Origin of the sequence: Niallia laureatilytica, from assembly GCF_046613985.1 — a bacterium.
In the GTDB taxonomy this organism is placed as follows: Bacteria; Bacillota; Bacilli; order Bacillales; family Cytobacillaceae; genus Niallia.
In genome coordinates, this window is record NZ_JBKKHP010000005.1 from 57,672 (window position 1) to 115,342 (window position 57,671).

51 protein-coding genes and 1 pseudogene (2 of these 52 cut by a window edge) are annotated in these 57,671 nt (G+C 34.9%); 5 read left to right on the plus strand and 47 right to left on the minus strand.

The window, feature by feature from the left end; all coding sequences use genetic code 11:
- The 18 genes from ACLIJJ_RS13945 to ACLIJJ_RS14030 all read right to left on the minus strand — a co-directional run.
- On the minus strand, positions 1–640 hold the 5' portion of the coding sequence (locus tag ACLIJJ_RS13945) for a DUF4007 family protein (RefSeq protein ID WP_411411095.1). The gene continues 224 nt to the left of window position 1, outside the view; only the first 640 of its 864 coding nucleotides appear in the window; it begins with the start codon at positions 638–640; its stop codon lies beyond the left edge, outside the window.
- Between the two features lie 63 nt (positions 641–703).
- Positions 704–5,935, minus strand: coding sequence for an FtsK/SpoIIIE domain-containing protein (locus ACLIJJ_RS13950; protein WP_411411096.1), 5,232 nt, complete (start codon positions 5,933–5,935; stop codon positions 704–706).
- A 1-nt stretch (position 5,936) separates the two neighbouring features.
- Positions 5,937–7,619 carry a hypothetical protein gene (locus ACLIJJ_RS13955; protein ID WP_411411097.1) on the minus strand — a complete coding sequence of 561 codons (1,683 nt, stop codon included), beginning with the start codon at positions 7,617–7,619 and terminating at the stop codon, positions 5,937–5,939.
- Positions 7,609–9,369 (minus strand): hypothetical protein, encoded by a 1,761-nt coding sequence (locus tag ACLIJJ_RS13960; RefSeq protein ID WP_411411098.1) that lies wholly within the window; start codon positions 9,367–9,369, stop codon positions 7,609–7,611. Before ACLIJJ_RS13960 ends, ACLIJJ_RS13955 begins: the two co-directional genes overlap by 11 nt.
- Positions 9,370–9,590: 221 nt before the next feature.
- Positions 9,591–10,694, minus strand: coding sequence for an SRA domain-containing endonuclease (locus tag ACLIJJ_RS13965; RefSeq protein ID WP_341081015.1), 1,104 nt, complete (start codon positions 10,692–10,694; stop codon positions 9,591–9,593).
- 624 nt (positions 10,695–11,318) lie between these two features.
- Positions 11,319–12,020, minus strand: a complete 702-nt coding sequence (locus ACLIJJ_RS13970; protein WP_411411099.1) for a lipoprotein YvcA — start codon at positions 12,018–12,020, stop codon at positions 11,319–11,321.
- A 505-nt stretch (positions 12,021–12,525) separates the two neighbouring features.
- On the minus strand, positions 12,526–13,272 hold the full coding sequence (locus ACLIJJ_RS13975) for a hypothetical protein (protein WP_411411100.1): 747 nt from the start codon (positions 13,270–13,272) through the stop codon (positions 12,526–12,528).
- Positions 13,273–13,907: 635 nt separating this feature from the next.
- The gene (locus tag ACLIJJ_RS13980; protein ID WP_411411217.1) at positions 13,908–14,636 is read right to left on the minus strand and encodes an amino acid ABC transporter ATP-binding protein; all 729 of its coding nucleotides are present in this window, start codon (positions 14,634–14,636) and stop codon (positions 13,908–13,910) included.
- Positions 14,637–14,662: 26 nt separating this feature from the next.
- Positions 14,663–15,328, minus strand: a complete 666-nt coding sequence (locus tag ACLIJJ_RS13985) for an amino acid ABC transporter permease (RefSeq protein WP_411411101.1) — start codon at positions 15,326–15,328, stop codon at positions 14,663–14,665.
- 29 nt (positions 15,329–15,357) lie between these two features.
- The gene (locus ACLIJJ_RS13990) at positions 15,358–16,140 is read right to left on the minus strand and encodes a transporter substrate-binding domain-containing protein (protein WP_411411218.1); all 783 of its coding nucleotides are present in this window, start codon (positions 16,138–16,140) and stop codon (positions 15,358–15,360) included.
- A gap of 637 nt (positions 16,141–16,777) precedes the next feature.
- Positions 16,778–17,098, minus strand: a complete 321-nt coding sequence (locus ACLIJJ_RS13995; RefSeq protein WP_411411102.1) for a hypothetical protein — start codon at positions 17,096–17,098, stop codon at positions 16,778–16,780.
- Positions 17,099–17,242: 144 nt separating this feature from the next.
- On the minus strand, positions 17,243–17,965 hold the full coding sequence (locus ACLIJJ_RS14000) for a GntR family transcriptional regulator (RefSeq protein WP_411411103.1): 723 nt from the start codon (positions 17,963–17,965) through the stop codon (positions 17,243–17,245).
- A 132-nt stretch (positions 17,966–18,097) separates the two neighbouring features.
- Positions 18,098–18,709, minus strand: coding sequence for a PTS transporter subunit EIIC (locus tag ACLIJJ_RS14005; RefSeq protein ID WP_411411104.1), 612 nt, complete (start codon positions 18,707–18,709; stop codon positions 18,098–18,100).
- Positions 18,706–19,431 carry a PTS transporter subunit EIIC gene (locus tag ACLIJJ_RS14010; RefSeq protein ID WP_411411105.1) on the minus strand — a complete coding sequence of 242 codons (726 nt, stop codon included), beginning with the start codon at positions 19,429–19,431 and terminating at the stop codon, positions 18,706–18,708. Before ACLIJJ_RS14010 ends, ACLIJJ_RS14005 begins: the two co-directional genes overlap by 4 nt.
- 23 nt (positions 19,432–19,454) lie before the next feature.
- On the minus strand, positions 19,455–20,858 hold the full coding sequence (locus ACLIJJ_RS14015; RefSeq protein ID WP_411411106.1) for a glycoside hydrolase family 1 protein: 1,404 nt from the start codon (positions 20,856–20,858) through the stop codon (positions 19,455–19,457).
- Between the two features lie 302 nt (positions 20,859–21,160).
- Positions 21,161–21,427 carry a hypothetical protein gene (locus ACLIJJ_RS14020; protein WP_411411107.1) on the minus strand — a complete coding sequence of 89 codons (267 nt, stop codon included), beginning with the start codon at positions 21,425–21,427 and terminating at the stop codon, positions 21,161–21,163.
- A gap of 249 nt (positions 21,428–21,676) precedes the next feature.
- Positions 21,677–22,285 (minus strand): hypothetical protein, encoded by a 609-nt coding sequence (locus ACLIJJ_RS14025; RefSeq protein WP_411411108.1) that lies wholly within the window; start codon positions 22,283–22,285, stop codon positions 21,677–21,679.
- 169 nt (positions 22,286–22,454) lie between these two features.
- Positions 22,455–22,745 (minus strand): hypothetical protein, encoded by a 291-nt coding sequence (locus tag ACLIJJ_RS14030; protein ID WP_251645799.1) that lies wholly within the window; start codon positions 22,743–22,745, stop codon positions 22,455–22,457.
- A gap of 181 nt (positions 22,746–22,926) precedes the next feature.
- On the opposite strand from ACLIJJ_RS14030, the gene ACLIJJ_RS14035 reads away from it, so the two are divergent.
- Positions 22,927–23,166, plus strand: a complete 240-nt coding sequence (locus ACLIJJ_RS14035; protein WP_411411109.1) for a DUF378 domain-containing protein — start codon at positions 22,927–22,929, stop codon at positions 23,164–23,166.
- 90 nt (positions 23,167–23,256) lie between these two features.
- Here ACLIJJ_RS14035 and ACLIJJ_RS14040 read toward each other — a convergent pair whose 3' ends face one another.
- The 27 genes and pseudogenes from ACLIJJ_RS14040 to ACLIJJ_RS14170 form a co-directional block, all read right to left on the minus strand.
- The gene (locus ACLIJJ_RS14040) at positions 23,257–23,451 is read right to left on the minus strand and encodes a hypothetical protein (protein WP_233315180.1); all 195 of its coding nucleotides are present in this window, start codon (positions 23,449–23,451) and stop codon (positions 23,257–23,259) included.
- 151 nt (positions 23,452–23,602) lie between these two features.
- Positions 23,603–24,664, minus strand: coding sequence for an NAD(P)/FAD-dependent oxidoreductase (locus tag ACLIJJ_RS14045; protein WP_233315179.1), 1,062 nt, complete (start codon positions 24,662–24,664; stop codon positions 23,603–23,605).
- A 208-nt stretch (positions 24,665–24,872) separates the two neighbouring features.
- The gene (locus ACLIJJ_RS14050; RefSeq protein ID WP_251645795.1) at positions 24,873–25,055 is read right to left on the minus strand and encodes a hypothetical protein; all 183 of its coding nucleotides are present in this window, start codon (positions 25,053–25,055) and stop codon (positions 24,873–24,875) included.
- Between the two features lie 35 nt (positions 25,056–25,090).
- Positions 25,091–25,618 carry a restriction endonuclease gene (locus ACLIJJ_RS14055; RefSeq protein WP_411411110.1) on the minus strand — a complete coding sequence of 176 codons (528 nt, stop codon included), beginning with the start codon at positions 25,616–25,618 and terminating at the stop codon, positions 25,091–25,093.
- Positions 25,619–25,966: 348 nt separating this feature from the next.
- Complete coding sequence (locus ACLIJJ_RS14060) at positions 25,967–26,350, minus strand: immunity 22 family protein (RefSeq protein ID WP_411411111.1); 384 nt, start codon at positions 26,348–26,350, stop codon at positions 25,967–25,969.
- 140 nt (positions 26,351–26,490) lie between these two features.
- Positions 26,491–27,099 (minus strand): immunity protein Imm33 domain-containing protein, encoded by a 609-nt coding sequence (locus ACLIJJ_RS14065; protein WP_233315175.1) that lies wholly within the window; start codon positions 27,097–27,099, stop codon positions 26,491–26,493.
- A gap of 504 nt (positions 27,100–27,603) precedes the next feature.
- On the minus strand, positions 27,604–28,032 hold the full coding sequence (locus ACLIJJ_RS14070; RefSeq protein ID WP_251645790.1) for an SMI1/KNR4 family protein: 429 nt from the start codon (positions 28,030–28,032) through the stop codon (positions 27,604–27,606).
- 220 nt (positions 28,033–28,252) lie between these two features.
- Positions 28,253–28,405, minus strand: a pseudogene (locus tag ACLIJJ_RS14075) (recombinase family protein); the annotation flags it as partial.
- 588 nt (positions 28,406–28,993) lie between these two features.
- Entirely contained in the window at positions 28,994–29,209 is a 216-nt protein-coding gene (locus ACLIJJ_RS14080; protein ID WP_233315173.1) for a hypothetical protein, read from the minus strand.
- Positions 29,206–29,754, minus strand: coding sequence for a hypothetical protein (locus tag ACLIJJ_RS14085; protein WP_233315172.1), 549 nt, complete (start codon positions 29,752–29,754; stop codon positions 29,206–29,208). Before ACLIJJ_RS14085 ends, ACLIJJ_RS14080 begins: the two co-directional genes overlap by 4 nt.
- Before the next feature lie 9 nt (positions 29,755–29,763).
- Positions 29,764–32,010 (minus strand): ribonuclease YeeF family protein, encoded by a 2,247-nt coding sequence (locus ACLIJJ_RS14090; RefSeq protein ID WP_411411112.1) that lies wholly within the window; start codon positions 32,008–32,010, stop codon positions 29,764–29,766.
- Positions 32,011–32,475: 465 nt separating this feature from the next.
- Entirely contained in the window at positions 32,476–34,518 is a 2,043-nt protein-coding gene (locus tag ACLIJJ_RS14095; RefSeq protein ID WP_411411113.1) for a peptidoglycan D,D-transpeptidase FtsI family protein, read from the minus strand.
- A gap of 106 nt (positions 34,519–34,624) precedes the next feature.
- On the minus strand, positions 34,625–36,421 hold the full coding sequence (locus ACLIJJ_RS14100) for a BlaR1 family beta-lactam sensor/signal transducer (protein WP_411411114.1): 1,797 nt from the start codon (positions 36,419–36,421) through the stop codon (positions 34,625–34,627).
- Positions 36,421–36,813 carry a BlaI/MecI/CopY family transcriptional regulator gene (locus ACLIJJ_RS14105; protein WP_237942804.1) on the minus strand — a complete coding sequence of 131 codons (393 nt, stop codon included), beginning with the start codon at positions 36,811–36,813 and terminating at the stop codon, positions 36,421–36,423. The genes ACLIJJ_RS14100 and ACLIJJ_RS14105 overlap by 1 nt, the downstream gene beginning before the upstream one ends.
- An 87-nt stretch (positions 36,814–36,900) precedes the next feature.
- On the minus strand, positions 36,901–38,940 hold the full coding sequence (gene pbp4, locus ACLIJJ_RS14110) for a penicillin-binding protein PBP4(5) (RefSeq protein WP_411411115.1): 2,040 nt from the start codon (positions 38,938–38,940) through the stop codon (positions 36,901–36,903).
- Positions 38,941–39,127: 187 nt separating this feature from the next.
- Positions 39,128–40,594: a DHA2 family efflux MFS transporter permease subunit gene (locus ACLIJJ_RS14115; protein WP_411411116.1), complete on the minus strand. Its 1,467-nt coding sequence runs from the start codon at positions 40,592–40,594 to the stop codon at positions 39,128–39,130.
- Between the two features lie 327 nt (positions 40,595–40,921).
- Entirely contained in the window at positions 40,922–41,350 is a 429-nt protein-coding gene (locus ACLIJJ_RS14120) for a hypothetical protein (RefSeq protein ID WP_411411117.1), read from the minus strand.
- A 155-nt stretch (positions 41,351–41,505) separates the two neighbouring features.
- Positions 41,506–41,823 (minus strand): hypothetical protein, encoded by a 318-nt coding sequence (locus ACLIJJ_RS14125; protein WP_411411118.1) that lies wholly within the window; start codon positions 41,821–41,823, stop codon positions 41,506–41,508.
- Positions 41,824–42,159: 336 nt separating this feature from the next.
- Positions 42,160–42,468 (minus strand): hypothetical protein, encoded by a 309-nt coding sequence (locus ACLIJJ_RS14130; RefSeq protein WP_411411119.1) that lies wholly within the window; start codon positions 42,466–42,468, stop codon positions 42,160–42,162.
- Between the two features lie 163 nt (positions 42,469–42,631).
- Positions 42,632–44,260, minus strand: coding sequence for a PAS domain S-box protein (locus ACLIJJ_RS14135; RefSeq protein WP_233315162.1), 1,629 nt, complete (start codon positions 44,258–44,260; stop codon positions 42,632–42,634).
- 170 nt (positions 44,261–44,430) lie between these two features.
- Positions 44,431–45,108, minus strand: coding sequence for a YczE/YyaS/YitT family protein (locus ACLIJJ_RS14140; protein ID WP_411411120.1), 678 nt, complete (start codon positions 45,106–45,108; stop codon positions 44,431–44,433).
- On the minus strand, positions 45,095–46,534 hold the full coding sequence (locus tag ACLIJJ_RS14145; RefSeq protein ID WP_411411121.1) for a glycoside hydrolase family 1 protein: 1,440 nt from the start codon (positions 46,532–46,534) through the stop codon (positions 45,095–45,097). The genes ACLIJJ_RS14140 and ACLIJJ_RS14145 overlap by 14 nt, the downstream gene beginning before the upstream one ends.
- 29 nt (positions 46,535–46,563) lie before the next feature.
- Positions 46,564–48,459 (minus strand): beta-glucoside-specific PTS transporter subunit IIABC, encoded by a 1,896-nt coding sequence (locus ACLIJJ_RS14150; RefSeq protein WP_233315159.1) that lies wholly within the window; start codon positions 48,457–48,459, stop codon positions 46,564–46,566.
- 96 nt (positions 48,460–48,555) lie between these two features.
- The gene (gene licT / locus ACLIJJ_RS14155) at positions 48,556–49,392 is read right to left on the minus strand and encodes a BglG family transcription antiterminator LicT (protein ID WP_341081084.1); all 837 of its coding nucleotides are present in this window, start codon (positions 49,390–49,392) and stop codon (positions 48,556–48,558) included.
- Positions 49,393–49,860: 468 nt separating this feature from the next.
- A complete protein-coding gene (locus ACLIJJ_RS14160; RefSeq protein ID WP_411411122.1) occupies positions 49,861–50,475 on the minus strand; it encodes a hypothetical protein in 615 nt (204 codons plus the stop codon).
- Between the two features lie 194 nt (positions 50,476–50,669).
- Complete coding sequence (locus tag ACLIJJ_RS14165) at positions 50,670–51,404, minus strand: sunset domain-containing protein (protein ID WP_411411123.1); 735 nt, start codon at positions 51,402–51,404, stop codon at positions 50,670–50,672.
- A 259-nt stretch (positions 51,405–51,663) separates the two neighbouring features.
- A complete protein-coding gene (locus ACLIJJ_RS14170) occupies positions 51,664–52,599 on the minus strand; it encodes an HNH endonuclease (protein WP_411411124.1) in 936 nt (311 codons plus the stop codon).
- Positions 52,600–53,207: 608 nt separating this feature from the next.
- On the opposite strand from ACLIJJ_RS14170, the gene ACLIJJ_RS14175 reads away from it, so the two are divergent.
- The 3 genes from ACLIJJ_RS14175 (at position 53,208) to ACLIJJ_RS14185 (ending at position 55,890) form a co-directional block, all read left to right on the plus strand.
- Positions 53,208–54,089, plus strand: coding sequence for a LysR family transcriptional regulator (locus ACLIJJ_RS14175; protein ID WP_251645741.1), 882 nt, complete (start codon positions 53,208–53,210; stop codon positions 54,087–54,089).
- A gap of 149 nt (positions 54,090–54,238) precedes the next feature.
- On the plus strand, positions 54,239–55,069 hold the full coding sequence (locus ACLIJJ_RS14180; protein ID WP_411411125.1) for a sulfite exporter TauE/SafE family protein: 831 nt from the start codon (positions 54,239–54,241) through the stop codon (positions 55,067–55,069).
- 674 nt (positions 55,070–55,743) lie between these two features.
- Entirely contained in the window at positions 55,744–55,890 is a 147-nt protein-coding gene (locus ACLIJJ_RS14185) for a BH0509 family protein (RefSeq protein ID WP_233315152.1), read from the plus strand.
- A 194-nt stretch (positions 55,891–56,084) separates the two neighbouring features.
- Here the strand turns inward: ACLIJJ_RS14185 and ACLIJJ_RS14190 are convergent, their stop codons facing one another.
- Together ACLIJJ_RS14190 and ACLIJJ_RS14195 are read right to left on the minus strand one after the other, a co-directional pair.
- Positions 56,085–56,342 (minus strand): DUF3953 domain-containing protein, encoded by a 258-nt coding sequence (locus ACLIJJ_RS14190; protein ID WP_411411126.1) that lies wholly within the window; start codon positions 56,340–56,342, stop codon positions 56,085–56,087.
- 239 nt (positions 56,343–56,581) lie between these two features.
- Positions 56,582–57,472 (minus strand): DMT family transporter, encoded by an 891-nt coding sequence (locus ACLIJJ_RS14195; RefSeq protein ID WP_233315151.1) that lies wholly within the window; start codon positions 57,470–57,472, stop codon positions 56,582–56,584.
- A gap of 135 nt (positions 57,473–57,607) precedes the next feature.
- Here ACLIJJ_RS14195 and ACLIJJ_RS14200 point away from each other — a divergent pair, with 135 nt between their 5' ends.
- Positions 57,608–57,671, plus strand: the start of a protein-coding gene (locus tag ACLIJJ_RS14200; protein ID WP_341081091.1) for an ArsR/SmtB family transcription factor. Its footprint extends 629 nt past the window's final position; only the first 64 of its 693 coding nucleotides appear in the window; the start codon lies at positions 57,608–57,610; its stop codon lies beyond the right edge, outside the window.

Genomic DNA, 57,671 nt, shown 5'->3' on the forward strand with positions numbered 1-57,671 from the left:
GCTTTTGCACATATAGTAATAAACTCGTAAATAAAAGATTATAGTTTTTATATTCGACTATAGGCATTTTTGTATAACTTGTTCGTAGTGTTTGTACAATTAACCCTAATTCTTCAAATGGACTTTTAATAACATCCTCTGGTGTTGCATTCTCAAAATCCTTGATTAGATAGGTTAAGAATAGGCAATCAATATCTCGTTTTAAAGAGTTTAAAGAAACGGGTTTATCTTGTGTTGTCTTAACCCAAGCTTCCAATGCTTCAAGCACTGTATTACGATCAAAAACATCTTCTTTAAAATAATTGAAGAACCAGTACCAAGTTGTTGCTATTTTTTCATTAGTCGTTAAAAAGTAATGTAGTAATCCTACAGTAAAGTTTTTTTGTAAATGGGGGTCATACTGTTCTATTATTAGTCCAAATTCTGTTAAATGTTGTTCCGTTTGAATACTCTTTACATCTATCATTACATTTGTAGCATTCATCCAGTGACGAACAGATTTCGCCATATTCTTTCCTATGCCTAAGCGCTCAAAATGGTCATCTTCATAAAAAAATCGAGGATTTTGCTTTACCTCGAACATTCCTTTGTGAAGCCACTGAGGACGTAAATAAAAGCTCTGATGTTGTCCAAATCCCATATTATGTCTACCACCTTCATGATAAAACGAATTAGTCTCTAGAGACTAATTCGTTTGGTCGTTCTAATTTTTAAAATAATTCATTAATGCAACAAATGCTTCATGATGCAAATAAGGGCTCTTTCCACGTGAAGGTTCACTGTTAGCCTTTAGCAAGAAATCACCTTTACCTGCTAAATTTTCAGCTCCGCTAGTATCTAAAACAACATTTGATGCTACTCCATCAGTAACTTTTAGCGCAAGGCGTGCTAACAAGTTGTTTTTAATTGTTGTATTTATAACTTCGGCTTTAGGAGATTGTGTACACACAATCATATGCAAACCAGCTGCACGTCCTTTTTGACCAATTCTAGCTATTGTAGTTTCAATTTTTTTCGCTAACTCTTTTTCTTGAAGCATAAAATCAGCAAACTCATCAAATACAACTACAATTCGAGGAAGCTTCTCTTCATTACTACTTTGCCTTTCAATCATTTCGTTATATTCTTTCAAGTTACGAATATAATGCTTACTGAATAAAGTATATCTAGATTCCATTTCATCTACAAGATTGTTTAAATAATTAACCGCATCTTCAATGTTAGTTATTACCTGACGAGTATGTCTAGTTCCTTGGAATGGAGTAAACTCAACTTGTTTTGGATCTATAAATACATATTGAAGTTCAGAGGGATCATACAAACACATCAGAGCAAAAACAATAGAATTTAGACTTACACTTTTACCGCTCCCAGTCGACCCAGCAACAAGCATATGCGGTTCTGTACCATTAAAATCTACAGTCATAACATTATTTAATGGATCAAGTCCAACCGGAACAATAAAACCATCAGATAACTTTTGTTCAGATACTTGTTCCCTAACAAGATGCATAAATTTATCAAAATAAACTGTTTCTGACTCTGGACGGTTAATATCAATATTAATTCCATTCTTATCACTAAAGACATTCGGTGCAGAATCAATTTTCAACCATAAAGCCATGTCTTTAGCTTTCTTCTCAACAGAAGAGATACTTTGATTAGGCGGTATATTTCCTATAACCCGAATAACATTTGCGCCAACAAGAGTTCGATCAATAGTTAATTTAATATTATTCAGATTTAATTTCGTCCGAAGAATTTGACCAAACTGCCTGCCTAGTTCTTCATCAGCCTTTGTTTTCTCGATATCATTTTCAATGGTTTTTACATTTTTCAATGCTTCCTTTTCAGGAAAATCGTCAGTATCCTTATTTAAAGGAGATATCTCCAATGGTGATTCTTCCTGTTTGACAATTTCTAGTTCGAGTTCCGATTCATTATCTGAATTAGTAACAGATATCTCAGTTGTATCAATATCATACTCTTCATCTATTTGTACATCTTTGTTAATTGTCTTCTGATCTAATTCTTCATTATGGTTAACAATAATAATATCTCTCTCAGTAAGAAAATCCTCAAATGAGATAGCTTCTTCAACTAATTGATGATTATCTTCTTCCTGTCCTTGGTTTTCTGCCTTTAAAGCCTCTAAAATATATGAGCGTGTAAAAGTTTTAGTCACTACATCATCAAATTCTAGAACATCCTCATAATGACCAACCTCAATTTTTTCTTTACTTTCAAATTGGACATCTTGTGAATAGATATACGCGTTAATTTCTTTTTCAAACTTAAATTTCACTTTTGTATTAGAATCATTTTTTAAATTCTCTAGTATTGCAATTTCTTTATTATTATATGATCTAGTATCTACTAATAATTTTATGATCGAACCAAGGCGCATTTCTTTATCAACGGCTTTGGTATCAAAGTCAAAGAAAGTCTTAAGAACTTTTTCACCACTAAATAATTGCTTGGCGGCGTCAGTGACTTCTGCCTCATAAGAATTATAATGAACTAATTTTAATTCAACTAACTTAAATGAAATTCCATATTTTTTTTCTTCGTTATTGTATTGTATAGAAATTTTAAGCAAGTCAGGACGTTTTTGATTTCTACGGAACCAATCTAGCTCATCACACATACACCATAGTACAACTTCATTATCTTTCACTTCACTTTCACGCTGAACAGTTAAGTAAACAGATAATAATTCATGAATAAATTTCCCAGGACCCAATGATCTTAAAACTGAACCACCTGACAATTGTTTAACCTGATGAATCATATCACGAACTACACCTCCATCAAGAGCTTTAATTGATAGAAGGTCTTTTAAACGATTTGATAATCGTTCATGATAATAGTAATTTTCTGTATGATCCATAAACTTTTTGATTGATTCAGATGAAGAAACGAGAACTTTTACTTCTTCTTTTCCTTTTCGGTCAATATGATAGCGTATTATATTTGCTTTATTCGTTACCTGGCTAACAAGCATAGGATCCATATATTTATCATACGTAACTACCCAGTTGAATTTTTCATGTACTAGATTATACAAAGCATTTTTCTCAGTTTGAGTAATTTGAATGTGACCTCTTAATACTTGAGTTAAATTACTTTCATTAACCGTAATACCACTTTGCAAAACATACTGCAAATCGTAAAAACGTTGAAAAACCAATGGTTGACTATCTGAGATATAATTGATTAACCTTGTTCCTTCCTCTGAAGATCTGTAACCTGTTTCATTTACAAATTTCCAGGCTGAATCTTCTAAAAGGCATGTATTTAACGGTCTAGGATGGAAGTTCTTAGGTACATTCAAATTATGTTTTTGACCAAAATAATCTACAAAAATGGCAATATCAAAATCTACCATGGATTTAGATAATGTTTTTTCTAAGTTCCCTTCAGAATGATGTGGCATCACATTTACTTCCAGCTTAGGGAGACCTCCCAATAAAGGTAGAGGTGTAGTATACTCTTCTTTTGCACTTAGCCATTGATTAAGTTCATCATATAATACAGCTGCTTTAGATGGACTATGAATAGTGACATTCAACTTTTTGATATCTCCCTTTCGCAAGAGAGTTTCTATGGCTTTTTTCACATAATCCAAATTGGTAACATATAAGAATAAAATGTCTAAACTATCGACGGCATATGGGTAAATCCGCACATAATCTTGCGCAATCTTACCCATTTCATTTGCAAAATTTGTTGCTTGATTGGAATCACTTTCTTTTGTTTCCTCTACCACATATATACCTTGTCCATATGCTTCCTCTTGCTCGAAGAAAAATACATTTTGTTCACCAGTAGATAAATAAGCAGGTGCTAACTGCGAAAGCTTATTTAATTCAAATCCTTTGTATTGCTGTATATCCTCAATCGTACGCGTAGGATTTAATTCTAGAGAAGTATCAGACAGCTTTTTAATTAATTTGCCAAAATGAACAAGCTTGTATCCATATGCGATAAAACGAATTGGATTAAAAATAGATACAATTTGTTTTGTAGTTTTCTTTACATTTGTTAAATTAGTGCTTTCTGTATATTCTATAACACCCATTTTATTGATAAGACCATGCACCTTACGAACAGCTTGTACATCGGAATAGGTGTATTTTAAATAATCCTCTACTAATATAGAAATCTTCTCAAGTAATGTTCTTGTCCATCCTTGCTTAATAGAAAGTTGTAGTAGGTTTATATAATTCTTATAAAATGTTAAGAAAGCCTCAATATGCGGTATTAATTTACGATCACTTAACTCACTTGTTGCTTTAATTTCTTCTAATTCTTGTTTAAATAATTTTGTATATTTTTGTGATGAATCCACCACTACGTAACCAAGTTCCCCGTCATTTATAATATCTTCATAAAAATCAAAAAAACTGTTATTCTCCATTTCAAAAACTGCAGATTCAATTTTAAAGTTAGTGGAGTCTAGTTTTTCTTCATTTCTCATTAAAATAATATCAAAAGATAATAATTCCGGTAGTTGAGTAACACTTGAATCTTCCTCACTAATTAGTTCAATAATGATATTTTCTGAAAGGAATGAGATTGCTTGTAAATGATAATTTAAAAAATCAAAATAAACTGGGGGTACAGTTTCCTTTGAAGTCTTTGTAATCTGAAAAGAAAGTTCGCCATTAAAATCTTCTTCTTCAACTTTCTCCAACATAACTAGCATTTCAGCAAACAATCCTTCAATTAATCCCACGTATTCAGAAGGGTTTTCAAGCTTGTTTTCAATGTTAATAATAGATTTCATTATTCCTTCACGTTCAATATGCTGTACAAACTCTTCGCGAAAATTACGAACTGCTTCCAAATCTTTTTTATCTAAAACAGCTTCTATACCTACATCAAATTCATGCTCTTTTTGTTGCTTTTCTTTTTCCAATTTGTCAGCTTCTTCTTTTGTAGTAGCTTCTGCAATCTTTTCACTATAATTAGATAACATGTGATCACGAACATTTATCAGGCGATTTTTAATTCCAGTAGGTAGTTTGAAATTAAATATTTTTTCAGCAGATGAATAAGGTACTACTAAAAAATCTTTATTTTGTTGGAATACAAATTCAGACGCCTTTTCTAGTAGCTCTGCCTCCATCCCCTCGAATAAACCCCAAACTTCATTAGGGTAACCACTTTCTTGCTCGTTTTGTATAAATAAATCTACACTTGCTAACATTTTTTCAGGATCTAAGTAATGAGCATTACTCTTTCGCAAGTGACTAAGCAGATAATTTTTTTGAATTGATTTTCTTAAAATAGCTTTATTATCTGTTCGCATTGAGTCATCTTTAAACATTCTTAATTGGTCCAATGAATAACCAATTCTTTCTGACATTAATAAAAACTTATCTTGATGAATAACTTTTTCTAAAAAATTCAGCATTAAAGTTAACTGTGAGTCAGTAACTGTTTGATAAATATTTAAGAATGATACCAATTCATTAACTTCAGAAACTAATAAAAAATCATTTTTAATGAGCATATTAGAAAGAGCTGTAAAACCTTGCTCCGATAAGAGCTGAGATTCATCAATTGAAACAATATCTTTCAAACTTTGAGCCTCTGGAGTTTTTTTATTCATTAAGAGGATTAGCGCTTCCCCAGAACGAATAAAGTTGCGAAGCCACACGCTAGTCTCATGACTTTGACAAGCGTACGATTCAAAACCATTAATTGCTGCAACAGTTTTAAGAACTGGAACATAGGATGAAGCAAGCTCTTGTTTTGAGTCTATAATTGCATTCAAAATAGCGGATCCATATTCGTCACTAATATTATTAATTTTCAATAAAACTTTTTCAGCATTTTTATTTTTATTTTCTAAAAGATAAGATTTAATATACTCTGCAATCCAGTAACCTAGAAGGGAGTGTTTATTAATTGTTTTTGTTACAGACATCCTAGTATACTCCTCCTTCTTTTACCATGTATGGATTTCTAATTAATGCAGTAGCATCTGAATATTCTTGAAGTAAACCGTTTTGTTTTAGTTTCTGCCTTAACTTTTTCTCATTATTTTCAAATGACCTTAGATTTACACCTTCTCGTTCATACAAACCAGAACGTTTTGCTTCCTCAGTACCAATAACAATATTGAATTTTTCATATAAGGCTTTCATAAAATCATGGAAGTCCATCTTGTCAGCTTCTTCTAATGTTGCGTAAACAAGACTACATAAAAATTGATCTGAAAGTACATATCTCGTTCTTATACCTGGTCCTGTTATTATAAAACCGCCATCTCTAGCCAGAGTCCTTGTAATTGGGAGTTGTTTTTTTGTTAACTCCTCGCGTGAAAAATCAATAATTTTTAATTTAAGCATTTTTATTGCTTGTTGTTCATCTGGAGTTTTAATTGCTTGAATTAATGCTTTTTTCTTTGTGCTATGAACAGACTTATACTCAATATCAGTTAAAAATGCTTCATATTTGTCTTCTTCTTTTTTCGCTTGACTTACACTTGCTAAACCCTTCCATTCACGCAATTTTTCTATTGCCATTTCGTCTGGAAGCAGTTTATTTAATCGAGCCTCTGTAAAAGAATCAAAACGTTTTTGAATTGCTGTTTCATGTTTACTATGTGAATCTTGAGCTAAACGTTTCACATGGGAATCTTGACCATCTAAACAATCAATAAAGTAAATATTTTGTTCTTCATTTTCTTTCTCTGCTTGAAATAGCATGTACCTATGCAATTGAAAACAAATTAAGGATGTAAGAAGTCCAAACAGTTCGTATAAATCAATATCTAATTGCAACAGAGCATTTAGCTCTTTAGCAAAATGATGATAGATTTCTAAATCATTGTTTGGAAGATTAGGATACTCCCTTGATTCATAGTTAGAAATAATCCCTTCTAACGACGGATCCTTAATAAGGGTAGCCGGATTCTGAGGGTTAGCTAAATCAACCTTATAATCATCACCTAATTTTTCACAAATACGATCAACTACCCCTGTTATACTTTTATTATGACGCATAATCATTTTCATTCTTGATTCTATCTTCTTTCGTAATTCTATATCAGGTTCAGTTCCATAAGTAATCATTAAATAATATAGCTCTCCACCACGGGCAAAAAAATTACGTTCGAAAGCAGTTTTTTTTGTTTGTTTGTTAGTTCTAAGTTCAAAGAATAGAAGAGATTCGTGTAATGGAAACAACATCGTTGCATACCAAGACCGATTAAGCATCTTACCAGTAGATGTGGTCATTTGAACAGTTAAGTTTTTAAAAAAAGACTGTAGATCCTCTAGATCTGAAAAATCTATACCTAAATCACTAATAATTTCCTTTTTTCGATCAGTTTCAAATTTGACATAATTAGAAGTATCATCCTTGGAATTTGAGCCCTCTTTTGATCCTTCGAAGACAAACTTCCTGAATTCCTCCATTTTCTTTCGTGCATAAAACTTATTACCAAACTCATAATCAGTACCAGCCATAATATTTAAAAACTCAAGGGTATATTCGGGCCCACGTTGTCCATCCTTAAAACGATGTCCCCAGATCTTTTCGGAAATCTGACTAGAAAACTGAACATCTACTTTTGTAGCACCTATTTCTTTTACATCACCATTCATAATCATCTTCCTCTTCTTCCTCTTCTTCGAACTCTTCATCTGCTTGAATTTGTATTTCTTTTAAAACAAATGCTCCCTGGTTAGCATCAAATTTTAATATTTTCAAAACAGATTTTTCAGTCTGACTTAAAGATATTAACTTATTTCTAAAGTTGTTTAACAATATTTCAATATCTTCTTTTAGAACATTAAACATCCCACCATTTGCCAAACGTAGCAAATACTCAAATGTTAGTAGGTTAATATTTAGCGTGACATCTTTAATTTTCATCGTAAAATATGATGATTTACGATCTATATTGGGATTGTTTGGTGAAACATCAAAATTAATATCACCTGTATTAATTACATCATGTACATATAAGTTTTCAGATGTAACATATAGAGAATGAGATGGAGAGTAAACCATCCTCTTTGAAAAGTACGTGTTTAATCCTGATACAAGTTCTCTTTTTGTATCTAATGTCAATCTTTCTGGTTTTCGTAAGATGTCTAAGAAGTTTTTTCTGAAACGATAAGGTATTAGGTTTTCAATAGATTTATTCGCTTTGTTCCTAGGGTTATTGGACTCGAAATAGTACTTTCTACGAAGGCGATGTAACCACTTTTCTGCTATCTTTTTCCCCTCATCCTCATCAGAACGGTAGTTTAAACGGTATTTCCTCAATTCCTCGTAAAAATAGCCATATTCAGTATCAATACTTTCACCGAACAATTCCTTGTGTGAAAGGCTAGTTTCCTGATTAGATAAGTCCCCATTCATGATAAAGTCATCAATCATAGAATCCGATAAATATCCTGGGTCAAATGCTCTCATTTCCTGAATTCCACTAATTTCTTCAAAAACTTCACTTGCTACGTTGTGCCCAAAAAAGTTTTCATAGTAAACCTTACTAGCTTGTTGTTGCAGCTCTTTTGGATTCGAATCATGTATGTCTCTGCAATATAAACCACCTGTATGAGTATATGCCAGGTGGATTAACAATTCTCTCATAGTCATATGGCCATGTTTTCCGTCTAAAGAACGATACACTCCTAACAACCTACCAGCTGTCTTTTTTGTTGATAGTGCCTTATGATTATTATAAATAATGCACTGCTTTTGTTTATTACAACCTGAACAAATTTGCCAATTATCTTCTTGGTTCCATTGCTCCATTATCTTTTGTGCATAAATGGATGATGAAACATGTAATAAATTAAAAACTTGTAGCTGTCCCAACTGCTGCTCATACGTTGGTGAAAACTGTGGGATTATCACATCTTTTAGGTTAGACAGTTCGGGATACTTTGCTAAAAAATATGTAAGCTTCCCTTCGTTAGCAGCAATTAAATAGTAGACATTAGTTATACTTTGAAATGAATTTTGTAATCTTTTCAATTCCTCAAGAATAATATGATCTTGTAGTTCTGATAAGTCTTTTATTATCCTAATTGTATAGTTATTAATAGTAAGCTCTTCAATTCCACTCTCTGGCCACCCTTTAAATCCATCCTCAGACAGCGTTTCATATACATTACGGCAAATACGCGTCTTTCCATCACCTGCATTTCCAGTAATGATTACAGATCTAGGTGACTCCTGAAATATATCAATTATTTGTTGATTTATACTTGTATCAATATTGTATTTTATTGTAGTAGTATGTTCATCAAATATCTTAGAATAATCAGCAGTGGTTAGATCATATTGTTGCATAAAATTCACAAAAGGGTTTATCTTTTTCTCTAATGTTTGAATCGGTTCCATTACTTCACCTCTTTTTAGCATAAACTTGATGCATACACCAAATATTTCAATTTATATACTATTTATTACTATTTTACCATATAAAAAAGAATTTCACTTGCGTTTTTTGACGATAATTGACTTTATGTGTGAAAATTACTTGACATCTTAAAATTACATTAAGCAATGTATTTAAGAGTATATTTTATACTAAAATATTATCGGCAACTTTTTATCTGATTTTAAGTTTCCAGTAATTTTTCCTTAGTAGTAATAGTAGTTATGAGTTTTTTATTATATTCAACGTTATCACTACCATAATGTACTCTTCTGTGACAATTCGGACATATAGCAGCAACATTTTCTGGATGGTCCATTCCTCCATCTGATAATCGATATAAGTGATGAACTTCTAAAAATGGATGTCCTTCTTTTGTATAGAAAGGGGCTTCTTGATTACACGCTTCACAAATACCCTCCGATCTAACAAGTGCGTATTTCTTAATAGCCGCAGAACGTTTCCGAGTAATTTGTTTCTTTTCCTTAATTGTGTAAGTATCGGTAGAAGAAGATTCTGTTGCCAGTAATCTTAATTCCTCCAGCCTATCGGTTTCTACGAATGTGGAAATATCTTCAGTTTTGACTGTGATATTCTCATTTCTCACAAATTCAAAGATTATTAACCGTCGACTATTCCCAAACTTATCAGGACCAGCTCCAAAATGATAACCAACTAATGTCAACTGACCTTCAAATTTATATAAACCGTTATTTTCATTCTTTTCGAACAAAAAAACATCTTTACGATTATCAATATGATCCCTTAATGCCTTATTCCCTTCAGTGAATTGCTGATCACCTACTTGGCCTTCACCAGTATATAGATAGGTATTCTCATCCTTCCACCCATCTTCATACCCGTATAATTTACCTCCCTGCCCTGAAAAGATAAAAATCATTGGATTGTCTCTTGAAGAGGAAATCCCTCTTTGTCGATTCCCTCCCAGACTGTCATGTATATTAGAGCGCTTATACTCAGTATTTAGAACAAATGGAAAAATGGATGATTGAGCATCTACTTTTCTGATGCCCCATTTACCTGTACCTTTTCCATCTACAGAGTAAAAGATATCTTTATCTCCCCCTGGCGAACCTTTAAAAATATCGCAATCACTTGAGTGTATATATATATTCTTTCTGATCTGTGATTTCCAGTCTTTATATGCACTTAAATCAAGACTTTTTGTCATTGCTACTTCACTATAAATTTCTTCAAGCGTACCTTCTCCACCTAAATTTTTAATTGCAGTGATTATTTCTTTTAACCATTTGTTTAAATAAATCATGTGACCTCCAATATTGAAATAATTACAATATAGCTACATCCTATATAGGAAAAACAAAAATGCCTCTAATCGATGCTTGATTAGGCCTATTTCCAGAATGTTGATACCTTGTTATTCTGATTCATCTACAGTTTTTCCACACACTAAATAACTCTGCCTTTTTCTATTAATTACATTTCCCTTCTTTATTCAAAAAATGTTCCGAATGTAATAGGTAATAAAGACTAATACGTTAATTTTATTACAAAAAAACTTCTTGTTTTGTCGAAATCTGTCGGTTAACAAATAGTAAATATTAGAATTTTTTTTGCAACACTGCTAATTTAGTGTGTTAAAAAATAGGAGTCGCACTCAATTGAGTACGACTCCTAAAAATAGCTCATAATTTCACACATTACTTAACAGTTGCTAATGCAAGCTGGACATACTAGCTTGCAACAATTATGTCAGGCATTTTAATTTTAATCATTATTTCTCTTCTATTATTTAATTAAGATAACTAATTTAATTTCGCTTTCAATCCACTATAAACTGATAGTAAGACCTCCAGTAAAAAATGTATATATAATATAATTAATCCCGAATTACTTCAAAATTCGTCATCGACATTTTTCTATTCCTTTTTTAATTTATAAATCGAATCGAAGATATCATCTTTGTCACTTTATCTCTTGCACTTTTTTCATCTAAAGAACAGGATTTATTATCATCCTTACATGTAAAGATAAAGGAATATTCCACTCCCTCATCTACGCTTTGATTTGGTTTAACAAAGCCAAAGTATCTATAGGAGTAATTATGTTTTCTGTCCAAATTATCAAAAGTACTTTTTTTAAATCCCATATACATTTCTGTATCATCCGTATTTTCATTCTGATATTCTTCTGAGTATTTATTTTTTCCGCTAATGATTTCTAGCATTGTATCGGTTTCCTGTAGAAAACTTTGTCTATAGTAATACGTAATTTGACCATTCATCAAAATATTTGCCTCTTTATCAAATTCATCAAAACCAATATTTTCTTCATTTTTACTATAACTAGATAATAAATCTGAGTATTTTCCTTCCTCTGGGAATAACATTCTAATCTTCTTAGATTTAGATTCAAGTAAATAGTACCCAGGCTCCACTTCTTCGGTTGATACCATGTATGCTCTTGTTGCTTCATCTTGGAAGGCCGTTACCTGTGGTAATTCCTTTCTATCCAAGTCCTTCGGAGCTTTTTGTTCTTCTCCCGCTTGAGTTTGGTTAGCTTCCTCTTTGTTCACTCCGCACCCTCCTAATAAAACGGCCAGTGTTGATAGAATAACCAATGCCTTATTCATCAAAAACCTCCAGTTAAAACATATATATGTAGTTTTTTTACTCCGTTGAAACGCAACGTTCCAATGCCTCATACCCAATATTTGTATGTTTCAGTACAAATAATTATTAAAAAAAGTCATTCCATTAGAAAATAATGTAATTATACTATTTATGGTACTTTATGTAACTATACAATTGAATAAGTAATACGGGTTGTTAATAAATTGTGCAGACCAAAAGTTTTTATTTACATCTCCTTATGTATTCATTAAACGAATAATTTCACATCTAATTAAATTGTATAACTTTAAATACTGATAGATAAATAGTATTCAGGTTATTTAAAGGAAATCTACTATAATATTGCGTGAAAACCTATGAAATAGCTCTATTAAAGTAAAATAATGATTTTCTTATTAATCTATGTGGGTAGGTGAATACTAAATTAAACATAAAGAAAAGGGCTAATTTATTATTAGTCCTTTAGCATAAATCCTCCTAATAACAAAAGGAGGATTTCTTAATTTAAGGTATAGTTACCATGTTAGTAAAGTCAAGATCACTTTCTTTGACCGTTTTAGCTAATTGGCCCCCAGAGTAAAAATTTATCTTTTCCTCACTTGCGTCTATCTCAAAGGTTCCATCAGAAACGCCATTATGCAGTTCATCCATTACTTTACCAAATGTATGGTCCTTAGCTCCGAAGATTTGGAAACCGAGGAAGCCGCCGCTCCCTGCCCAACTTCCTATAAGCGGGAATTCTCTTCCATCACTTGTGAAGTTAGCCATTCCTAAAAACATAAGGCTTTCAACTCCACCGTATGTATCAACTGGCTCATTAGTATAGAAGGATACCCATTGTTTACTATTGGTATCATAACGAAAAAATTCTACATGTGAAAATCCTGACTCTTGGTAAAGAACCATTAATTCAGGGAAATCATCATCTAGGAATAGATTTACTTCTGCTACGGCTGATGTTGGATAATCACCAGGAGTTAGAGAAGCAGTTGCCTCCTCCATTGGGTAGGTATCTAAAAGATATGTAATTTCTTTTTGAACAATTAAATCCTTGGATTCTTGAGATAACTCCTCTTCCGTTGATTCATTTAACTTATCAGTCTTCTGCCCATCAGATTCAACCTTACTATCTTCCGAGCTTTCTGTAGTAGATGTAGTTTTTTCTACTGAACTTGTTTCGTTGCTATCTGTTCCACATGCAGATAGAAACAGCGATAAAAGCAATACAGTAGAATACAATAATTTTTTCATAACTTCCCCCTGTTAATCTTGTTGTCCTTTTTATGTATGAATAATCATAGAACCTCTTACAAGAAAAATAAGTCTAACCTGTAAATATTCCATAATTTTCTTCGACTACCAAAAAAGTATATATCATATTGAGTAACTTAGAAATATTCCAATTACTTATTTAAAGAAGAAAATTAAGAGGACTTATCACCCTTTTAACTGCTTACACACATTAAACAATTGAGCAATTATATTTATTAAGTTAATTACAAGTGTTACTAAATAACTAGTAATGTACCATAAATAATAGTACACAAATAAATACTATGAGACCAAGGATATTTTTTTGTCACTTCTTTTTGAGTAAAATATGGAGTTTTACAGTATCAAAAATAAAAAAGCCTTTCAGAACGTGGTTACACGCTCTAAAAGGCTCTCTTTGCAGTTAAATGATTAACAAGAGATTAGATTTACTCTTTCATAACCTCCCCTCTTTTAAAATTCTAATATGTTAGAAACGATACAATGATTGAGTTCGAATGTCTCTTTTCATGGCGTAATTTATATTTATAAAATCATAATTCTCCGTAATAGTTTGATAACTATCACTTTTCTTTGACTATACTACTGCATAATATAGAAGGGAGCACGTATGTTTATTTCAACATCGTAGCCTTCAAAAACTCCCGAGTTCTCTCCTCTTTCGGATGGTTGAAAAATTCCTCAGCTGTTCCATGTTCAACAATTTTCCCATCGTGCATATACACAATCTTATCCGCTACTTCTTTAGCGAAGCCCATTTCATGTGTTACGACAACCATTGTCATTCCTTCTTCGGCTAAGTCTTTCATGGTTGTCAGAACCTCTCCGACAAGCTCGGGATCGAGTGCGGAGGTCGGCTCATCAAACAGCATAATATCTGGTTCCATCGCAAGTGCTCTAGCAATTGCCACACGTTGTTTTTGTCCACCTGATAGTTTGCTAGGATAGACATCTGCCTTATCCTCTAAATCTACTTTATTCAGTAATTGTTTTGCTTTAGAGATAGCCTTCTTTTTGTCAACACCCTTTACCATGACAGGTGCTTCAATAATATTTTCCAGAACAGTTTTGTGCGGGAACAGGTTGAAATTTTGAAACACCATTCCTACCTTTTCCCTAATCTTGTTGAGGTTATCGGTTTGTGGATTTACTTCATTTCCTTCAATGATAATTTTGCCGTTATCCTTCTTTTCTAGAAAGTTCAAACAGCGAAGAAGGGTGCTTTTCCCAGAACCACTCGATCCTATAAGACAAACAACATCGCTTTCTAGAACGGTCATATTGATATCTTTTAAAACATGCAGGTCTCCAAATGATTTATTTAATTGATTTATTCTAATCATTTCCTTCTTGTCCAATGTGTTCACTCCTATCTGTCACTTGCGGATAGTTTTAATTCGATTCGGTTCACTACAAATGTCAACAGTGCTACTAGTAATAAGTAGTAGACTGCTACAATCAGTAAATAGGTCATTTCGTCAAAATTATTGGATCCTAGTGTTGTTGCCACATTGAACAGCTCATTCATGGAGATGAATGCGGCTAGCGAGGAATCTTTTAAGCTTATGATAAATTGATTGCCTAAAGGCGGCAGCGCTCGGCGGAATGCTTGTGGAAGAATAATTCTTCTTAATGTCAATGTCTTTGTCATCCCTAAAGAACGTCCTGCCTCTAATTGACCTTTGTCGACGCCTTGGATTGCTCCGCGCAGGATTTCGGAAATATAGGCTCCGTTATGTAAAGCTAGGGCGATGGAAGCGGCCCAAAAATCCGGGAGGAGGAAAATGCCGCTAATTCCGAAGTAGAGAATAAATATTTGTACAATCAGCGGTGTACCACGAACTAAATAGACATATGTATCTGAAATAACTTCTAATATTTTTATTTTAGAGATTTTTAATAGAGCAAAGACAAGTCCGATGACAATCCCCAGTAAGATAGAAACAGCTGTCAGCTCTAATGTTAAAAGCATTGCTTTTATAAATACACCTTTTGTATCCATTAATACATCAAAAAAATGCGAAAAACTTGGCAATGTAATACTTCCTTTCTTTCCAGGTTGATTTATTCTGGTTTCTTGGTAATGTCCTCACCAAAATATTTGAGACTAATCTCTGTTAGTGTCCCATCTTCTCTGAGTTCTTCCAAAGCTTCATTTACTCGCTTCAATAGCTTTGGATTATCCTGAGGCAATACAATCGCTTGTTCACTGCGACTAATTAACTGCTGTGCTTTAATTTTAAAGCCTTCCTTTGCAGCACTTTTCCCTGTAACAAAATCGGTGATTACTGCATCATGACGTCCGCTGCTTAATGCTTGTAATGCTGTGATATCACTGTCATAGGTTTTTACTTTGTCTGTATATTTGGAAGCTGTATCGGCATATGTCGAGCCTTTTGCTACCGCTACTTCCTTGCCCGCTAAATCTTCGGCCGTTTTAATGTGACTATCTGGTCTGGTGAAAATTTGCGGTCCAGAATAATAGTATGGGGTCGAGAAGGAAACATATTTGCTCCGCTGCGGATTAATCGTATGACTAGCAACAGCTGCATCCGCACGGCCTGTTTTTACTCCTTCTACAATTCCTTTGAATTTAATACGCTTCTGAACCGGCTCAAGGCCCATTTCTTTTGCAATCGCTTCGCCAACCTCAATATCAAAGCCCGACATGGTGAGATCATCATTTATATAACTAAATGGCTTAAACTCACCAGAAGCAGCAAAAACAAATTGATTTTTATGTATCAGTTCAGATCCATCGGCAAGCTTCTCTTTTTCGGTACAAGCAGTTAACAAGCAGACTATGATTAAACTGAAAAACAATATGTACTTTTTATTCAACAACATGTTGGCTATCAACCCTTTTCCCTCTCATTTATTTCAACACTATCTAACTAAATCTCTTGCTTATGAAAATATATACCCCATTTATTCTCTATAAAACAAAAAGTGTCAGGCACCGATAATGGTTCCTGACACTTTTTGTATATCTAGTTTTACTGTTTCAAACAAGACGAACCATTTAACTAACACAATATTTCTCAACGTTTTTTCTTTGAAGTATCTTTTATAGTTTTTGTCATTGCTAAAAATAATACAATAATAAAGACACCTGAAAATATTAAAATAGAATACAATTGTCTTGTTCCTTTCTTTTTTTAAGCATTCTTATAAAACCTATTTTTTAAAATTTTAACATTGAACTTATTATTAAATCCCTAGGGATTTAAGATTACAAAAACATGATTGGATTACTACTAACCATCTAATAATGCTTACTTTACTATCTCAAATCTGCCTTTAATTTTAAGATATGGATAGCAAAATATAATTTTATTAAATTACAGTGATTCTAAAAATATAGTTATCATTATTAATCACCTTTTCGGAACAAAAAAGACACCTTTATCCCATGATGTCTAACAGGAAACAGTGTCTTTTTACAAAATTTACAAATAAATATCTCTTATTATTTCCAAATAACTCAAGGGGTGCACCTTTTTTGGTCCCCCCCTTGAGTTATTTCGCCTAAAGTAGCTCCGAAAATATCAATAACCAATTCAATTAATGTTCTGAGTTCCTCTTCATTCATATCCTTAATGTTAATCCAGCCTCTATTGTCTATTTCATATTTTTTTAAAGGATCATTTAACTCTTTACCACATATATATCCATTGCCTGTATGGCTGAACTCTCGTGCGATTACTTTATTTTTATACTTATAGTTATATCTGTCGTAGCTAATTTTATATTCAAATAAAGAATATGAATTTAAAATTTTGCGTTTCTGTTCTCGCGAAAGCATGTACCTCACTCCAATAAGTGTTGCTCATTAATCGTTTATCATTCTCAAAATAGAAGTGGATTTGCTAATATATCTCACTGTTTCTTTGTTAATACATCGTGCGTGTTTATAGATATTCTTGGAAATCTTCTATTACTTGAATGGTCAATTCTTATACTTCATATCCACAACCAAAATATCCCCCATATCATACCGATGCCGCGTACGTGAATACTCAAACGGAACCCCATTATCCAAATAAACGACTTGAATTACTTCAAGTACAGGATCTCGTTCCGTGCACTTTAAATATTGCTGATCCAGTTCATCTGGCTGGTCTGCACGGATGCGTCTGTTGGCACCCAGCATTGTTAAGCCAAGGTCATTTTTTATGTATTGATAGATGGACTTATTCAGGATTTCTTCTGTTATATTTGGGATTACATGGACTGGCATTATGGTATGCTCCATTAAAAACGGTTCTTCGTTCAACAGCCTGAAGCGGATAATATCATAAATAGGCTGGCTTTTGGTAATCATCAGTTTTTCACACTCGTCTTCGTTTGGGAAGCGGACGTTGAAGGAGATAATAACGCTTGAGATCGTACCGTTGCCTTTTATCTGTTCTGTTACTCCTACGTATTCATCTGCCCTTGAATCGAGCTTGGACATTTGTAAGGCGTTTTTTCTAATAAATGTTCCAGATCCTTGTTTACTGTATATTAAGCCTTCGATTGATAATAAATTTAAGGCTTTTATAATAGTCACTCTGCTCGTGCCAAATTCTTTTGCCAACCTTTCCTGATCTGGAAGGGGTTTTGATGCATCATATTCATTGTTGATGATTCTATTTCGAATTTGTTCGGCAATATTTTTATACTTGACCATTTTTTACACCTCAAAGAATTTATTATTTAGAATGGCTTTGGCTTGCTGTTTTAAAAAAAGGAAATCGCCAATTATTGGACGATTTCCCTATATTAGTATCATAACATGTTCCATACAGATACCTAAAGTATTTTATGCTGCTTTGTCGTTGCTCATCTGGCTGACCCGTTCACTTATTCTCATAAATGGCAGGTATAGGAATGCACCACCGATGATAATCACAGCCTGCAGAAGTACAGCCTTCCAGTCGCCTGCTGTTGCCAGATACGCGCTTAACAGCGGCGGTGTTGTCCATGGAATATATACAACCGTCTTGCTGATGAACCCGACAGCTGTGGCAAAATAAGTGACGATAATGCCGATGGCTGGCAGGAGTACAAATGGTATCATCATTGGAATATTGAAGACAATTGGATAGCCAAAAATAACCGGCTCATTAATATTGAACAGTCCTGGTCCTGTAGCTAGCTTGGCGATATCCTTCCCTGGCTTGCTTTTTCCAAATAGGAAGATAGCGAGAATCAATGAAATTGTGCTGCCTGTACCGCCAATCATGCCAAATGTATGCACAAAAGAGCTGTTGATAATATGTGGGATTGCCTCGTTATTTGCATAAGCAAGCATATTTTCATTCATATTGGCCAGTAGCAGCGGATCGAGTAATGCGCCATTGACAACTGTTTGATGAATGCCGATTGAAAACAGGAAGTTTCCAATACTGTAAATAACTACTGTCCCTATCAAGTTATCAAGCTCGTATTAATTTTTCGTAATGGCTCTTGAATCATATTAGAAATTAGCGAAATTAAGTTAGTGTCAAATGCTACTGCCAAAATTAATGAGATCACACCAAATAAGGATAATACCAAGATGGCGGGAATCATGACATTAAACGATTTACTCACAGCTGGAGGAATATTGTCCCCTAGACTAATTGCAAGCTTCTTAATACTAGAAACTTTTATAAAGATTTCAGTCGCTACCAAGCCGATAATAATTCCAGCAAACATTCCAGTTGTGCCAAGGTTGCCGAATGTCAGAACGCCTGTAATATCAACTGCTTTTTCTGCGCCGGCTGGAGTCAGCGAAACGGTATTGGGCATCATTATGACCAGTGTTGCTAACGCAATTGCGGCAGATGCCAAGGGATCCTTAAAGTTCCGATTTCTTGATAAGCTGTAAGCAATCATTGGAGCAAGCAAAAGGCCGGCAATATTTAAAGTACCATTAGTGATGGTGGTTCCCCAGTATTGGGCATTTGCTAGTGTATTACCTTCAAAAAACCATGGAAAGATGACGTTATTAACCAGCACTGCTACCCCTGCTAAAATAAACAGCGGCATAATGACTGCAAATGCATCTCTTAAGGATCTTAGATGAATCTGGCCGCCTAATTTGGCGGCAAACATGGTGAATTTATCAATAAACGACAGTTTTTCAGCAGTGTCACTTTGACCTTTACTCATACCGTTTCACCTTCTCGTTATTTTTATTGATTCACTTTGTTCTCCAATGGCTCGAGGTCTTCCCCGTTGCTGCTGATCACTTTCTGCAGCCACCAAAAGCTTTTCTTCGGTACACGTTTCATATCTTTCAAATCATGGTTTTCTCGATTGACATACACTACACCATAGCGTTTCCGCATATCACCTTGCGAGCTTAGAATATCTATTAATCCCCAGCCCAAATATCCAATCACATCGACTCCATCAATAAAAATCGCGTCCTTCATGGCTTGGAAATGTTCCTTATGATAGGCAATGCGGTAGTCATCTTGGATTTCATTTTGACCATCCCAGGATTCAATCACACCGATGCCATTTTCAATCGGGAAAACCGGTAATTTGTAGCGGTCATACATCTTATTTATGACGTCACGGAATCCAAGCGGGTCAATCTGCCAATTCCATTCCGTTGTCTCTAGATACGGATTATCTTGTTTGCCATGATGCATATAATAATTGACTGCTGTTCCCTCTGGAACCAAGTCAGTGTTGATCGTAGTGCTGGCATAATAGCTAAAGGATAAGAAGTCGCTTCGAAGTTTGGACAGCTCTTCTAAATCTTCTGCTTGAATGCCCATATCAATGTTCTCACGCTCGACATAGGTCAAAACTTCTCTTGAATATTTTCCGAATGTAAATGCTTCTAGGAGGTTATGGTTGAAAAATTCGTCAACCTTTCTGGCATAGAGGATATCTTTTGGTTTGCAGGTGGCTGGATAGACTTCCATATAAGCAAGCATGCCGCCGATTAATGCATTTTCATGATTATCATGAATATAGTTGGCAACCTTAGCGTGTGACATCATAACATGATGCTGAATTTTATAAAGCTCATCCAATGTTTTCTCGCCGCTTAAATAGCCGCTGATTCTGAATGCTTCAGGAATATGATAGAGATTTTGCTCATTGAAGGTGATCCAATACTTTACCTTATGAGCAAAGCGGTCAACCATTTCCTTGCCATACCGGACAAAGGCATCCATCACTTCCCGGCTGACAAAACCATTATACTTTTCAGCCAAATGAAGCGGCATATCAAAATGATAAAGACAAATCATCGGTTCAATTCCGCGTGCAATTAATCCATCAATAAATTTGTCATAGAATGCGATTCCTTCTTCGTTGAAAGCACCGTCACCAGATGGATTAACTCTGCTCCAGGAAATTTGAAAGCGATAACAATTCATGCCAAGCTGCTGCATAAAATCAAAATCCTCTTCATAGCGGTTATAACTGTCTGTTGCTACTTTCCAATCTGATGCAAACTCAGAAGCTTCACGAGTGTCATAAACCGATAATCCCTTACCGCCTACATTCCAAGCTCCTTCCGTCTGCATACTAGAAACAGAATTGCCCCATAAAAAACCGTCTTTTAACCTGTCTGCCATTTTTCACCCTCCATTTATTTCAAATATTTACACCATTAGTGTAAGCGCTTTATTAAAATTTGTAAATACAATTTTTATAATTTGAAAATACAAATATATTTTTTCGAATTAACTGAATTACATGCATCAAGATAATCATATCGACTGACCATTTTTAACAACTCTAGCTATCCATTGAAAATAAAAAAGGGAAGGCTCTTGAAATTTATGAGCCTTCCCTTTTTTAATTGCATTAATCTTTCTAACTTATACTATGCGATCAATCTATTAATGGTTTAGCAAATCATCAACAAATACTTTCTTCATAATTCTTGCATTAGCTTTTCAGCCTTATGCAATTCTCCTAAAAGTGTGTTTTGATAGTCATTATAGCTATCCATATATGTTCGTACACCACCAAAAATATTTATTCTTTTAATATCCTCATTATTTTCTAATATTTCTAACGCCTTCTTATATCTTGAATATAGAAGCTTCAAAACACCACTATTTATATCTTTAGCATACTCTTCTTCTAATTTATTTATCACTACTTTTATTTGGTCAATTAACTGCTTTTTCTTATCCATTTTTATTCTCCTATCTACTCGGAACCTCTCGTGTCTCTATTATCCATTCAGGGGTGTCATTCTTGTAGTAGTATATTGGGCTTCCATCGCTTTCTAGTAATGCACCAGTTTATAGTTTACTGTGCCTACACAATCCTGTTATGGTTCATATAATTCTGTACTCTACTAGTTTGCATAGTGTTTACAAAGGCCTGATGGATAAACACTCAGTTTTAGAAATTTGTTCTGTAACATATATATTTGCATTTCTTAACCTAAAAGATATAATTCTTTTAGGTTATCTATAAAATCAGAATCCGTTTTTATTTCAAGCTTATTAATAAGTTCATAAAATTGGCTTAATTTGCAAGAAAAATGATATAAAACTATGGCGGCACTATTCAATTCCCTAGATTTATCTATATAAATCTTAGAGTCATTTTTCCCTAAAAATAAAACATTATATCTTTCATTTGTGCCTTTTTCTAATATTATTCGATCTGGCTTTACTTCTAAAAAAGAATAACACTTTTCATCTGAATGGGTTTTGAGAATCTTTTGCACATAATTTAAGGAGTCTGCACCCTCAATTTCATTTTCAACGTTTACATTATATTTTCTAACTTCTAACTTACTTTTCGAAAAGATATATAATGCCAATACAGAGTTATATTCATCTGAAAATACATCTACTTTGTATTCTTTTCCTCTAACAACTTCATATAGCACATAGTGATTACTTACTTTATTGAATGTTAATTTAACAGTAATTTCAGGATAGCTTTCTCCACTTATCGGAGCAACACAAATCACATCTTTTTCACTTTGAATCACTTTATATTCTGTTTCGACTAGTTTGTAGATAGCACCTAAATCCATTTTCCCATACTCCTATGAGTTTATTTGTTTACTAAGTTCTATATAAATATAATAAAAACCTCCAAAAAGGAGGTCTCTACTTCTATTATTACCACTAACAATAGAAAGTCGTATATAATTTATATATCCTTAATAAACGAAAGATATATAAAATGAAAGTATATACGGTTTATTTATTATTCTTAACCCACTCAATAATCTCCTCTAAATGATCCTCCAAATCAATTGCCACTGTCCCGTCTTCCGGTATTTGTCCAAGCCCGTTTTCAAGTTGATTTATCAGTCCACTTAATTCAGCTAAGCTTTTATCTGAACCTTTCTTTTTCGCTTTTTCCATCAGTTCAATGAATTGGGCATCTTCTTCCAGTTCTCCGACAAGGCTCCATAGTTCATGAAGAACTGTTTCTAATTTCACTGCTGATTGTTGTACCTTTTGTAGTGTTGCGATTGTTTTTTCCATATTTGATCCTTCCTTGTATAAAACTATTAAGTATTTATAGAATATCTCTTTCTGTATGTTATTACAATAAATTATCAGACGTTTTGAAGGTTTATTGGACCTGTTAGCTGTTTCAAGCTTCTCAAAAAAGTGTATATACCATAGTATAAGAACTTAAAACTTTTCATAGGAGGTCCTATTAATGTTTTTATCCATTCTCCAAAAAATCACCCTAATTCTAAGCATCATCGGCGCCATCAACTGGGGCTTAATCGGCTTCTTCCAATTTGATCTTGTTGCAGCAATCTTTGGTGGGGAGGATGCTGGGATGTCCAGATTTATCTTTATTCTAGTTGGTATATCAGGTCTAATCAGCATCAGCATTCTTAATAATAGCAGAACAAGCTTGGAAGCTGGGCGTAATTACACGACAAACCATTAATTACTTATGAGCTGGTCAATTGGCCAGCTCATTTTATTTTGAATCATGCAAAAAGGCATCCACTTGGATGCCTGATAGTTTTTATATGTATTAACGGACTTCTAAAGCCTCTTCATTCGTTACTGGTCCATCCATTTCATTAATGATTTCTAACATTTCTGCTCTTAACTCTTCCCATTCGTTTAATGGCAGTGCTACAATTTTCTTCCCGTTAGCATTCTCGTTTACTCTTTGTGCCTGATCAATCCAACGCCAAACTTGAAATAAAAATTGTCTATCTTGCATGATTGCATCTCCTTTTTTCAATATATTGACCCCTTACTTTATACAATAATTCGGTAGAGGATTCTTAAATACCTTTCTCTTCATAGAAGCTTTACAAAAGCTTAAAAAAAGAGGCAAAGCTTCATGCTTTCCCTCTAATTTATATTCACTATTAATGTCTCTTATGCAGCCACAGCACTCCGCTTTTTGCGAGTCTTGGCAAAAGTCCTGTGAATGATTTTTCAAACATGTTGCCGAAACCATCATTTTTGCCGAGTGATCCTAATGTTCCTCTTAGTTTGATTTCTCCAGGTGCTTTTGGTTCTCTGCCTGTAAAGATATCATGGAGGATATTGGCGATTTGTTCTCCTTGATGCTGTGCTAATTGTCCGCTTGGTGAGAAAGTGGAGGATGCACAATCACCTACTACATATACAGAAGGTTTTTCTGGAACTTGATGAAAATTATTAACTATAACCTTTTCGTATCTGTCCTTTTCAAAAGGAAGCTCACGAACTAACCGATTTGGTCTCACACCTGCAGTCCATAGGGTTACATCTGTTGAAGTACAGACACCATTATTGCAGATTGCGCCTTGTTCCAAGTATTCGATATTAGCTTGGTGAATGATATTAACATCGTTTTCTTTAAACCATTTTTCAACATATTGTTGAACTTTTGGTGCAAACGGACTAAGTACTGCCTTACCTCGGTCATAAAGGCTGATGTTTAAATCTGGACGGCTTTCGCGTATTTCTGAAGCCACTTCCACTCCGCTCAACCCTGCACCAATGACGGCAACATGCTGGTAGGATTTTAATTCATTCACTGCCAGTGCCGCTCTTCTTGCTTTAGAGATAGTCTGCACACTTTCTGAATATTGCTCTGCGCCTTCCACATTGTGATAGTTATCTTCACAGCCTAACCCAATGACTAAATAATCATAAGGAACTGGCTCTGTTCTGTCTGCCATCACGATTTCATCTTTATCACTGTCAATTTTAATTACTTCCCCCCACACATAGTCCACTTGGTCATGTTTAGGAAAAGTCATTCTTACTTGTCTGTCAGACACCGTTCCAGCAGCTAAAGCATAGAATTCGGTCTTCAAGCAATGGTAGGGATTCCGGTCAATTACAGTAATTTGAACATCTTTTGGTAATTGTTTATTTAATAGGTCCTGCAGTATCTGGAACCCGCCGTAACCTCCGCCTAATATTACTAGTTTCTTCATGTAAACACCTTACCTTGTCAGCAAATTTAGATACATAAATCAAAACATCAAAGTAAATCAAGCAATCTACTTAATTGTATCTGTTTCTGATATTTTCCGCAAATACACTTTGGGAATAGTGTAAATCTAAAAAACTAACACCTCTATTGTTAATTGCTTATCTAGATGTTGCTTTTCTCTTTCATTTAAATAGGCTTGAAAACGACCTTCATCTCCAATGCCTGGATCTAAATTTAATCTTATTTATATCTTGATCAACTACATGTTTAACACTATGTATCGGTTCTAAGTTTCCTCCACCATACGGACGATTAGCTAGCGGAAGAAGTACATTAATTTCTGTATTTTGATTAAAGTCCTTTAATATTTCTAGAACTTCTCTTACTTTCATATAATACTCCTTCTGATTTATAAGTCCTTCAGTATTTAAGCGCTTTTTCTCATCTCATTCATCCACTTTATAAGAGTATCACGGTCAACAAGTTTGACATCATTTGATGTCGCTAACCCTTTTGCAGGTTTCGTATAATAATTATTCGTTATTACCCAGCACTCATCTGCTTTATAATGGCTTTTTGCAGCTGCAATTTCTTGAACAGCTTTAATCCCTACCTTATTTTTATACCTTTTTGCTTGAACGATAATTTTTTTATTATTGCCATGTAAAACTAAATCAGCACCATAATCCCCTGTGACAGGTGTCTTTTTAACTACATACCCTTTTGACTTTAGTAAAATATATAGATAATCCTCAAAAAGGCTTCCTTTCATCTTATCTATTTCCAAAATACCTGATCTTTTAATTTTGTTGTACTGTATAAGGTTAATGATAAAAACTAACAATAGCCCTGTTCCAAAAAACACTATTAATCCAAAAGTCAAAGCTGGATCGGCAGTTAAAATACCCCAAAACAAATCAAATCCCATACCAAAAGATTCTGAAAAACTTGGCAAAACAATCTCCTCCCAATACTAATTACCTATATATAATAGCATATATTTACCATTGAATTTCTAAAATATTGTTTCAAGTATTTGTATTCACCTGTTTCAAACTTCTAATAGTTTTTTTTTAGGTTTTAACACTGCATTTCTGTAAATAACTGATAGCTTATCATTAGATTTATAACTTATGGGCTCTTGAAAATTATTAATAAAAACCTTGATAGTTTAGGCTAATCAAGGTTTTCTTTTAATGATATGTTATTTTGCTTTTACTGCTTCTTTCACTTGCTCCACTAATTTTATTTAGCCAATTTAGTGGGGTTAGTTCAATAGTTGGAAAATAAATTACTCCGAGTATTAATCTACATATTCAGCTGTACCTACAAAATTAAGTTCGTATTCATAATTGTTTACTGAATTTATAGATATACCATCTTTAATATAATTGTAGTTGTAAATCAAAATAATGGTATTGTAGTTAGAACATAATTTAACATCCATAAACAGCTTTATCAGCTGATCATCATATGAAAAACCCATTAATAGCTTCTTTATATTATCTTTAGCATCTAGTATCCAATCCTTCTCTATTAAATCTCTATCATGGTAGCCTATTTTAAATTCCCTTTCAAAAGTTGAAGGAATACTATCTCCATCTTCATCATATTTCACTTCTATATACTTTTCTAACTCATCAAATTCGGTAAAGTTTCCCAACCACAAAGAAACATAATTTTTCATATCTTATTTCCTCCTAAAGCCATCTGGTAATCCATAACAACATTCTTCAATCTGTTACTAGTCTATTCGTTTACTCCTTTAACAAAACTATCATTGTCAAGAACTGAATTAATTATTTTTAGAATTCCCATAAATAAAATCTATAAAGAGTCTTTAAAAACATCTACATCGTTTTCGTTTAATACTGCTTTTATTTCATTATTCTCAAAAACAACCATATAGTCATTTGGTAAAGCAAGAACTTGTATAATCTCTGGTTTAATTTTTAGTAGTTGATAAGCATATAAAGCATACAACTCTATAGTATTATCATCCTCTACAGGACCTATATACCAACCTGAATCTCCTACTTCAACATCTCCATTTCTTTGTAAATATATTTTCTCGAGTTCTAATACACCTTTAGAAAGTATGATTTTATCACTAAATTTTATTGATAAACCATCAACATTTAACTTTCTCAAAAAATGACCTTGATCTAATTGTACCCACAGTGTTAAAGTTAAATCTTTTGTTGTATCTTCAAATGGATTTCTAGAGTAATCTGGAGAAGTCAGTATAAAATTCCCGGTTTCTCTCTCATGTAAATAATAGACGGACCAACCAACTTGTAAAGAGAATCCATGAATTAATTTATTACGGTCTACCTGTTCTAATTTAGCAAACAAAATTTCTATTTGAGGTTCTAATTCCTTTTGGGCAGTCATAATAATGGTTTTTCCCATAATAATCTTTTCAAATTTCTTCATTTCTTCAACCTCTCTTCTATAGCTACTTTAGAGCTTCTCTAGCATGTTTCTCTTTTTCTAGCATTTCCATTCTAACATTAACAGGAACCTCACCCATCTTAGAATGTCCTCTCGCCTATTTATCGTACTTCTCTCAAAATCCAAATATAAAATCAATACTCCATGATGGTACTACCTTCATGAGCTCTGAATTTTATTTAAGCATTGTTTATATTTCTTACACATCTTTCCTTTTTGTTACTAAGTTTATGTGTTTGTATGTTGCCACCTTTAGCTTTACTTGCTTTGTCATTCTCGTGTGCAAATATAAACCATGTAGTAAGTGTGGTTGTATTTTTTATATGTCACTGTAACCAATCTCGTAAGTTTGCTACATCATGAGTTTTTGATTCAAAAGTGATATTGTTTTAACCATAAAGTTCTTAAAGTCAAAAAACCTTGAAGGCATATTAAGCCAATCAAGGTTTTAAGTTTCTCTCTGAATTAACTTTTATTGGACCATAATTAACAATTAAAATATGTCTTCAAGAAATCAAAAAACGATGACCAACTTTCCTTTAATTCACCTTTAATAAGTAGTTCATCTCCACCCTCAAAATTAACTATATAAACTTTATCTGTTACAGTATCCAGTACTAATACAGCATTTGCTGACATTTCACTTAAAACCAGATATTGCTTCGGAAAACCATGTTCTTTTCTAGAAATGAGTGTGTATGATTCAATATTGTTTTCTTCATCTGCTATATCTAGTAATTCAAAGGGTACATGCTCTTCCCAAAAAGGTCCTGCATACTGGATATAAAATTCTTGGAAAGTATCCGATGCTTTTACACCTAGCCTTATTAAAGCATCCTGTACTAGATTGCTATCTTCACGTTTATATATTTCTTCTCCTAGAACTTCATCTAGTCTCTCAGGCAATATGCTCATATTATCTTCCTCCTAAAGCTTCTTCTCCTCGTATTTTCCAATAATTAATAGAATCTACTTTTTGAAACGCTCCTCTAGTTGTCTCATCCATTGGATAAAATGGGTTTAACTTTCCTTTATAAGGATGTAGTGGAGCTCTTTTAGCATTAGCGATATTATGGTACCTTGTTGAAGCTTCATATAATGGTCCAACACCTTTTTGTTGTGAATGATGCAATGTTGCAACACTACCTGCTTCATCTCTAAAAATATGGATCAAGTTCCAGCCTTGTTCTTCACAGTATGCATTAATTTCATCTTCTTGATATTTCAAGCTATATCCCTCTTTAGCTTGCCCTTGAGTGGAGACTCGTATATACCCAACAACGTTCAACTTTTCACCCTTCCCGTTACGAAAATTAAAATTAATGTAACGCTTTTTAAACGAATAGCGAGTATTATACGACCGTCTCTAGTAAAAATACAACCCAATATTTATGAGCCAAAGTAAATAAAAAACACTCTTATACGTTACCCATTATTTTTCGCCACGAGCATGTACGATCTCGTTAGTTTGTAGCCATTACATATCGTAAGTACCCCTACCATGTAAAATGTCATCTCGCCTATTTATCGTACTTGTCACTTTATCCGAGTATTAAAACCAAACTCCATGATGGTACTACCATCATGAGCTCTCGATTCTCAAGCAAATCATTCTCTTATTTTCTCACTTAAATATCAGCTGATTTAATATAAATTAAAATAAAATACCTTGAAAGGCATATAGCCAATCAAGGTAATCGAATTCATTCAAACTATTTATATATTTTAACTGTGCTCTTTATGAAGACCTTTATAATAAAAAATCCAATTAGCTGTTACTATCTCTTTCTTCTATGAATTTTAAGACACGGGTTATCGCCAATAGGTTTGGAACTTTAAATGGCCGCAGTTCAATCGCTTTGAATAAAGCTGTTTTCTACCTCTTATGCTTTTCAACAAATTGATTTATACCATCAAACACTAAATCTTTAATTAGCTCTGTATAGTTATTATATCCACCCTCTTTTTCAATGATGATGTCTAACATACTTTTTAATTTACCATCTATCATAATCGTTATACCTTCGACTTGTTCACCAGTTTTTTCATTCTCAAACTTTTCAGATAGTATACTTATTTTATTTTCACTCATATCTTTCCACCACTATTCTCAAAATTTAATAAATCAATTCCGTTTTCATCATACCAGTATTTATCTTCCCTATCTATCCTCGACAAAAAGTCCTCATAGATCCCCCTCCAATTTCCTGGTACAAAATCCTCGTAGGAGGCTGGTTCTGGATACAATGAGTATAGTTCTTTTTTATCAAGGTTTACATATAATGAAGGTAAAAAACTGTAAAATGTATCCTCTTTTAATTTAGTAAGCATATTTAATTTAAGTAACTCTCTTAATTCTTCGGTTGAAACTGAATACTTATCTATTCTTGGAATAAACTCTATAAATGAACGCTCATCTAGAACTTCTATACCTTTCCTTTCATCATCTTCCTCTATGGAGTTTCCAATATTTTTAAGTCCAATTTCTTTAAATTTCTTATTATATGCGTCTGCTTGCTTTTTCCTATCCAGAAACCATAAATTTTTTGGCGAAACATACCACTTGAAACTATTATCAACTAATAAACCTACTATAATATTTTCCAGCGCTTTAGGTTCTAATAAAATATTACTCAACTCCCCTTATTATTTTTTTATTCGCGAATTTTTCGCATGCTCTTCTATCCACTCACCCCAAGGTGCTGGAACTTCAAATGAATAGCCTGGTTTTGTTGGGTCTACGAGTTTTGGAGCTGTTCCACCTTGGTTTAAAGGATTTGATTTGTATCCAGCTTGAGGTATTGTATTTTCTTTTAAGAAATCGTCAAACCACCTTGGAACGTCTAATTCAACAATATCAGCATTTCCGCCTCTCACTTCATTTTTAAAGTAATTTGAATGCTCCCCATTATCTATACTTATATTTAAATCAGTATCTTTTTTGGGTATTGTTACTGTACCATCTTCATTTACTTGTATACGCTGTTGGCTTGACTTAGTACCCTCTCCACCTTGAACTCGTCTATATGTTACTACATCATCACCCGTACCCTTAGTAACTTCAGTATTAGCCTTATTTCCCTTTACCTTCTCTTTAATCTTCCCCAAATCACCCTTAGAAACCTTAATCGACCTACCAGAAATCTTCCCGCCTCTAAAACCATAAACACTCCCAATTAAACTGCTAAAGATAATCGAATTAGATTCTAGCTTCGATAACTCTTCTCCAGTCCAGAGATTGTATCCGTCTTTTGCTGCTTGGATTTGTTCGAGGTAAATATCTGAGTCAGGCTCGTTGTCTAACTTGATTTCTCCCTTTTTTATAGCCTCATTATATGCTAGGCTTGCTTTGGCTGCATCTTGATCTGTGCGACCGTTTTTGCTGAGGACCCATGTATTGCCTACGAGCTTTTTCTCGTATTGACTGAAGTCATACTTCACTTCTGTTTTGCCAGCGGTTTTCTTAGTGGTGTTTACTCTGCTGGTGCTTTTAACGGAGTGATTGGAAACTTGCTTTACGTTATTGTTTACATCGTGTGATTTAAACATAGCCATACTTGGACCAAGTGGAGAGAGTTGGCTGTTAGGTTGATAAATATTTGTCAGAAAGCCTTTATATGTTAATTGGCTTTTGCTTAATCCAGTTTGCACTAGCTGGTATGTTTTATGGACTGGTATTTCACTGATTCGAACGGCTTCTTTTATCATGCCAGGGGCATTTGGGACAAATGGTATTGCTCCAATCATGCTTTGGGTAATGCTTGCTTGGCGCTGTTCATTAGTGAGCTTGTTGCCAAACATATCTTTTCCTGTTAGATATTCCGATAGTCCATTTGCTGAAATAAGGCCATATATGCCCATTTCTGTTTGTTCTAGTTTAGTAAAGGTGCGGACATTTTTATAAGCGTCAAGCGCATGATCTGCAGTATTAATCGCTTTTGTTGCTGAATAAATGCCTTTGCCACCCTTCAGTGCTCTGCCCGCCCAGCCGACAATTGGAATGAAGCCTGCGGCTGCCATTGCGCCTGCGGCTACTCGCTGTCCTTCTGTCAGCTTTGCACCTGTAACGGGATCAACTCCGTCTTTAGCTCGTATGTAATCATAATAACCGGTTAACTCGCCGGCGAAGGTTTTCGTGCCCTCCCATAGGTCTTCATACCATGGGCGGTTTGCTATTTCCCTTGCTTCTTTCTCTTCCTTTTTATAGGAGAGGTAGCTGTTAGTTTGTGTCTTTGCTTCTACCATGGACTGATATGCATCACTAGATTGATAGGCTTTTGCATCAAAATGGATGGGTGAAATACTGCTGCCTTGTCTTGTTGCTTCCATTAAAGATTGGAAAAGGGCTTGAACATAATACTCTTCTCCTTGTGAAGAGAGATATTCGTCTTTTAACTCTTGATCGACTTCCTCGACTGCATCCACCGTTTTGGTCCGTTTTTTGCTTGCATCCATCATCAGATCGTCAAACCGGGAGCGAGAAAAGGGTGTTAAAGACACTAGATCATCAATGTCCCTAAAAATTTTCTCTAACGCTTTTCGTTGCTCACTAATCATTTCGTCTGCACGACGTTCTCTATGTGCAAGCTCTTCTTCTAAAAAAGCTGTTTCCACACGAGAATGGCCGCCTAAGTCTTTATCTTCTATCCTTGCGCTAACGCCTTCAAAGAAGGCAATCTGTCTGTCAATGAGCCGCTGCCATGCTTCTACCACTTCCAGCTGACCCTGATAAAAACCTTTAATTGCTTCAGCACCTTTGCCTTCAAAGTCATCTAAATCAACAATTTCCTGGAAGGCTTTGTGCAGCTGTGTAAACTGTGTGCGCAGTTCTTTATAGTGCTTGGCCCTTCCTTTCATTGTATCACGTAAACTAGATGCATCTAAAACTTTCATTTTTTCGCCTCTCTTTTACACGGATGATAGGTCCTTTATTTAATAAATAGCCAGGATATTCCCATATCCTTTTATTGTAAAAAAGATGGATAGGTGTTTAAATAGGAAATTAGTTGGAAAATACAGTTAAATATTAGTCTCAAATCTAAAACACATGAATACAAAATTGGGATTAATCTATTTAAAATTTCCTTTATGATAGGTGTAATAACAGGAAGAAGCGGGTGATTGTAGATGCGAGTAATACAACTACTAATAATTTTAATGTCTATAATGGGTATTTGCATTGGTATTGATATTTACTTAAACCCATCTAGCGCTTTACTACCAATATCATTAATATTGTATTTTATACTCTGTATTCTTTCTATAATAAATTATTTACAAAAAAAATAGCTGACGCATAGCTTCTTGATACAACAAAAAAAGAGCATGAAGGATTTCAATGCTCTTGAAAAATAATCCTCATTCTCCCCCTGAATGCCCCTCAAAATAAGCTCGAAAAACTCTCTGACTAATCACATTAGCTGCACTATGCGGCTGGGCATAGCCATCAAGATAAGCATTAGGTACAATAACCGCTATCGAAATCTGCGGATTATCGTAAGGTGCATACCCTGCGAATGAGAGATTCCACGTCTTCACACCTTTTTTATAGGATTCAGAAGTTCCTGTTTTCCCTGCGGCATCATAGGCTTCATTGGCAAAATAGCTTCTGGCTGTTCCTTGTGAACCATGAGTTACCTGCCTGAATCCTTGTTGAACCCTTTCTAACATTTCATCATTCATATCTATTTTATTCAGTACCACAGGTTCTATTTCATCCACTACTTTTCCAAGCCCGTTGTCTGTATTATCGGCTTCACGGATTTCTTTGACAAGCTGTGGTTTCATGCGGTAACCGCCGTTGGCTATCGTGGTAATATATTGGGCAATTTGCATTGGTGTATAGGTGTCTAATTGGCCAATAGCGATTTGAAAATAGGTGCTGATATTTTTGCCTTTAATTCCTGCTGTTTCATTCGGAAAGCCAATTTCTGTCGGAATGCCTAAGCCGAATTGGTTAAAATAGTAGCGAATTTGTTCTATTTTATCTGGATTGATATTTAATGTGCCATTAGGGATATACTTGCCGTCCATCATTTCAATCGCGGTCTTCCACATATATACGTTGGATGATCGTTCAAGGGCTTTTAAATCATTGAGTACCCCCATGGATTGGTAGGAAGAAAAGGTCCCTGAGCCTTTAAATCTCATCACTTCATCTAGCTCTGTTTCGCCTATGTCTCTAACTCCTGTCTGATAACCGGTTAAAACTGTTGCTCCTTTAACGACAGACCCTTGTTCAAAGGCATATGTAAAGGTTCCTGGTGTGTAATCTGTAAATTTCTTTGTCTTTCGGTCATACACTTGTCCTGACATTGCCAGAATCCGGCCAGTTTTCGGCTCCATTGCTACAACGAAAGCTGTGTCGAGAAGATTGGTATGCGGCTTTTGAATGGATGCGATTAACTCTTCTTGCATAATTTTTTCCACTTGTGCCTGGAATTCCATATCTATCGTCAGCACGAGATCATTGCCGCTTTTTCCTTTAGACACAATCTCTGAGTCTATGATTTCTCCGTTTCTGTTCGTAATCGTATTTACGATTTTTTTTTGGCCTTGCAGCACACTATCGTAAAGCTCTTCGATATAGCTTTTGCCGACCCGATCATTACGTTCATACCCTTTAGCTGTATAGTAGTCTAGTTTATCTGCGGGAAGACCTTCATCTGTACTCGTTACCTCACCAAGCATATTAATAAAGGTGTTTCCGAAGTTGTGCGCTCTCTTCCAATCTGTCGTTACATCAATTCCCGGCAGTTTTTCAAGTGTTTCAGCTGCTATTGCATATTCTTCATTTGTTACCTTTTCGTTTTTTAGCACAGTTTTTGAGAATGCTGGCGCTGTCGACAGCTTACGGTAAATGGCTGCTAAATTTTTATCAATCGTTTGCAGCTCCTCTTCTTTAATACGCTCTAATTTTATTTTGTATAAATCCTTGTCTTTTACTTTCTCTTCTTCATATAATTTCTTTTCTGGCTCTGTAAGCAGCTCTTCGCCATTGTCATGTTCTAGAAGCCATATATCCTTTAAGTCACGTGATGTTACTTTTTTTATGTCTTTATTATTCATTACAAGAAATCCGGCTATTTTTTTGGACCGTTCAAGCAGCTCTTCCGGTTGAGGATTTAGCGGCGGTGTAAAGGTGATTGCCTTTTCCGGAATATTATATACTACTAGTTTATGATTTGTATCATATATTTTTCCGCGTGGTACGGAGGAGCTAACAGGCGTAACTTCCGTTGCTTTCACTTGAGCGGCATATTCCTCACCACTCACAATTTGAATGATGCCAAGGCGCACGATAAGTACGGAAAACAATATAAACACGGCGAAAAAAAGACCAGTAAGTCTTAGCCGTAATTGATGATTTGCTTTTCTACTTTTTTTAGTTTTTTGCTTCAAAGTAATCTTACCTTTCCGTATTGGAATTCAGCAATTAAATACTACAAATGTAGTATTTAATAAAGAATAGACCCAAAAAGACTAGAAAATCTTTTTGGGTTACTTTTTAGTATAGTTTTTTGTCCTTTAAGATTTGCTTGGCAATTTTCATCGCTTCGCTTCCGCTAGCTTCTTTTCCATTGTTTTGGATATTGACTGCAAAATAATAGCTATGCTTGCCTTTTTCTATGAAACCAACAAACCAGCCATTAACATCTTGTTCGTTTATCGTGCCTGTTCCTGTTTTTCCATATAATTGGCTGTTATGATCGTCATCAAGTAACAACGTATCTTTAATTGTTTGAACATTTTCTGCTTTAAAGCCAAGCTTATTTTCTGATAGTCCATGTAATAACTGCACTTGTTCAATAGGTGATATTTTCAGCGTAGATTCCATCCAATAGTTTTCCAAATCACCTGAGATATCCTTATTACCATAATTTATCTGATCGAAATAAGCATGCAACTGCTGTCTGCCTACCTCTTTATCCAGGTTTTGAAAATACCAATTGACTGAATTTCGCATGGCAGAGGATAAGTTATGGTCTTTATCCCATTCTTTATACGGATTCTGTTGTCCATTCCACTTCTGTTCAGACTCCAGATTAGATATAACGTTAGCTTCTAAAGCGAATAGCCCTGAATAAATTTTGTAGGTACTATCAGGTGAAACCCTCTTTTTGCTTCTTTCTTGGTTGTATATTTGATACTGTTCACTAGCTGCATCGTATAAAACAAAGCTGCCTTTATAGCCTTCGAAATAACTACTTAAATCTTCATACGTAGTATTTTTTCCGTTAAAATGAAACACATCATTTGAAGTAGCCAATACTGTTGTCAGTGGCGTTATGCAGAGCACTAATACACTTAAAAACAGATAAACTGCTTTACTTTTCCATTTTAACAAGCTGGATTCTTTCGAAAAGCTGGCAATATGCAGGATTCTTTGTTTGATTTGTTTTTTTGTTCCGCCGATACCTGAAGCAAACAATTCAAAAGACTTCCCTTGTTTGTTACCTGCAAAGTGAATGATCGTATGGCCGTATTCTAGATAGCCCGCCTCATCCAATAGATTTAGAACAGAATCATCACAAGCTAATTCGCGGTCCATTCGCAGCCTTTTTTGGGCATACCATACTAGTGGATTAAACCAATATACGATTTGTAAAATCCACATTAGATAATTAACCAGCATATCTTTGTTGCGATGATGTGTCAGCTCATGCAGAAATACATATTTCATTTCCTTGATGGTGAAAGCTTCCTGCATGTTTGTTGGCACAAGAATATACGGCTGCATGACTCCAAACGTAATCGGCGTTGTAATAAGACCAGTCTCTTTGAGGATTATTTTTCTTTTAATCCCTACGGCCTGTTTGCACTCTTCCAACAGCTCATTGACTCTAGTATTGTTAATCGTAACAGCAGATTTTTTCAACCTGCTAATTTGATAGTTTGAATAAAAAAAGAATCCAAGGCAAACTATCATGCCGATCATCCAGACAGCAAATAAACTGTCATGGACGATTGCTGGAGTTGTATTGTTAACTGAAATAGAAAAATCACGCATTATTTCCGTATCAGCTTCTTGAGAAGCGGTTGCGCCACTTATTGCTTCACCATGAGACATTGTTTTGTCCGAAAACGTCAGCAAGCTCTGAAGTGATTGCAGTCCTTCACTTAACCCGAAAAATTTCCATGGCAAGACGGATGCTAGGAGCGGCACAAACAGAAATAGCCAAATACGATAATGCGCTTTTACTGAGAGATGTTTGGTTAATACTTTTTTTAGCAAGAGAATAGTGCAAATAAGAAGGGATACCGCAATCGTACTAAGCAATAGCTGTTGTATGACGACATCCATTATTTATCGCCTCCATTTTTCTCCCTCATTGCTAAGATTTGCTTTAATTCAGAAATGTCTTCATTGGACAATTTATCATTTTCGATAAAATTTAATACCATCGAATTTAAGGTACCGCCGAAGAACTGATTAAGAAAGTTATCGCTTTTTTGCTCAATATATTCGTGCTTTTCAACGAGTGAAGTATAAAGAAAAACTCTTCCGCTTTTTTTGGCCTGCAATGCCTTTTTCTTTACAAGCCGAGCCAGCATCGTATGGATTGTGTTCGGCTTCCAGTCAAAATCTTTAGCGGACAACTTCTCCACTACCTCTGGTGTCGAGATTGGCTCATATTTCCAAACTATATTCATCACTTCATATTCTGCTTCTGATATTTGGGGACTTTTACTCACAACGAAACCTCCTACTTTTACATCTGTAGTATTTATTATAGCATGAAGGCTTCGTTGCTTAAAGCATCGTTCTCATTTAACTTCCCCTTACTGCATCCCAAAATAGGCATACAGCTTTTCGATTAATGATTTATTCAGTTGGGTGGCTGAGCTTCCTTTTGTATAATTCTCTACAAGAGAAAGCATCAGAAAATTATCTTGCTCTGTATCAAAGGCGAGCAAAAAGCTGTTTTCATTGCCATTTTCGCCTTGTTTCGATTTTAATTCTGCTGTTCCCGTTTTTGCAGCTAGCTGATATTGTGGGTTATAAAGCAGATGTGCGGTACCATTTGGATTGCTTACCACTTCTTTTAAGCTTCTTACCATTTCTGCCGCTGTTGAACTTAAAATAGCTTCTTTTGTTTTGGTACTGCCATTATCTGCGAGTAATGTCGGATAAACTATTTTCCCTTCATTCTGAAAAACAGTGTACATGACAGCCTGTTGAATAGGATTAATCAATAATTCACCTTGACCATAAGCCGTATCTGCCAGAAGGATATCCGATTTAAATGTTTTTTCACTAGAAATCTGTGCTGGATTCATGGCTATTGGCAATTCTAACTCTTCGCCGAAAATAAACTTACTTAACCCATTTCTAAACACGTCTTCTCCCATTTCCAGTCCCTCTTGCGCAAAATAAATATTATCAGAATAAATTAATGCCTTGTGCATATCTACATTTTGCCCATCGGAAACGCGGGTAACGGAATAGCCTCCCCAGCTTCCATCCTTTTGCCAGCTCAATCCATTTATTTGTCGGAGCTTATCTGGATAAGTGACATTAGCATCAAGGCCAATACTGGCGGTTATTGTTTTGAATGTTGAGCCAGGTGCATAGCCAACCGCAAATCGGGAAATAAATGGTTTATCCTCGTCCTTTGCATAGAAATCATAGTCCTGTTGAGAAATGCCTTGAACCATTTTATTAGGATCATAGGACGGAGAACTTACTAAAGCATATAGCCCGCCTGCTTTCGGGTTCATGACAACAGTTGAGCCTGCTTTGCCAGCAAATTGTTTAAATGCTTCTGATTGTATGTAAGAATCAATTGTCAGCTGAATATCTTCTCCATCTGCTTTTTCTACTTGTTGAATGACTTGCTTCTTTTCGCCATTTGCAGCAACAATTGATATCTCTCCACCGTCCTTGCCACGCAATTGCTTATCAAAGGCCATTTCCAACCCTGCTTTTCCAATCATATCTCCATCAGCTAAACGGGGATTTTTATCGATATCTTCTTTCGTTACTTTTCCGATATAACCAATTAAATTCGCGGCCGCTTCTTTCAAAGGATAATACCGCAGTTTAATAGTTTGATAGGACACTCCTGTCACTTGTTTCGCTTTACTTGCTTCCATTGTTTTCATCGGAACAAATAAATCATCTTTGACCCAGCTTTGATCTAGCTTTTTATTTATTTCTTCTAGCGATAGATCAAATTGTTCGCTTATATTTTGAAGATTATCCTCTTTTTCCTGTCCTTCGCCTAAATCCTTCGGAACAATTCCCATCGACTTAAAGTTTTTATTGATTGCCAAGCCATTCCCTAGATGATCTTGAATCTCTCCTCGTTCTGCTTTAAAGTATTGATATGCTATTTTATCTTTGCCTTCCATGCCAGGGAAAATTAACGAAGGTTCCCACTTCACTACATAATTATCATCCGACTTAATTATTTCTGTTTTATATTTCAAATTCTCTAAACTTCCTAAAGGAGTTGTGAAGCTTAATTGATAAGACAATTCATAAAGATTGGTTTTCACCTTTTCTAATGAAATCTGTGAAGCATGTATATCCGTTATATTTAAACCATTGAATATACGATTATATTTATCAGTTACTTCTGCCAATGTATAATCTAACGATTTATATGATTGTTCATCGAGTACATTGTTTAACTTCTTATACTCCTTTTTTTCTAAAATTTGAATATAACTTTTTGCTGCTCCTTCGAATGAAGCATAATCATTTTTGTTCAGTAATGTTAGAACTAAATAAATCCCCCCGATACTCAATAAAATGATTAAAAACGATAGTAAATAAGGTTTAAATCTCTTACGATTGTTTTCGACTCTACTATTCAAGCTCAATCACTTCTTTTCTTTTTTTATAATACTACATCTGTAGTATTTATGAAATTATAGCATAGATTATTCCAAAGGCAAATCAACTTAGGTAATTTTATAGATGGAAGTAGCATGCAATGGGCATGTACTACTTTCCGAAAAAATTAAAGAGCGTTGAGAATTCTCAACGCTCTAACGTATTATATTAAGCTTTCTTCTCTTCAGGCTTAGATCCTTTAATAAAGAAAGCCAACAAAAATGCAACTATTGTCAAGTAAGTGGCAATCATAAAGGCATCATTGATTCCCATGACTGTTCCTTCCTTCGCTGCTTGAGCCATGCCAAGCTTATCTGTCGGCAGTATGTTATGCAGCTTCATCCAGTCTTTAGCATGGTTTGTGCCTTGATCTGTCATGATTGATACGAAGAAGGCCATGCCGATTGCGCCAGCAACCATTCGGAATGTGTTAACCATAGCAGTTCCATATTTATTCAAGCTTAGACCTAAATCATTAAGTCCTGCAGTAAAGATTGGCATCATGATGAGAGACATACCGAACATTCTAATTGTATAAACCCATAGAATATAGGAATAACTTGTGTCTACTTCTAATCTTGTTAACGCAAATGTTGTCACCATTGTAATTGCCAATCCGATAATAGCAAGCCATTTTGCGCCATATTTATCGAACAGTTTACCTGTGATAGGAGACATGATCCCCATTACAATTCCGCCAGGCAACAGCATGAAGCCAGCTTCTAATGCGCTGAAACCGTGGATGTTTTGCATGTAAATCGGCATTAAAATCATTCCAGAGAACATGGACATTGTAACAGCAACGTTGATGATTGTTGTTAATGTGAACAGCTTGTACTTGAAAATCCTGAACTCTAAGATTGGATGCTTAACAACAAGCTGACGCCATACGAACAGGATAAGGCTGATGCCGCCAATGATAAACATTGTTACTACTTCTGTTGAAGACCAACCCTTTGATCCAGCTGTTGAAAAAGCGTATAAAATTCCGCCAAATCCAATTGTTGAAAGAATAACTCCTAAGGAATCTAACTTTGGTCTGCTTGTTTGTGTGACATTTTTCACGAAGAAGATCGCAAGAATAAAGTCGATGAGAGCAATTGGAGCAATAATGTAAAAGATAACGCGCCAATTGTAGGATTCAATAATCCAGCCAGCCCATGTAGGACCAATTGCAGGAGCGAAGTTCATTGCCACACCGAAGATACCCATGGCAAATCCGCGTCTATTTAGTGGGAAAATAGTGAAAATCACATTCGTAATTAATGGGAATAAAATACCCGCACCGATTGCTTGTACTACCCGTCCAACAAGCATGATTGGGAACGTGCCAGCCATTGCACAGATTAATGTACCAACAGCAAATACTCCTATTGAAAATAAAAATAATTGCCTTGTCGTAAATCTCTCCATCAAAAAGGCAGTAACCGGAATAACGATACCATTCGTTAACAAAAATATCGTACTTAACCAGTTCGCTTGCACTGCATCAATTTTAAAATGAGACATAATATCAGGCAACGCTACATTTATAACCGTCTGATTTAAAAACGCAACAAAAGCCCCTGCCAGCAGAACAGCAAATATTGGTGTTGTACTAGAAGGTTTCGTTGCAGCTTTAGCAATAGTATTCAATTGTCTTTTCTCCTTTTATTTAGTTTTCCTTTATAAGTCAACAGAGAACGACTAGATAGTCAAATTCTAATATGCTCATAAAGAGAAATACTATACTAGTAGAATTAAAATTGGATTAAAAAAAAGTAAGTTTTTTATTAATCCGCTGAAATTCACTATGTTTCCTATTTTGTTTACCTGTTTTCTTAAGTATTAAAACCTTTCTTCATTTGAGGATATAGTAAAAAGCCTCTATCTTGAGTGATAGAAGCTATAGGATATGTTCCTCAATTAATTTTCACAGTTGGTTCCTTCTGTTTGTCCAAACTTTACAGCACCAACCAAAAGTTAGTATTTCTTTAGTATTGGTGTTAACAATAGGGACAGGTGGTAATATAGCAAAGCTGCTGCTAAGCAGCATACAATATACGGATACTCTTCTCGTAATACAAACTTATTATTATTTTCATTATAAATAATAACGTAAAAAAAACCTAAAATTGCTCCTGCAATAGAGTATAAACCTATACCTATGCAATAATTCAACATTTTAGATGTGGAAGTGACCCTTAATAGCAGGTTATCAAGAAAAATCGAAGTAGGTACTGCTGCAATGAAATAAATAGGTCCAGCAATAAGAAAGAAAAAGAGGAAGATATCGAAAAAACTAAAATAAAGAACGTCCTCATTTTGATTCGCAACAGGAACGTAAGAAAACCAAGCGTAAAACAAACCGAATATAATGACAGATAGCGCTGCCGTTAAAAATCTGTACAACTTCCGTCCTCTCCCTCTGTAAAAATATGTTATATAGGATACGATACAGGGTCCATGAAAGTTTCATATGTCGTGTTATTATAGCTGCAAGTATGATAAATACATAAAAAAGATTAGGAGAATCTCCTAACCTTCTGTTTAGATACGCAAAAAAGTTAGTACTGCCATAAATCCTGGTTGCGAAAAACATTGATAAAATGACCGAAATTATCATTAAAATGCGTTAGTTCAAAATCATAGGGTTTGTCTGTTTCCATGCTTTCTGTTGAATCAACTCTACCTCTTGGTTTAGTGAATCCAGCAATCACCATGCAAACAACAAAAATTAATACTACCCCTATCCACGTAATCTTTGGTTTACTTTCCTTCAATATGTATGCTGCTCCTTTCTTGCTGCTTACCTGTACTAAAAAGTTATGACTGAAAGGGGAATTAATACTAATTAATAGTGAAATATCGATAAAAATACTCACAGTGGAGTTTTCTATTTTTTACAATATATTTACATAAAATTAATAAATACCCAATTATTAGTATATATGTAATCTTTTTCAACGTACATAGTCTATTCGAAATTTTTTCAAATAAAAAGCCTACTCCTTTGCCATTATGCTGAGAGTAGGCTTTTCTATGTTCCTAGTTTTTATTTCAACTATGATTATATAGGTAGTATTATTAACACTTAATCGACACACTCAAATCTTATGAACAATATTAGAAGAGATAACTCCTATGCTAAAAGGAACTCTAAAATAAATGTTAAAACAATTTTTGAGGTTTATGGTATTTATTCTGCAATGTTTTGAACTTTAAGGAGATTCTTCATCCCTTGGCGCCCTCTCTAATAAATGCTCTCCATTTTCGTTGTCTCTAACAATAATAAATTGGTCTGTACCTTTAACCGAGTAAATTTTTGATCCAACTTTGAAATAATTTGACTGGTTATTTTCCGGCATTACATCTGCTGGCGTCTTTTTTTCAACCTCACCTAACATTTCTCCGATTTTAATATTGTCATCCCAGACCGTTTCACTTCCATTATATTCTTTGTTATTGGCTACAACTATCATTGCATAATAAACATTGCTTTTTGCTTGATTACATGCCCCTAATAGCAAAACTATAAAAATGATTAGAAGGACTGACGCTTTTTTCAGTAGGATCACCTCACCTAATATAACATATTGATTATTTCAGATTATTTAGCATAAATATGTACGTTCGATTCCTTTCTTCAAATAAGAAAAAGACATTTTAGAAAAGCTAAAATGTCCCTACTCTTTAATCTATGCTAATCGGGAGCAAAATCTCCACTTCTGTACCTTCATTAACCTCACTTGCATAACGGATTTTTCCTTTATGTGCCTGAACAATCCGGTAACTGACCGTTAACCCTAAGCCTGTTCCTTTTTCTTTTGCTGAATAAAATGGTTCTCCGAGTCGTTTAATTCTGTCCTTTTCTATTCCGCAGCCATCGTCCTTTACTTTTATTCGGATGAAGCCGTCTTTTGTATTTTTCATGGTGATGTTTACTTTGTTGGAATCTGCTTCGATTGAATTTTTAATAATGTTGATGAACAGCTGTTTTAATTGGTTTGGCTCACAATCTATTTCTGGGAGTGCGCCTAGTACTTCTAATTTTGTTTCTACTCCATACAGATTTGATTGAGATTCAAGCAATCCAAATACAGAGCTCATAATGCTTTCTACTCTTGCTTTTTCATATGCCAGTTCTTGTGGTTTTGCTAGTAATAATAGCTCACTAACGATATCGTTAATTCGGTCGATTTCATCTAAGACAATTTGATGAAAGGTTTTGTCTGATGGTTTGTTATCTGATTTCATTAGCTGAATAAATCCGCGTATGGAGGTAAGTGGATTTCTGATTTCATGGGCAACACTTGCTGCCAATTCACCAGCGACAGACAGCTTTTCTGCTTTGCGGAGCATCGCTTCCGTTTCTTTTATTGCGGTAACATCTCTGCCATAACCTATAACACCGACGATTTCGCCGTCCAACATCATTGGAAAAGTAGTACAGGATATATCACTGATACTGCCATCTCTTTTTTTGATTTTTGTTTCTTTTGTAGATGATTTGCCTTGAAGAACATGAGATAATAATGAGTTCCTGAGAAGTTCTTGAAATTCGTCTGTAACTAAGCTGACGATTTCTTTGCCAATAAACTCTTCTGCGCTGTAGCCTGTTATTTTCTCAAACTGGCGATTTACATTCACTACTTTTCCGTCTAAATCAAGGACATACACCATATCCGGGTTATTTTCAAAGAGGGACTGATATTGCTGCTTTGTTGTGCTCAAGTCCTTTTCTGTCATTAGATGATCTGTAATATCACGGCCAATTATTACTAATGAATGGCGGCTTCCATCATCATTGAAATTAGGGACTTTTATTGTATCAAATGTTCTCATTTCCCCATTAGGAAGTGAGAGATATTCTAAATGCCGCGTAACTTTGCCAGACTTCCATGCTTCTTCATCTGATTGTTCAATGCTAACAAGTGCATCATGATAAAAGTCTGTAAACTTCGCCATTTCGGAATCCGTTTTCCCTCTAAAATCGAGACCTTCTAGCTGAAAAAACTTCAAACCAGCTTCATTTACCTCAAGCCACCGGCCGTCTCCGTCTTTAAACTTCACAAAATCAACCATTGAATTAATCAGCGTTTGCAGCTGTTTTTTCTCTTCTGTTACGGTTTCGAATTCCTCTTTTCTGACAATGAGGACATAAATAAGAATACTAGTAAAACAAACATATAAAATTCCTTTTAATTTTTGCAGAAACAGCATAGTCGATTTACTGTCGACAAAATTTAGTAAATAATCTGTTCCGAAGATCCATAGTAAACTGACTACTATATATAAATAAAGAAAATTCTTTTTTGACATTGTATTTCTCCTTAATTACATCAATAGCCCTATTTTACTATAATTGGAGTACTAATTGACATGGATTAAATATCCATTTTAAATATTTGCTTTATATACACACATTTACATCATGGTATATACAAACTCAATAAACCCTCCCGTGTATCGGGAGGGTCAACTAGGGGGTTCTAAGCACCGCCTCCAATTTCATTTGCTTTTGGCGGAATTAAACTATGTGCCGTCCGATATATACCATCATACTTTAACCTTAACGGAATGCTTACATTCTTATTAAAGTAAGCAACGAACGGTCCTGTGCATAATGCTAGAAAAAAAGTTATAACCCCTATTTCGCTGTCTAATAAAAAGGCAAATGCAATACATGTAGAGTCTGTCATTATCCGGCACCAATGATATTTTATTCCCCAGCGCTCGGACATATAAATAGATAGGCAATCATATGGGGCAATGCCTAAATCACTGATTGTATAGAGCGAGATAGCTAATGTTAAGCATATTAAACTTACAAGTAAAAGCAGTATGCGAATATGAAGAATTTCATAGTTTAAAGGTATTGCGTTTAAAATGAGTAAAAAATAATCGGATAAATATGCTAATAAGATTAAGTTTATGAAGCTGCCAATTCCCATTGTTTTCTTCGCAAAGCATAGTTGAAACAACAGCAATACGAGGTTTACAACTAGCTGTGTTGTACCATAGGATAGATGAGTAAACTTTGTAAACCCAAGGTTCATAGTACTATAAGGATCTGTACCAAAAGCGATTAACCTAAATACAGCGATACAAAATCCTATCAGCGTTATTCCGAGTAGCATCATGATTAAGGTGATTTTATTTGGCCTCATTTTCCAGCAGTTCTCCGTTTGATGCGATAACTTTTTTATACCATTCAAATGATTTCTTTTTCTTTCTACCGAAGTCTCCTGATCCATCGTCGTGTTTGTCTACATAAATAAATCCATATCTTTTCTTCATTTCACCTGTTGATGCAGACACTAAATCAATACAGCCCCATGGCATATAGCCGATTAAGTTGACTCCGTCTTTAACTGCTTCCTTCATTTGTTCAATATGTGCCCCAAGATAGGCAATGCGATAATCATCATGAATAGTGCCGTCTTCTTCCACCACATCAACTGCGCCTAAGCCGTTTTCTACTATCATCACAGGAAGCTGATAGCGGTCATAAATATTATTTAATGCCCAGCGAATTCCTTCTGGGTCAATCGGCCAGCCCCAATCACTGTTTTTCAAATACGGATTCATTAAGCCGCCGCTGCCGTTGCCGGACACCTTTGCGCCTTCGGGATTCTCTGCCACACAGTTTGTTGTGTAATAGCTGAAGGTATAATAATCTACTACTCCTTCTTTTAATATTTGTTCATCTTCTGGTTGCATGTTGATATCAATATTTTTTTCGGCAAAAAAACGATGTGCAAATGCAGGATATTGACCGCGAACATGCACGTCTCCTGCAATACAGTTATGAATTTGGTCTGTTCGCTGCTGAGCTCTGACGTCTTCTGGCTTACAAGTTAACGCGTAAGCTCCAACATATGCAATCATACAGCCAAATTGGAATTTGGCAGAAATGGATTTTCCTAGTTTAACGGTTTTCGCACTGGCCAAAAGCTGGTTATGCATCGCTTGATACCGGAGCTCCTCCTCATTCTCAACTCCTTCTAAAATCATGCCTCCAGCAAAATAACCGCCCATTGGCTGTGTCAGCAAGTTGATTTCATTAAACAAAATCCAGTAAGTCACACGATCCTTGTACTCTCGTAAAATACACTCCGCATATGGCATAAAAATATCAATAAGCTTGCGATTATTCCAGCCGCCGTATGTTTTTGTAAGGTGAAATGGGTTTTCATAATGAGACATTGTTACAATAGGTTCAATTCCGTATTTTTCTAACTCGTCGAGCACTTTATGATAGAATGCTAACCCCTCAGCATTTGGTTCTTGTTCTTCTCCAGTTGGGAAGATACGAGACCAAGCGATAGAGAAACGGTATGCTTTAAAGCCCATTTCTGCGAACAAACGAATATCTTCTTGGTAATGATGGTAAAAGTCGACTGCTTCATGGTTTGGATAAAATGTATCAGGCTCAAGCTCTGGAGTTATTCTTCTAGCTTTGTCTTTATTGCCTCCTGTAAACATGTCTGCAATGCTCGGCCCTTTACCGCCAAGATTCCAGCCTCCTTCTAGTTGATTGGCAGGAGTTGCGCCGCCCCATAAAAAGTTATTGGGAAATCCTTTTATTGTCATGTTATTTTCCTCGCTTTCATTACTATTTATTAACCAACCAGTGCATTATTAGCTTTGCTGACATAGATGATTTCATCGAACTTACTGATATGATTCAATGTAGGAATCGTTACATTAAAATCATCTGAATTTGTTACGATAATCGGTGTCACTATATCAAAACCGGCCTCTTGGATGGCTTTCCTATCAAAGGTTAACAGCACATCACCTTTTTTAACTCGGTCACCCTTTTTAACATGACCAGTAAAGTATTGACCGTTAAGATTAACTGTTTCCAAGCCAACATGAATAAGGATTTCGATGCCGTCATCACTTTTTAAACCAATCGCATGCTTCGAATCAAAAAATGCTTCAATTTCTCCATCGAACGGAGCTACAATTTTATTTTGGTCTGGGTAGATAGCAATACCGTCACCAATTAGTTTTTTAGAAAAGGTAGAATCCTTTACTTCTGTTAATGGTACAAATGTGCCGCTGACTGGACTGTCTACCGCTAATTCTTTTTCAGCTGTTTTTGAAGTTGCTGCAGTATTAGATTGCTGTTTATTAGTTGTTTCAACCTCTGCTTCTTTTTCATCAAAGCCAATAATCCATGTTAGAGCAAAGGACAGGACAATTGCTAGACCACTTGCAATTACCGCAACAATGATATTTTTATTGCCGACACCGCCTAAAAATTCACCGATTGAAATCAAGCCAGGTGTTGCCATAACATATGTTTTCAATTGAAATAATCCTGTGAATAAACCTACTAAACCGCCGGAAATGATACATGCGATCATTGGTTTTTTCAGTTTAACTGTTACCCCATACATCGCTGGCTCTGTTATACCGCCTAATAGGGCAGAAAATGCTGCAGAATAAGCGATTTGTTTCTGTTTTTTCACTTTTGATTTCATCCCGACTGCAAGTGATGCTCCTCCTTGAGATAAGTTACTCGCAAGCTGTGCTACTAAAATTAATGGATCAAAGCCTAGTGTTGTAATGCTTGATAGAATAATTGGTGTAAAAGCCTGGTGCATCCCTGTAAGTACAATCAGTGGCATAAATGCAGATAGCAGAACTACGGCAAGAACACCTGTTGTATCGTAAATAAACATCAGTGCATCTGTGAAATAATTACTCGCAATCGCACCAATTGGTCCTAATACGATAAAAGCGAGTGGAGCAGAAATAAGTAAAACTAGCAATGGCGATAGGAAGTTCTTCGCAACTGTTGGCACAATGCGATCAACAAATGGTTCAATATAGCTCATGGCCCAAACGATTAACAAAACAGGTATGACGGAATATGAATAGGAAGCTGCTGTTACTGGGATTCCGAAGAAGTGAACGCTTTCTTCCCCCATCATCGTAATAAAGTCTGGATATACTAGAACGCCAATTACTGCTACTGCCAAAGTTTGTGACACTTTGAAGTATCTAGCGGAAGATGCAGCAAGTAAGATTGGTAAGAAGAAGAACGGTGCATCACCGATTGCTGTAAATAAGCGATAGCTTTGACTTTCTTCAGGCAAAATATCAAGCATGACGATAATCAATTGAACGACCTTCATCATCCCTCCGGCAATTAAGGCAGGTAAGACTGGTGCCATACAGCCGGAAATCATATTAAAGAAGCGGTTGATGATGTTTTGTTTTTCTTTTTTTCCCTCAGGCTGTTTTGAATCATCATCATCTAAGTTCGTAATCTTCATTAATTCCTTATAGCATTTGGCGACATCATTGCCGATGATGACTTGGTACAAGCCGCCAGACTTCATAATACCGAGAACACCATCAATGTCCTCCACCTTTTTATCCTCAATAAAGGACTCATCTTTTAAAGTAAATCGCAGCCTTGTATAGCAATGCACGACTGATACTATATTTTCCTCTCCACCGACTTCCGTTAATATTTCTTTGGCAGTTTTTGTATAATCCATGGTTTTTCCTCCTTTTTTGTATGAAAAAAAACCTAAGCATGAACACTAAAATAATCTTTTAGTGAATGCTTAGGTTTTGCCTTTAAGGTAACAATCCTAACAACTTTCTTTCACAATTCTGTCAATATGAATAATTAAGTAAAATTTCTCATCGATGGTTAACTGATGATCATAATGCTCCAACAGCATTTTTTCAATTTTCTGTGCGCACTTCTCCGCTTCTGGAAATCTGTCTGCAATGATGCTTAACAGCTCTCTGTCTTCCACTAAGCTGGGCTTTTGGGTTAGTATGCGATAACTGAAGAATTTTAAATGGGTTATAAAACGGCCATAGCTAATACTGTCTTCATCGTAGCTGATTTTAAAATGGTATTTAACGATATTTAAAATATCGTTAATAACGATTGTAATGCTCGCAACGTCATTGACGTTATTATCGAGCTCAGCATTGACGAAATGCATCGCTATAAAGGCTGCTTCATCATCAAGTATATCCAGCTGGAACACTTGTCTGATTTTATCAACCGCTTTTTCACCGACTTTAAATTCTTCTTTATACAACCGCTTAATATCCCAATACAAATCATTTTTCAGCTTAATTTGCTGGCGATAGCGCTCACATGTACTGTAAATATGATCAGTGAGAGTTACATAAATAGTATCATTTATTTCCTTTCCAATTGACCGTTTGGCATAATCAATGATCTTCTCACTAATATCCATATACTCAATTGGAATCTTCGATACTACTTCCTGGAACTTCTTCTTCACCGTTGAGTTATTTAAGGTATAGACTTTCATGTTAGATGCTGTATCAATTTCATCGCCTTTATTCTTTTGAAAAGCGATTCCTTTGCCTGTAACAATAATATCGTTCAGTTCAGCATCTTTACATATAACAACATTATTGTTGAGTACCTTATGGATCAACAAAACGGCGACCTCCCATATATTTATTGCCTAAAACGTTCAATGGGTTTTGCCTAAAAATCTATATTTTAGTTGTGAAGCTGATGACAAACGCTCACTTACTGCATTCTCACCCCGTCTCGAATGCGCAGGGTAACTCCGCTCCGATTTAGGGTTCGCGCCTTGTAAGACCATATTTTTAATCAACTTGAAATTCAGCGAATGTAGACTTTGTCTGCATTCTCAAAACTATAAATATAGTATTTAGTAACAATGCCACTTATTGCTAAAATCATAACGTAAACCGTTTTCATTGTCAAATGCAAAATTTCAAAAAATTCACTTAGCTCTATTCTTCAACCAATTAAATTGATTACATCTTAACTTTTTGTCTATATTATGGACGCAACTCTCCAAGGATAGCTTAAAATACGAAAAGAGCTAGAATGAATTTCCTAGCTCTCGTTTTCTTATATTTGTTTTAAGAAGTCTTTAATAGCTTAATCTATCTTCTATAACCAATGTAGGAAAATAATCACCATATTCATTGGTTTCTTTTTCGTTTCGATTCATACTAATAGTTCCAACACCAGCATATGTAACCGTTAATAAATCCCAACCGTCATAATACAATAACTCATCTGATAATTGACTGTAAGCATTTACTGCCATATCTTCTGCAGGAAATAATTCACTTGGAGCTAGTTCCACTGTTGCCTTAATTTCTCCATTTTCTAAGGAATAATTTCCTAAGGAATCATCTTCTCCCAGTGAATAGTACTCAATAATTTCTTTGATTTCATCTGTCGTAATTTGTTGAGTTGTCTCTTCCTCTGCTTCAGTCTCTTCCTCTGAGGATTCTTCAGAAACTTCTTCCTCAGCGTCGCCAGCTACTTCTTCACTGCTTACTGGTGTCTCTTCATCCTCTTCTTTATTCTCTTCCTCAAACGCTCCTGATTCTTCTTTTGAATCCGCTTCACTTGTAGACACTTCTATTTCTTCTTCTGTTGATACTTGGTTTGAAGTAGATTTATTCGATTCTTGCTGCTCAGAACAAGCAACAAGAAAAAACAAACCAATCATCATTATATATAATACTGTTCTCATTCGATTGTTTCCCCTCAATTATTAAAATTATCCTATAAATTGTATGTTACTATTATATTCTCTATCTCAGATAGTTAATATATAGCGATTTTCTAGAAAGTATTGTGTATTAGTTTAAAAAGGATTTATTAAAACATTGAATAGGACTTGATTAGGAACATAATAATTATGAAATCTGAATAAAACTTCATTTCCTACCTTTTTGATTCTCTATATCCTGCAGCTATAGCCGCAGATTCTGAACAAAAAGTTTCCTCGGGATCAGTAATCTCATAATACCTTCCACCCTTGATATGATAGATTTTCTCTCCAGAATTAGAAATATTACCTTTTATGTCACAAGTACCCTCTATTTCTGGCTCTTTAGCTTGTTCTACTCTTTCCTTCTCTTCTTGTTCTTTCTTAGCTTGTTCCGCTTTCTCTTTTTCTTCCTGCTCTTTCTTAGCTTGTTCCGCTTTCTCTTTTTCTTCCTGCTCTTTCTTAGCTTGTTCCGCTTTCTCTTTTTCTTCTTGCTCTTTCTTAGCTTGTTCTGCTTTTTCTTTTTCTTCTTGCTCTTTCTTAGCTTGTTCTGCTTGTTCTGCTTTTTCCTCTTCCTTCTTCTCATCATACATACTATTATTACTATCATGTTGTTCATGAGACTCTGTTACTTTAGTATCTGATTCCGAGAATAATTCTTTGTAATGCCCTATTACGCACGGAATGTAAAACCAGGCAAATAAAAGCAACGAAATAATAATAACTATTATTCCTTGCCAAAAAGACTGCTGATTTTGTCTCCTTTTTTTAATCCAAAAAATCGCTACTAAAATAATTAATAATAAGATGATATTCCACCAATCAGATAGTAGACATTGTATGGAAAATACTATAAAAGAAAGTATAAAAAAGACAATAGTTATCCAAAAAAATATTTTTAAGAATTTCACATTTTACCTCCAAATTACTTAAAGCTCTAGTTATCCTCCTCAACTTTTCACCTATACAAATTATCCTTTAAAACTATTATTATGTAATCTTCTTTCTAGAATGGTCTATTAGACCCAAGAAGATATTACCACAGTCTTACAATTTTTATCATAGTAATTATTACCAGTGGAATCCCTACTTATTTTTAATTAAATGGCTTTTAATAATTTTATAATTTCCCACAAAAAAAAGGCTCTATATGAGCCTCTAAATAGTTGTTCAAGAAAGTTCTTGATTTTTACCAAATACATTTCGCTTATGCCACTTAAAATACACTTTATTCTCCGGATTCAGCTTAATCTTCTTCTTCGTTAATAAGCTATATTTCAAGTAGTCCTCCTCCTTTATTTCAGGAGATATATGCAATCTTCCTTGCCCATCAAATGCTATTTTGCCGTTTTCGTATAATGCATCATGATTGCAGCAAAGCAGTAAGCCGTTATATGGATCAATTCGTTCTTCGTTCGTGCTGTCTTTCCATGGCTTAGAGCGGCTTGCTCGCAGCAGTTCTGGAAGGTCTATATCACAAAGGGCACACTTACAGCCCCACAGTTGCAACAAATCTTTTTTGAATCGTTGCTGACCTAGTCTGATTTTTGTTTTAACCTCTGACTCTGTTTCGGCAATTACTGGAATCAAAGTATTATGTTCTGTTACTTTAATATAATCCATGGATAATTCCAATTGCTCTGTATCAATTAAATAGATGTTCAATTCACCGATTAACTCTAGTAGCTTGATTGCTAGTTCTTCGTTACATGGATATAAGTAGCCTGAATTGCCGCTAGCATCCTCTTGAAATGGTGAATATTTTAAAGGTAGCACTGGGAGAATTTCCGCAAATTTCCCTTTTACATTAACTGATTTATCCAGCTCATAATACTCTAGCTCAACTAAGTAGCCTGCTTCGTCATCAAAAAGGTCAGATTGTAAAACAAGAGGTCTTCTTGATTCGATGCAGTCCTCTTTAGCAATGCTGATAGCAACAATATTTCCTTTCACATAGTGAAAAATCCGGTCGCCCTTTTTAACTTCCTTCATTCTTTCCCAGGAATGTTCTATATTGCCGCCCTTATCTATTTGAGGCGACCAAATGATTCCTAAATCCCTTACTTCATGATACTTGCTTCCTTGCATTACGATATATGTGTTCAAACTGCTTCCCCCTGTAACCCGCTTGCTGTGATTCTTATAATTCCGTTTAATTTTTTATTAATGCTTTATCTTTTTATTAAGATAATTGTTGGATGCGTATAATTTACTATCTATATTTAAGCTTTAGATGCATTTGATTCAGATGATATTTAGTTCTTCATTACTACTTAAATTATATCATAAGTATCGACATTAACGGCTCTCTAAAACACTGCAATTCGACTTATTATGACAAGTTTTTAAATCATTGCATTTTTGAAGTCACCATAGTATGCCGCTAAATAGAATTTTAGCTGTTAAACTGACCTTTTTCAAAAATGAATCTTTATTAGTAAGTGTTGAATTATCAATGCTTACACAATAGTGTCTATATATAGTGACTATCCTATTGATTGCTATCGTTTTTTCAAGATTTTCGTCAATTTTTTATAGTTTATTTCTGTTGAATATTATCCTTTGGAGACTATATTAAGTCCCTAACTAGTCTCTGTTGTTTGCATATGAAAAAGCAAACACATAAGCTCTTCCATAGAGAAAATGATACAATTCACTATATAAACTATTGGATATTGACTATAAAGTCGTTCATTTATATTGGAGGTTGTGATGTGAACATAGACAGCTTAAAAATGTTTTGCCTCGTTGTTGAGGAAGGTACAATCAGCCAAGCAGCCCGCCTAAGCTTTGTTACACAGCCTGCTGTGACAAGGCAGATTAGACAACTCGAAGAAATCTATCAAGCACAGCTGTTTGAGAGAAACGCTGGAAAATTGACCTTATCAAAAGCAGGTGAAATTCTTTATCCATATGCAAAAGAGATGGTCGAGTATTCTAAGCTTTCTTTTGAGGCTATCCAGGAATTGACTGGAAACGAGGAAATCGTTTTAAATATTGGGGCCAGCTCCACAATTGGTGAATACCTATTGCCAGGATTATTAGGACAATTCAGCAAGAGCTATCCTGACTTGAAATTCAGTCTTTCGATCGGAAACACACCTACGGTTTTAGCTAAACTTGAAAATAACGAAATCGATATTGCTTTTGTTGAAGGTGCGGTTGATAACGATAGCTTAATTCGAGAGAAGTTTGCGGATGATGAGCTTATCCTTGTAACCTCTCCTGCCCATCCTTGGAGCAATAAAGAGCAAATAGGTATTCAGGAATTGCTTGATGAAAAAATGATTTGGAGAGAAATTGGTTCAGGTACACGCGTGATTGTTGAGTCTGCATTAGCTGAACATGGCGTACTTGAAAAGATTAAAAGTGCAATGGAGCTGGGTAGCTATCAATCAATTAAAAGTGCGGTAGAAGCAGACTTAGGTGTCAGCATACTCCCAAAGTTAACGGTTACCAGGGAGATCCAATACGGAACATTGCATGAAGTTAAAATAAGCAATTTCCTGATTTCCCGAGATTTATGGATGGTGCAAAAATCTCACCGCTTTAAAAAGTCCGGGTTAAAATACTTCATTCAATATATTCGCCATTAATTTTTTGCAGGGTGCTTCTAGGAAGCACCTGCTTTTTTAGGTTGTCCGTCATGGGTATAACAGTTGCTTATAGGATATAAAATTATTCAAATATACAATAACTCATTCCTTTGATAGCCTTAATGTATAAGGGTTAGGAGGAAAGTATCTTGGACATTTATATTTGTATTTTACTGGTTATCGTTGGCATCATTGCTGGAGGCTACGGCACAATAGTTGGGTCTGGCGGCGGCTTTATCTTTGTACCTGCTCTTCTGCTCATATTCCATATGGATCCAAAACTTGCAGCCGGCTCTGGTCTAGTGATTGTGTTAATTAACTCTCTCTCAGGAGTTGTTGGATATGCAAAACAAAAACGAATTTCTTATCATACAGGCTTAACACTTAGCGCAGGCGCCATTCCTGGTTCCCTACTCGGAGTTTGGCTCCTGCAAATCTACTCATCCAGCTATTTTTATGTCATATTCGCAACAGTTTTAGTTGCTTTAGGGATTTTCCTATTTGCTAAAAATCCCCCATTTGCGAGCTTAAAAAAGAAAAAGCGGCTATTAAGCAAAGAAGGCAGTGGTGAAGATGAAGTAGCTGCTGCAGTTGAGAATACTCCTGATTTTAAGGAGACTGCATGTCTGCCATTAGTCTCTATTCTCCCAATCGGGTTTTTTATGGGCATCCTTTCAAGATACTTAGGAATTGGGGGCGGCTGGCTGCTAGTTCCAATATTGATTTACGCCTTTAAATTGCCAACACATATTGCTACAGCAACATCTATCTTCTCCTTAACCATTTATTCTCTAGTCGGTGTTTTTTCGCAATTGTTCTACAGCAGTATTGATTGGAACACAGTCTTATGGGGCAGTATTGGCGTAATTATCGGTTCACAGATCGGTGTGCTGCTGTCGAGAAAAATTCCAGGCACGGTGATTTTGCAAATGCTGTCTGTGCTGTTGATTATAATTGGTTTTCGGATGTATTTAAGTTGAACATTCTTCGTTCGTAAAGGAGAAGTATTGATATTGCCATATTTCGTTATTAGAAGGTGACAATGAATAGTCACTTGTCTTTTTCAAACAATTATTATCTATGTTTCAACTTAGATAAAAAACCTTTTATATCAAGGTTTATTTATAGTGTCTAAATATAGTCACTATTAAGCTGCAGCCTGCTGAAAAATCTTAAGTATTTTGGTGATTTATTGAATATATAACTCATCTTTTTATAGTTTAGTCTCTATGATTGGTTACCCATAATACAAACCAGAACGGCCTTTTCAAAATTACCGTCCTACTGTTTGATTATGGGCTAGGCTAAATTATTTAATGAATCTCGTAACTGGGCCCTCGAAACACCTCATTAACATGCCAATTCACAAAAGCCAAATTAGAGTCTGAATTGGTTGCCTGACAATGTTACCCTGAAATTGCATTAACCATTCTTCATATCCATTCCCTTCCCACTAATGAACAAAGCTTAAGAAATACGGTCATGCTTAATAAATAATGAAGATAAATAACATTTCCGTATTATTTTTCGAAAAATCATCTAATTTTAATATTTGTTTAATCTCATATTGAGATATATAATAAACATATAAAGAAAACGTTTCCAATAATATTCAACAACTTCGTTACTTCTCAAACTAAAGGGAGGATTTATAATGAGCCGAATCGAAAGAAATTCAAAAGTTCAAGAATTACTTGAGCAGCATTTATTCAATGAGAAAGAAACCGCCAAAATGACGGATTCACAGATTGAATATTATCACTGGCTCTATTTTGTTGATTCAGTTTATGATTATATGTAACAACCATATAAAATAATAAAAACCGGGAAAATCCTTAAGCCGATTTTCCCGGTTTGTTTTCGGTATTTTTTCCAAATGGTTTGTCACAATCTCTTTCTTATCAAGAATCCCTTATGTTTTCTGTTTACTAAAATGGCTGAAAATCCGGAATTACATTTGAATTAACCCACTATGTTTATTACATAATAAAATTATTAATTATACATAAACCCCTGGACAGCTACGTATAAAACAAAAAGCGATGTGCATAGATAAAAGATACCCCACCTAAAACTCTTCGTTCTTTTATATTCTCGCAATCCGATAATAATGACTATTGCACTCAGAAGCAGGAACGCTAATGGTTGCAAGGTGAAATTTTGGGTAACTACATTATAAATGCATATAACCATAACAATAGGCGTCAAAATCATTTGAAGTAATAATAATAGATTGAATTTTTTTCCTGCCATTTATCTACCTCCGCAATAATCACTTTTCCCTCTAAATATACGTATAAGGTTAGTAAATGTTTCATTAGATAACTTGAGCAGAAGTTGTTAACAATGTATGTATTTACTTCGTAAACTCGTATTTTCCATAGTCGTCGAATGGTTCCTTATTTATAAAGCAATAATGCCTTAATTATTTCATAAAAATAATCTTTCCACGTTTTATTTTCCATCTTTATACGCTCCTCCTACATTTTGATTTATCGTAAGGGATAACTATTGCTGCTAACAATTTCTTTCTTAAAGTTGTTATTTACAAGATAAATTCCTAACAAAATGAATATTCCTCCACTTATAAGCGAATAAGAAATAACCTCCTGTAGCAATATATTCCCAGTTAAAACACCAAAAAATGGAGCTAAAAACAAATAAGAACTTGTTTTACCTGGATCTCCTTTTTGTAAGAGAAAATACCATACCGCAAATTGAACGATTGAAGACATGATACTTAACCATAAAAGAATTAATATCGAGTTTTTATTGATATAAAAGAAAGGATCTTCGAGTAAGAAACTTAAAAAGAGGAGTATTCCCCCACCAAATAGCATTTGATAGGCAGAAAGTGCCCATGTATCAAAATGCCTCCCCCACTTATTAACTAATAATGTTGAAATTGCCCAAAAAACAGCGGAGAAAGCTCCAAAAACTATGCCTATATTAAAATCCTTAATTCCGCCCAATATAATTCCAACACCAACAAATCCTAGGACAACACCGCTCCATTGATACCATCTGTAACGGTTACCCATAAAAATAGTTCCAAAAATAATTACTAATAAAGGATTCATAAAAGTTAGGATGGAAGATTCACTGGCTGTAATTGTTCTTAAGCTAATAAAAATACACCCCATTACGCCTGCTGTTTGTAGAGCTCCGATAATTAGGACTCTTCGCCAATTTCTATAACCACTAGGCTGCGGTCTTTTAAATTTCTTTACGATAACAGCCATAATAATGCCAGCAAGAACAAATCGTAACCCAGCCAATAATAAAGGACTTGAATAGCTTAAACCTATTTTACCGATGGCAAATGATGAGCCCATTAATGCAGTAGTCAAGATAATTAATATAAAAAAGTTGTATTTAGTCATTTGTTCAGACCCTCCCAAGCTTTTTTCTCCAAATTTAAAACCTTGCCCTCCCTTGTGATTACGTTTCTTTACTATTATTATAAGAGCTATATAATACGATGCTTATCGAAGTATGGATTACAGAGGTGTTGAAAATTGAGTATAAGTCCGAATATTACGGCCCTGACCGCTTTACTTACAGAGGAATCAAGAGCAACTA

Coding starts and splice junctions, on each gene's coding strand:
- ACLIJJ_RS13950 (WP_411411096.1), bottom strand. CDS start 5,935: ATGTCTGTAACAAAAACAATTAATAAACACTCCCTTCTAGGTTACTGG.
- ACLIJJ_RS13955 (WP_411411097.1), bottom strand. CDS start 7,619: ATGAATGGTGATGTAAAAGAAATAGGTGCTACAAAAGTAGATGTTCAG.
- ACLIJJ_RS13960 (WP_411411098.1), bottom strand. CDS start 9,369: ATGGAACCGATTCAAACATTAGAGAAAAAGATAAACCCTTTTGTGAAT.
- ACLIJJ_RS13965 (WP_341081015.1), bottom strand. CDS start 10,694: ATGATTTATTTAAACAAATGGTTAAAAGAAATAATCACTGCAATTAAA.
- ACLIJJ_RS13970 (WP_411411099.1), bottom strand. CDS start 12,020: ATGAATAAGGCATTGGTTATTCTATCAACACTGGCCGTTTTATTAGGA.
- ACLIJJ_RS13975 (WP_411411100.1), bottom strand. CDS start 13,272: ATGAAAAAATTATTGTATTCTACTGTATTGCTTTTATCGCTGTTTCTA.
- ACLIJJ_RS13980 (WP_411411217.1), bottom strand. CDS start 14,636: ATGATTAGAATAAATCAATTAAATAAATCATTTGGAGACCTGCATGTT.
- ACLIJJ_RS13990 (WP_411411218.1), bottom strand. CDS start 16,140: ATGTTGTTGAATAAAAAGTACATATTGTTTTTCAGTTTAATCATAGTC.
- ACLIJJ_RS13995 (WP_411411102.1), bottom strand. CDS start 17,098: ATGCTTTCGCGAGAACAGAAACGCAAAATTTTAAATTCATATTCTTTA.
- ACLIJJ_RS14000 (WP_411411103.1), bottom strand. CDS start 17,965: ATGGTCAAGTATAAAAATATTGCCGAACAAATTCGAAATAGAATCATC.
- ACLIJJ_RS14010 (WP_411411105.1), bottom strand. CDS start 19,431: ATGAGTAAAGGTCAAAGTGACACTGCTGAAAAACTGTCGTTTATTGAT.
- ACLIJJ_RS14015 (WP_411411106.1), bottom strand. CDS start 20,858: ATGGCAGACAGGTTAAAAGACGGTTTTTTATGGGGCAATTCTGTTTCT.
- ACLIJJ_RS14020 (WP_411411107.1), bottom strand. CDS start 21,427: ATGGATAAGAAAAAGCAGTTAATTGACCAAATAAAAGTAGTGATAAAT.
- ACLIJJ_RS14025 (WP_411411108.1), bottom strand. CDS start 22,285: ATGGATTTAGGTGCTATCTACAAACTAGTCGAAACAGAATATAAAGTG.
- ACLIJJ_RS14030 (WP_251645799.1), bottom strand. CDS start 22,745: ATGGAAAAAACAATCGCAACACTACAAAAGGTACAACAATCAGCAGTG.
- ACLIJJ_RS14035 (WP_411411109.1), top strand. CDS start 22,927: ATGTTTTTATCCATTCTCCAAAAAATCACCCTAATTCTAAGCATCATC.
- ACLIJJ_RS14040 (WP_233315180.1), bottom strand. CDS start 23,451: ATGCAAGATAGACAATTTTTATTTCAAGTTTGGCGTTGGATTGATCAG.
- ACLIJJ_RS14045 (WP_233315179.1), bottom strand. CDS start 24,664: ATGAAGAAACTAGTAATATTAGGCGGAGGTTACGGCGGGTTCCAGATA.
- ACLIJJ_RS14050 (WP_251645795.1), bottom strand. CDS start 25,055: ATGAAAGTAAGAGAAGTTCTAGAAATATTAAAGGACTTTAATCAAAAT.
- ACLIJJ_RS14060 (WP_411411111.1), bottom strand. CDS start 26,350: ATGAAAAATTATGTTTCTTTGTGGTTGGGAAACTTTACCGAATTTGAT.
- ACLIJJ_RS14065 (WP_233315175.1), bottom strand. CDS start 27,099: ATGAAGAAATTTGAAAAGATTATTATGGGAAAAACCATTATTATGACT.
- ACLIJJ_RS14070 (WP_251645790.1), bottom strand. CDS start 28,032: ATGAGCATATTGCCTGAGAGACTAGATGAAGTTCTAGGAGAAGAAATA.
- ACLIJJ_RS14080 (WP_233315173.1), bottom strand. CDS start 29,209: ATGAGTGAAAATAAAATAAGTATACTATCTGAAAAGTTTGAGAATGAA.
- ACLIJJ_RS14090 (WP_411411112.1), bottom strand. CDS start 32,010: ATGAAAGTTTTAGATGCATCTAGTTTACGTGATACAATGAAAGGAAGG.
- ACLIJJ_RS14100 (WP_411411114.1), bottom strand. CDS start 36,421: ATGGATGTCGTCATACAACAGCTATTGCTTAGTACGATTGCGGTATCC.
- ACLIJJ_RS14135 (WP_233315162.1), bottom strand. CDS start 44,260: ATGTCAAAAAAGAATTTTCTTTATTTATATATAGTAGTCAGTTTACTA.
- ACLIJJ_RS14140 (WP_411411120.1), bottom strand. CDS start 45,108: ATGAGGCCAAATAAAATCACCTTAATCATGATGCTACTCGGAATAACG.
- ACLIJJ_RS14145 (WP_411411121.1), bottom strand. CDS start 46,534: ATGACAATAAAAGGATTTCCCAATAACTTTTTATGGGGCGGCGCAACT.
- ACLIJJ_RS14150 (WP_233315159.1), bottom strand. CDS start 48,459: ATGGATTATACAAAAACTGCCAAAGAAATATTAACGGAAGTCGGTGGA.
- ACLIJJ_RS14160 (WP_411411122.1), bottom strand. CDS start 50,475: ATGAGAACAGTATTATATATAATGATGATTGGTTTGTTTTTTCTTGTT.
- ACLIJJ_RS14185 (WP_233315152.1), top strand. CDS start 55,744: ATGAGCCGAATCGAAAGAAATTCAAAAGTTCAAGAATTACTTGAGCAG.
- ACLIJJ_RS14190 (WP_411411126.1), bottom strand. CDS start 56,342: ATGGCAGGAAAAAAATTCAATCTATTATTATTACTTCAAATGATTTTG.
- ACLIJJ_RS14195 (WP_233315151.1), bottom strand. CDS start 57,472: ATGACTAAATACAACTTTTTTATATTAATTATCTTGACTACTGCATTA.